This is a genomic window from Nonomuraea sp. NPDC048882 (assembly GCF_040649755.1).
Classification (GTDB): Bacteria; Actinomycetota; Actinomycetes; order Streptosporangiales; family Streptosporangiaceae; genus Nonomuraea; species Nonomuraea maheshkhaliensis.
Map to the genome: position 1 here is coordinate 1 of NZ_JBEZGB010000034.1, position 56,499 is coordinate 56,499.

General features: G+C 69.5%; 52 protein-coding genes and 2 riboswitches (1 of these 54 only partly in view). Of the genes, 15 read left to right on the forward strand and 37 right to left on the reverse strand.

All coding sequences use genetic code 11. The features are described from left to right. The 4 genes from AB0C27_RS54035 to AB0C27_RS54050 all read right to left on the reverse strand — a co-directional run. Window positions 1–1,524: Clp protease N-terminal domain-containing protein (locus tag AB0C27_RS54035; protein ID WP_357862724.1), on the reverse strand; the 1,524-nt coding region annotated here is incomplete at its 3' end. Between the two features lie 1,668 nt (window positions 1,525–3,192). Further along, window positions 3,193–3,525 carry an Lsr2 family protein gene (locus AB0C27_RS54040; RefSeq protein ID WP_106243615.1) on the reverse strand — a complete coding sequence of 111 codons (333 nt, stop codon included), beginning with the start codon at window positions 3,523–3,525 and terminating at the stop codon, window positions 3,193–3,195. Between the two features lie 513 nt (window positions 3,526–4,038). Beyond that, window positions 4,039–4,527, reverse strand: coding sequence for an RDD family protein (locus AB0C27_RS54045; protein WP_357862726.1), 489 nt, complete (start codon window positions 4,525–4,527; stop codon window positions 4,039–4,041). A gap of 105 nt (window positions 4,528–4,632) precedes the next feature. Further along, window positions 4,633–5,127 carry an RDD family protein gene (locus AB0C27_RS54050; RefSeq protein ID WP_357862833.1) on the reverse strand — a complete coding sequence of 165 codons (495 nt, stop codon included), beginning with the start codon at window positions 5,125–5,127 and terminating at the stop codon, window positions 4,633–4,635. A 165-nt stretch (window positions 5,128–5,292) separates the two neighbouring features. Here AB0C27_RS54050 and AB0C27_RS54055 point away from each other — a divergent pair, with 165 nt between their 5' ends. Further along, entirely contained in the window at window positions 5,293–6,171 is an 879-nt protein-coding gene (locus AB0C27_RS54055) for a hypothetical protein (protein ID WP_357862839.1), read from the forward strand. A 10-nt stretch (window positions 6,172–6,181) separates the two neighbouring features. On the opposite strand, the gene AB0C27_RS54060 is transcribed toward AB0C27_RS54055, so the two are convergent. After that, entirely contained in the window at window positions 6,182–6,751 is a 570-nt protein-coding gene (locus AB0C27_RS54060) for an amino-acid N-acetyltransferase (RefSeq protein WP_357862728.1), read from the reverse strand. A 280-nt stretch (window positions 6,752–7,031) separates the two neighbouring features. After that, window positions 7,032–7,181: riboswitch (cyclic di-AMP (ydaO/yuaA leader) on the forward strand. Between the two features lie 95 nt (window positions 7,182–7,276). Between AB0C27_RS54060 and AB0C27_RS54065 the strand changes: the two genes are divergently transcribed. Beyond that, the gene (locus AB0C27_RS54065) at window positions 7,277–8,230 is read left to right on the forward strand and encodes a C40 family peptidase (protein ID WP_357862730.1); all 954 of its coding nucleotides are present in this window, start codon (window positions 7,277–7,279) and stop codon (window positions 8,228–8,230) included. Between the two features lie 46 nt (window positions 8,231–8,276). Here AB0C27_RS54065 and AB0C27_RS54070 read toward each other — a convergent pair whose 3' ends face one another. Together AB0C27_RS54070 and lysX are read right to left on the reverse strand one after the other, a co-directional pair. Further along, complete coding sequence (locus tag AB0C27_RS54070) at window positions 8,277–8,489, reverse strand: LuxR C-terminal-related transcriptional regulator (RefSeq protein ID WP_090937160.1); 213 nt, start codon at window positions 8,487–8,489, stop codon at window positions 8,277–8,279. 953 nt (window positions 8,490–9,442) lie between these two features. Continuing rightward, window positions 9,443–10,924, reverse strand: coding sequence for a bifunctional lysylphosphatidylglycerol synthetase/lysine--tRNA ligase LysX (lysX, locus tag AB0C27_RS54075; protein ID WP_357862732.1), 1,482 nt, complete (start codon window positions 10,922–10,924; stop codon window positions 9,443–9,445). 148 nt (window positions 10,925–11,072) lie between these two features. On the opposite strand from lysX, the gene AB0C27_RS54080 reads away from it, so the two are divergent. Continuing rightward, entirely contained in the window at window positions 11,073–11,546 is a 474-nt protein-coding gene (locus AB0C27_RS54080; protein WP_357862734.1) for a hypothetical protein, read from the forward strand. Window positions 11,547–11,606: 60 nt separating this feature from the next. Here the strand turns inward: AB0C27_RS54080 and AB0C27_RS54085 are convergent, their stop codons facing one another. The 5 genes from AB0C27_RS54085 to AB0C27_RS54105 form a co-directional block, all read right to left on the reverse strand. After that, the gene (locus AB0C27_RS54085) at window positions 11,607–12,389 is read right to left on the reverse strand and encodes a type III pantothenate kinase (protein WP_357862736.1); all 783 of its coding nucleotides are present in this window, start codon (window positions 12,387–12,389) and stop codon (window positions 11,607–11,609) included. A gap of 3 nt (window positions 12,390–12,392) precedes the next feature. Then, complete coding sequence (locus AB0C27_RS54090) at window positions 12,393–14,918, reverse strand: L-aspartate oxidase (RefSeq protein ID WP_357862738.1); 2,526 nt, start codon at window positions 14,916–14,918, stop codon at window positions 12,393–12,395. Between the two features lie 77 nt (window positions 14,919–14,995). Continuing rightward, window positions 14,996–15,832 (reverse strand): pantoate--beta-alanine ligase, encoded by an 837-nt coding sequence (gene panC, locus AB0C27_RS54095; RefSeq protein WP_357862740.1) that lies wholly within the window; start codon window positions 15,830–15,832, stop codon window positions 14,996–14,998. Between the two features lie 22 nt (window positions 15,833–15,854). Beyond that, window positions 15,855–16,745, reverse strand: a complete 891-nt coding sequence (locus AB0C27_RS54100; RefSeq protein ID WP_357862742.1) for a DUF2520 domain-containing protein — start codon at window positions 16,743–16,745, stop codon at window positions 15,855–15,857. A 306-nt stretch (window positions 16,746–17,051) separates the two neighbouring features. After that, window positions 17,052–17,279, reverse strand: a complete 228-nt coding sequence (locus AB0C27_RS54105) for a chaplin (protein ID WP_346100808.1) — start codon at window positions 17,277–17,279, stop codon at window positions 17,052–17,054. A 185-nt stretch (window positions 17,280–17,464) separates the two neighbouring features. Between AB0C27_RS54105 and AB0C27_RS54110 the strand changes: the two genes are divergently transcribed. Beyond that, complete coding sequence (locus tag AB0C27_RS54110; protein ID WP_357862744.1) at window positions 17,465–18,427, forward strand: SAM-dependent methyltransferase; 963 nt, start codon at window positions 17,465–17,467, stop codon at window positions 18,425–18,427. 103 nt (window positions 18,428–18,530) lie between these two features. Here AB0C27_RS54110 and AB0C27_RS54115 read toward each other — a convergent pair whose 3' ends face one another. Both AB0C27_RS54115 and AB0C27_RS54120 read right to left on the reverse strand, forming a co-directional pair. Beyond that, window positions 18,531–19,694, reverse strand: a complete 1,164-nt coding sequence (locus AB0C27_RS54115) for a cytochrome P450 (protein ID WP_357862746.1) — start codon at window positions 19,692–19,694, stop codon at window positions 18,531–18,533. Window positions 19,695–19,733: 39 nt separating this feature from the next. Continuing rightward, window positions 19,734–20,486, reverse strand: coding sequence for a TerC family protein (locus AB0C27_RS54120; protein WP_357862747.1), 753 nt, complete (start codon window positions 20,484–20,486; stop codon window positions 19,734–19,736). 117 nt (window positions 20,487–20,603) lie between these two features. Next, window positions 20,604–20,719, forward strand: a riboswitch (SAM riboswitch). Window positions 20,720–20,765: 46 nt separating this feature from the next. On the opposite strand from AB0C27_RS54120, the gene AB0C27_RS54125 reads away from it, so the two are divergent. Continuing rightward, a complete protein-coding gene (locus AB0C27_RS54125; protein ID WP_357862749.1) occupies window positions 20,766–22,064 on the forward strand; it encodes an aminotransferase class V-fold PLP-dependent enzyme in 1,299 nt (432 codons plus the stop codon). A gap of 90 nt (window positions 22,065–22,154) precedes the next feature. On the opposite strand, the gene AB0C27_RS54130 is transcribed toward AB0C27_RS54125, so the two are convergent. Then, on the reverse strand, window positions 22,155–22,955 hold the full coding sequence (locus tag AB0C27_RS54130) for a DoxX family protein (protein ID WP_357862751.1): 801 nt from the start codon (window positions 22,953–22,955) through the stop codon (window positions 22,155–22,157). Window positions 22,956–23,077: 122 nt separating this feature from the next. Between AB0C27_RS54130 and AB0C27_RS54135 the strand changes: the two genes are divergently transcribed. From AB0C27_RS54135 to AB0C27_RS54145, 3 genes are read left to right on the forward strand one after another with little or no spacing between them, the layout of a single operon-like run. Further along, window positions 23,078–24,223, forward strand: coding sequence for an NADH-quinone oxidoreductase subunit D (locus AB0C27_RS54135; RefSeq protein WP_357862753.1), 1,146 nt, complete (start codon window positions 23,078–23,080; stop codon window positions 24,221–24,223). Continuing rightward, window positions 24,220–25,398 carry an acyltransferase gene (locus AB0C27_RS54140; protein WP_357862755.1) on the forward strand — a complete coding sequence of 393 codons (1,179 nt, stop codon included), beginning with the start codon at window positions 24,220–24,222 and terminating at the stop codon, window positions 25,396–25,398. Before AB0C27_RS54135 ends, AB0C27_RS54140 begins: the two co-directional genes overlap by 4 nt. Window positions 25,399–25,407: 9 nt before the next feature. Further along, complete coding sequence (locus tag AB0C27_RS54145) at window positions 25,408–25,593, forward strand: hypothetical protein (RefSeq protein WP_346100800.1); 186 nt, start codon at window positions 25,408–25,410, stop codon at window positions 25,591–25,593. 4 nt (window positions 25,594–25,597) lie between these two features. Here AB0C27_RS54145 and AB0C27_RS54150 read toward each other — a convergent pair whose 3' ends face one another. From AB0C27_RS54150 to dacB, 11 genes are all read right to left on the reverse strand, one after another. Then, entirely contained in the window at window positions 25,598–26,071 is a 474-nt protein-coding gene (locus AB0C27_RS54150; protein ID WP_357862757.1) for a DUF3180 domain-containing protein, read from the reverse strand. Further along, window positions 26,068–26,571, reverse strand: coding sequence for a 2-amino-4-hydroxy-6-hydroxymethyldihydropteridine diphosphokinase (gene folK / locus AB0C27_RS54155; RefSeq protein ID WP_357862759.1), 504 nt, complete (start codon window positions 26,569–26,571; stop codon window positions 26,068–26,070). The genes AB0C27_RS54150 and folK overlap by 4 nt, the downstream gene beginning before the upstream one ends. Continuing rightward, window positions 26,568–26,960 carry a dihydroneopterin aldolase gene (folB, locus tag AB0C27_RS54160; RefSeq protein WP_106243479.1) on the reverse strand — a complete coding sequence of 131 codons (393 nt, stop codon included), beginning with the start codon at window positions 26,958–26,960 and terminating at the stop codon, window positions 26,568–26,570. Before folB ends, folK begins: the two co-directional genes overlap by 4 nt. Then, window positions 26,923–27,369, reverse strand: coding sequence for a nuclear transport factor 2 family protein (locus tag AB0C27_RS54165; protein ID WP_346100797.1), 447 nt, complete (start codon window positions 27,367–27,369; stop codon window positions 26,923–26,925). The genes folB and AB0C27_RS54165 overlap by 38 nt, the downstream gene beginning before the upstream one ends. Beyond that, on the reverse strand, window positions 27,366–28,223 hold the full coding sequence (folP, locus tag AB0C27_RS54170) for a dihydropteroate synthase (protein WP_346100796.1): 858 nt from the start codon (window positions 28,221–28,223) through the stop codon (window positions 27,366–27,368). Before folP ends, AB0C27_RS54165 begins: the two co-directional genes overlap by 4 nt. Window positions 28,224–28,280: 57 nt before the next feature. Next, window positions 28,281–28,859, reverse strand: a complete 579-nt coding sequence (folE, locus tag AB0C27_RS54175) for a GTP cyclohydrolase I FolE (protein WP_106243473.1) — start codon at window positions 28,857–28,859, stop codon at window positions 28,281–28,283. After that, entirely contained in the window at window positions 28,856–30,850 is a 1,995-nt protein-coding gene (ftsH, locus tag AB0C27_RS54180; RefSeq protein WP_357862762.1) for an ATP-dependent zinc metalloprotease FtsH, read from the reverse strand. The genes folE and ftsH overlap by 4 nt, the downstream gene beginning before the upstream one ends. 238 nt (window positions 30,851–31,088) lie before the next feature. After that, entirely contained in the window at window positions 31,089–31,640 is a 552-nt protein-coding gene (gene hpt / locus AB0C27_RS54185) for a hypoxanthine phosphoribosyltransferase (protein WP_357862764.1), read from the reverse strand. A gap of 10 nt (window positions 31,641–31,650) precedes the next feature. After that, window positions 31,651–32,667 (reverse strand): tRNA lysidine(34) synthetase TilS, encoded by a 1,017-nt coding sequence (gene tilS, locus AB0C27_RS54190; protein ID WP_357862767.1) that lies wholly within the window; start codon window positions 32,665–32,667, stop codon window positions 31,651–31,653. Between the two features lie 367 nt (window positions 32,668–33,034). Beyond that, complete coding sequence (locus AB0C27_RS54195; RefSeq protein WP_346100792.1) at window positions 33,035–34,111, reverse strand: zinc-dependent metalloprotease; 1,077 nt, start codon at window positions 34,109–34,111, stop codon at window positions 33,035–33,037. Window positions 34,112–34,156: 45 nt separating this feature from the next. Continuing rightward, window positions 34,157–35,584: a D-alanyl-D-alanine carboxypeptidase/D-alanyl-D-alanine-endopeptidase gene (gene dacB, locus AB0C27_RS54200; RefSeq protein WP_357862769.1), complete on the reverse strand. Its 1,428-nt coding sequence runs from the start codon at window positions 35,582–35,584 to the stop codon at window positions 34,157–34,159. A gap of 84 nt (window positions 35,585–35,668) precedes the next feature. On the opposite strand from dacB, the gene AB0C27_RS54205 reads away from it, so the two are divergent. Continuing rightward, entirely contained in the window at window positions 35,669–36,160 is a 492-nt protein-coding gene (locus AB0C27_RS54205) for an inorganic diphosphatase (RefSeq protein WP_106243463.1), read from the forward strand. 4 nt (window positions 36,161–36,164) lie between these two features. Here the strand turns inward: AB0C27_RS54205 and AB0C27_RS54210 are convergent, their stop codons facing one another. The 4 genes from AB0C27_RS54210 to AB0C27_RS54225 all read right to left on the reverse strand — a co-directional run bounded on the left by AB0C27_RS54210 (window position 36,165) and on the right by AB0C27_RS54225 (window position 41,610). Continuing rightward, window positions 36,165–37,274 (reverse strand): C40 family peptidase, encoded by a 1,110-nt coding sequence (locus AB0C27_RS54210; protein ID WP_357862771.1) that lies wholly within the window; start codon window positions 37,272–37,274, stop codon window positions 36,165–36,167. A gap of 232 nt (window positions 37,275–37,506) precedes the next feature. After that, a complete protein-coding gene (locus tag AB0C27_RS54215; RefSeq protein WP_357862773.1) occupies window positions 37,507–38,994 on the reverse strand; it encodes a sigma-70 family RNA polymerase sigma factor in 1,488 nt (495 codons plus the stop codon). Between the two features lie 116 nt (window positions 38,995–39,110). Beyond that, window positions 39,111–39,911, reverse strand: a complete 801-nt coding sequence (locus AB0C27_RS54220) for a hypothetical protein (RefSeq protein WP_357862775.1) — start codon at window positions 39,909–39,911, stop codon at window positions 39,111–39,113. An 88-nt stretch (window positions 39,912–39,999) separates the two neighbouring features. Continuing rightward, entirely contained in the window at window positions 40,000–41,610 is a 1,611-nt protein-coding gene (locus tag AB0C27_RS54225; protein WP_357862777.1) for an ATP-binding cassette domain-containing protein, read from the reverse strand. 135 nt (window positions 41,611–41,745) lie between these two features. On the opposite strand from AB0C27_RS54225, the gene AB0C27_RS54230 reads away from it, so the two are divergent. From AB0C27_RS54230 to AB0C27_RS54250, 5 genes are all read left to right on the forward strand, one after another. Next, window positions 41,746–42,909: a DUF4185 domain-containing protein gene (locus AB0C27_RS54230; RefSeq protein ID WP_357862779.1), complete on the forward strand. Its 1,164-nt coding sequence runs from the start codon at window positions 41,746–41,748 to the stop codon at window positions 42,907–42,909. Then, complete coding sequence (locus AB0C27_RS54235; RefSeq protein ID WP_357862781.1) at window positions 42,906–43,916, forward strand: DUF4432 family protein; 1,011 nt, start codon at window positions 42,906–42,908, stop codon at window positions 43,914–43,916. Before AB0C27_RS54230 ends, AB0C27_RS54235 begins: the two co-directional genes overlap by 4 nt. Continuing rightward, window positions 43,913–44,683 (forward strand): SDR family oxidoreductase, encoded by a 771-nt coding sequence (locus AB0C27_RS54240; protein ID WP_357862782.1) that lies wholly within the window; start codon window positions 43,913–43,915, stop codon window positions 44,681–44,683. Before AB0C27_RS54235 ends, AB0C27_RS54240 begins: the two co-directional genes overlap by 4 nt. Window positions 44,684–44,903: 220 nt before the next feature. Then, a complete protein-coding gene (locus AB0C27_RS54245) occupies window positions 44,904–45,323 on the forward strand; it encodes a peptidase inhibitor family I36 protein (RefSeq protein WP_346100783.1) in 420 nt (139 codons plus the stop codon). Continuing rightward, complete coding sequence (locus tag AB0C27_RS54250) at window positions 45,314–46,234, forward strand: hypothetical protein (protein WP_357862785.1); 921 nt, start codon at window positions 45,314–45,316, stop codon at window positions 46,232–46,234. The genes AB0C27_RS54245 and AB0C27_RS54250 overlap by 10 nt, the downstream gene beginning before the upstream one ends. Here the strand turns inward: AB0C27_RS54250 and AB0C27_RS54255 are convergent. The 3 genes from AB0C27_RS54255 to AB0C27_RS54265 are packed head-to-tail and all read right to left on the reverse strand — an operon-like array spanning window position 46,193 to window position 51,794. Then, the gene (locus tag AB0C27_RS54255; RefSeq protein WP_357862786.1) at window positions 46,193–47,626 is read right to left on the reverse strand and encodes a peptidase S10; all 1,434 of its coding nucleotides are present in this window, start codon (window positions 47,624–47,626) and stop codon (window positions 46,193–46,195) included. The two genes, AB0C27_RS54250 and AB0C27_RS54255, sit on opposite strands and share 42 nt — an antisense overlap. A gap of 8 nt (window positions 47,627–47,634) precedes the next feature. Beyond that, on the reverse strand, window positions 47,635–48,861 hold the full coding sequence (locus AB0C27_RS54260; protein ID WP_357862788.1) for an enolase C-terminal domain-like protein: 1,227 nt from the start codon (window positions 48,859–48,861) through the stop codon (window positions 47,635–47,637). After that, window positions 48,858–51,794, reverse strand: coding sequence for a glycoside hydrolase family 38 C-terminal domain-containing protein (locus AB0C27_RS54265; protein ID WP_357862790.1), 2,937 nt, complete (start codon window positions 51,792–51,794; stop codon window positions 48,858–48,860). The genes AB0C27_RS54260 and AB0C27_RS54265 overlap by 4 nt, the downstream gene beginning before the upstream one ends. A gap of 149 nt (window positions 51,795–51,943) precedes the next feature. Here AB0C27_RS54265 and AB0C27_RS54270 point away from each other — a divergent pair, with 149 nt between their 5' ends. Next, the gene (locus tag AB0C27_RS54270; protein WP_357862792.1) at window positions 51,944–53,050 is read left to right on the forward strand and encodes an RNA-guided endonuclease TnpB family protein; all 1,107 of its coding nucleotides are present in this window, start codon (window positions 51,944–51,946) and stop codon (window positions 53,048–53,050) included. Window positions 53,051–53,170: 120 nt separating this feature from the next. On the opposite strand, the gene AB0C27_RS54275 is transcribed toward AB0C27_RS54270, so the two are convergent. The 4 genes in view from AB0C27_RS54275 to AB0C27_RS54290 are tightly spaced (at most 46 nt apart) and all read right to left on the reverse strand, a layout consistent with a single transcriptional unit that may run on beyond the window. Then, entirely contained in the window at window positions 53,171–53,983 is an 813-nt protein-coding gene (locus AB0C27_RS54275; RefSeq protein WP_357862794.1) for a carbohydrate ABC transporter permease, read from the reverse strand. Further along, window positions 53,980–54,831: a sugar ABC transporter permease gene (locus tag AB0C27_RS54280; protein ID WP_357862796.1), complete on the reverse strand. Its 852-nt coding sequence runs from the start codon at window positions 54,829–54,831 to the stop codon at window positions 53,980–53,982. Before AB0C27_RS54280 ends, AB0C27_RS54275 begins: the two co-directional genes overlap by 4 nt. Window positions 54,832–54,859: 28 nt before the next feature. After that, window positions 54,860–56,110: an ABC transporter substrate-binding protein gene (locus AB0C27_RS54285; RefSeq protein WP_357862798.1), complete on the reverse strand. Its 1,251-nt coding sequence runs from the start codon at window positions 56,108–56,110 to the stop codon at window positions 54,860–54,862. Between the two features lie 46 nt (window positions 56,111–56,156). Beyond that, window positions 56,157–56,499, reverse strand: partial view of a FadR/GntR family transcriptional regulator gene (locus tag AB0C27_RS54290; RefSeq protein ID WP_357862800.1) — the 3' end only. Its footprint extends 353 nt past the window's final position; only the last 343 of its 696 coding nucleotides appear in the window; its start codon lies beyond the right edge, outside the window — the gene reads right to left on this strand; the stop codon is at window positions 56,157–56,159.

A 56,499-nucleotide genomic window follows, 5' to 3' on the forward strand; every position in this document is an offset into this window, starting at 1 on the left:
GTCCTCCATGCGGAGCAGGCGCTGCGACTCCTCCTCGGTCAGCTTGAAGACCGGGATGCCGGTGGCGGTCGCCAGAACCTCGGCGATGAGCTCCTGGGTGACCTCGGCGACGACGTCCATGTCGCCGGCCTTCCACTCCTTCTCCCGCCGCTCGCGCTTGAGCTGCAGCTGCTTCTCCTGGTCGCGGAGGGCAGCGGCCTTCTCGAAGTCCTGCGCGTCGATCGCGGACTCCTTGTCGCGACGGACGTTGGCGATCTTCTCGTCGTATTCGCGCAGGTCCGGCGGAGCGGTCATCCGGCGGATGCGCATCCGGGAGCCGGCCTCGTCGATGAGGTCGATCGCCTTGTCGGGAAGGTAGCGGTCGCTGATGTAGCGGTCGGCCAGCTGCGCGGCGGCGACCAGCGCGTCGTCGGTGATGGACACGCGGTGGTGCGCCTCGTAGCGGTCGCGCAGACCCTTGAGGATCTCGATCGTGTGGCTGAGCGAAGGCTCGGCCACCTGGATCGGCTGGAACCGGCGCTCGAGCGCCGCGTCCTTCTCCAGGTATTTGCGGTATTCGTCGAGCGTGGTCGCACCGATCGTCTGCAGCTCGCCGCGGGCCAGCATCGGCTTGAGGATGCTGGCGGCGTCGATCGCGCCCTCGGCGGCGCCCGCACCCACGAGCGTGTGCAACTCGTCGATGAACAGGATGATGTCGCCGCGCGTGCGGATCTCCTTGAGCACCTTCTTCAGGCGCTCTTCGAAGTCACCGCGGTAACGCGAGCCGGCCACCAGAGCACCGAGGTCAAGCGTGTAGAGCTGCTTGTCCTTCAGCGTCTCGGGCACCTCGCCCCTGACGATCTTCTGCGACAGGCCTTCGACGACGGCGGTCTTGCCGACGCCGGGCTCGCCGATGAGAACGGGGTTGTTCTTGGTCCTCCTGGAGAGGACCTGCATGACCCGCTCGATCTCCTTCTCACGGCCGATGACCGGATCCAGCTTGCCCTCGCGGGCCGCCTGGGTCAGGTTGCGGCCGAACTGGTCGAGCACCAGGGAGGTCGACGGAGCGGACTCCTGCGGCCCGCCGGCCGCGGCCGGCTCCTTGCCCTGGTAACCGTGGAGCAACTGGATGACCTGCTGCCTGACACGGTTGAGATCAGCTCCAAGCTTGACCAGCACCTGAGCCGCCACACCCTCACCCTCACGGATGAGCCCGAGCAGGATGTGCTCGGTGCCGATGTAGTTGTGACCCAGCTGCAAAGCCTCACGGAGCGACAGCTCGAGGACCTTCTTGGCCCGCGGGGTGAACGGAATGTGCCCCGACGGAGCCGACTGGCCCTGGCCGATGATCTCCTCGACCTGCTGGCGCACACCCTCAAGGCTGATGCCGAGGCTCTCCAGAGCCTTGGCGGCTACGCCCTCACCTTCGTGGATCAAACCAAGAAGAATGTGCTCAGTGCCGATGTAGTTGTGGTTGAGCATCCTGGCCTCTTCTTGGGCCAAGACGACAACACGCCTCGCTCGGTCGGTGAACCTCTCGAACATCTCGTCGCTCCTCACAGAGCGGTCAGTCAGGCCGGTAAATCCGGTCCCGTCCTCCCGCATGCTAGCCCTGGCTCGGCGAACCGTGCCCACTGCCGCTGACACGCTCTATAGCAGACACGTTCCCCGAGAGCAGGGCGTTCACCCTCCATCCAACTACTGTTCGGGGGTGACGTGTTCCCGATACGCCGCAAGCGAACGATGTTTAGGACCCTTCGCGGAAGCGGCTCCATAACGCCGCACACGGTGTACGCGGACCCACACGGATCGGCCATCGGACGCTCGGTGCGAAGGCCGGCACGGGGACGCCCTTCACCCCTGCATCTCAGATGCCGCGTCCGTATCTGTTACGCCAAACATCCTATGTCGCGGCCCAATGCTTGGCCAAACGTGCGCGCTACGCCCTGAGCACAACGGGGCACGGAACGCACACCGCAACGACGGCGCGGAACGCACACCCTGTCGGCACGGTACTTATGCCGTATCCGACACCCGTATCCGACACCCGTATCCGACACCCGTATCCGACAGCCGCTGCCGACGCGCGCCGAGCGGCGCACTGAACGCACACCGGGCACCGCGCCGATGTACCACCGAGCGCCGCTTCCCACAGCACTCACCGTAATCGGATTTCCGCCATCCGGTCAGCCGGGTTACCGGAGTTCATCCCGCATCTTGAGACGGCACCCCCGCCGCCCTTGGCATTCGCCACCACTCGGCGCACTCTTCGGTTGTACGGCAAACGCAATCTCACGCACTCACGGAGTGACGACTTTGTGAGTGCTTGCCCCGAGAAGCGGCAATCTGTGAGGCGTGCTCATGCTTGTGGGTTATGCTCGCTCCGGCACATCGCTCGGCACCGGTTTTGCGCGCCTCAACCGTCCGTCACAGGGCCGGGTTTTGCCCGGCTCACCCGCCCGTCACGGGATCAGCTTTTGCGTCGCCCGCCCGCCCCCGCGGCGCCGGGTTTTGCGCCCCTCGTACGCATCCGGCGCGGGCTCGGGTTTTGCGCGTGCCCCCGCATCGCGGCCCAGGCCGGGTATTCGCTCCCGCCCCGCATCGCGGTTCGTACGGGATTTCCCGGAAGCTCGGCCATCGGCACCGGACGGGTTTTGCGGAGCTCACCCATCCGTACGCGCCGGGTAATCCGTGACTCCACGCATCCGTTGGAGCGGGGTAATCCGTACCGGAACCGATCACCGCACGGCCGGTTTCCTCCGTACGGCGGCGGCCTGGATCATGCTTTTGCGCTACAGCGCGTGAAGATCGGCGCCCGGTTAACCGACGCCATGTTTTCCCTATGGCCCGTTCCATAGCCGCATTGGCGTGAGGTGAGGGCTTTGCGCCACCTCGGGCCGACCCGGTTTGCGCCACCACGGCCGGCCCGGAGACCGGCCTCTCACCCGGCGCATCCGCCGCGCCGAATGAGGCATGACGACGGCCCCGCACGGCTTTGCGCGCGGGGCCGTCGCATTACAGCGTCTCGCCCTGTGAAACGGCGTCAGGGCGGAGCCGGCAAGACGCACGCCCTAATCGCCCACATTTGGGCGCTCAGAAGATCATCGTCCGAGACGCTCCGGTTTCCGGAACGTCCAGGAAACGATCATGCGCTTATGGCGGTCGCCGGGGTCCAAGGCGAACATCATAAGCGCATGGTCGAGAGCCGGCCCCTTAGTGAGCAGCTTCGTACTTCTCCACGACCGTGGAGGCGATGCGGCCGCGCTCGCTGACCGGCAGGCCGTGGGCCTTGGCCCACTGCCGGATCTCCGAGCTCTTCTCGCGGCTCATCGCCCGGTTGCCGCCGCGGCCACGACGACGGGTGGAGACGGCGCCCGCCCTGCGCGCATGCTGCACGAAAGGCGTGAGAGCGTCCCGCAGCTTCTTCGCGTTAAGGTCGCTGAGGTCAATCTCATAGGTGGAGCCGTCAATAGCGAAGCTGACCGTCTCATTGGCCTCGCCCCCATCGAGGTCATCGATGAGAATCTCCTGGATCTGCTTGGCCATGTACGCAATCCTTTCGCGGAGCATTGTTTCATTCGCCTGCCCAAACATATACCCGGAAAGGCGTGGAGACAATTCAGCGCTACGGGGATTCGGCTGACTAGCCGATCAGTTCTGGCTCTCGGGCTGATCCTCGCGGTTTCGACGGCCCTGGACGGCCTCGGACCGGACCAACTTCACTACGCCAAAGATGAAGGCGCCACCCACCACCACCGGGGGGATGAGCGCTGACAATACGTCTGTTAGGGCTTCCATTCGTCCTCGCCTCCACGGCCAGCGGGGTTTCGGGGGCGCAAAAAGCGCTGGGAGCGTGACCGCAGAGAGCCCCGCTCCCTCAAGACACGCAGGCTACAACCACCCGCATCCGACCATAGCGGCACACAGCTGCCCTGCGTGTCACAGGGGCGCCGACACCCGGCAACCCAGACGCCCCATAGCCTAATGCCAGTCTCTCCAGGCTCCTTACCGGATCAAGCGAAAATTTTGCGAAAAGGCATCCGCCCAGGTACGCCCGGCTCAGCGAAGATCTTTTACCACGCGCGTTCCCGCCGCCCTGTCGTGCGGACCCCGCTCCAGCGGCTTGTCGATCAGGACGAGCAACCCTACGCCGAACAGCAACATTCCGGCCAGGAGATTGACCACCGGAATGCCCATCAGCATGAGCGGGGCGGGATAGATCAGTGCTCGTTTGAGCAGTGCACGGGCCTGAAGACCCTGCGGCGCCAGGCGAATCCGCATGATCGCCTTACCGAACGTCCTGCCGTGGCGGGAATGAGCCAGCCAGTCGTAGCCGGCATATGCCAGCCCCGCCACCGCCCATGCCAACACGCCGGGCAGTCGTCCGCCGAACACGTCGGCCATCCCGACAGTTCGGAAGAACCCCCATAGCCCGATGAACAGAATGTAATAGAAGACCCCGAAGACGAGTGCTTCAATCAGCCGGGCGCCGAGGCGTTCCCACCATTCAGCGGGTGGCGCGTCCGGGCGCGGCGCGGTCCCGGCCATAACTCCCACCTCGCGTCTCGGCGTAGGGACCTCATTGTGTACGGCCCCACGCCCAAAACATAGGGGCCGGCGCGAAGCCGGCCCCTGGTTTTGCGGAGAGAAGACCTACTTGATCTTCACCACCACGGTCTTCGCGAACTTGTCCGCGAAGGTCTGCTGCAACGGCTTGTCCCACAGCTGCGAGGCGCCGTTGAGCGCCACCACGGCCCAGCCGACCAGCCAGCCGACGAACGGGACCACGTTGAGGATCCAACCGCCCCACGTCACGCCGGCGCGCTTGAGCGCCATGTCGGTGGGCAGGCCACCGGGCGGCATCATCTGCCCGATCGGGACGACCTTGATGCCCATCACCATCTTGCCGACGGTCTGGCCCTTCGACTTCAGCAGGAAGAAGTCGTAGACCACCCACAGCGCCGTCACGATCACGCTCGTCAGGATCCCCACCACCGAGGAGGTGAGGAGGCCACTGCTCGCGCCCGTCTGGGAGGAGTAGCTGGCGACGAGGAAGAGGCCGAAGATCACGCCGATGACGATGTTGATGATGTAGAGGATGACGATGTCGATGATCCTCGCCACCAACCGCTGCCACCACTCCGCCAGCGGAGCCGGCGCGCCGGGCGGCTGGACGCCGACCGGCTGGCCGTAGGCCTGCCCGTAACCGGGCTGCTGGCCGTAGCCCCCCTGCCCGTACTGCTGCTGCTGCCCGTAACCCTGCTGCTGACCGTAGGCCTGCTGCTGATCATAGCCCTGCTGGCCGTAACCGGGTTGCGACTGCTGCTGCTGCCCGTAGCCCTGCTGGCCGTAAGCCTGCTGCTGGTCGTAGCCCTGCTGGCCGTAGCCGGGCTGGGACTGCTGCTGCTGGCCGTAACCCTGCTGCTGACCGTAGTCCTGCTGGCCGTAGCCGGGCTGCGACTGCTGCTGCTGACCGTACTGGGGCTGCTGACCCGACTGAGGCTGCTGGCCGTAGCCCTGCTGCCCGTACTGAGCCTGCTGACCGTAGTCAGGCTGAGACTGCTGCTGCTGTCCGTAGCCCTGCTGCTGACCGTAGTCCTGCTGGCCATAGCCCGGCTGCGACTGCTGCTGCTGACCGTACTGCGGCTGCTGACCCGACTGAGGCTGCTGACCGTACTGCGGCTGCTGACCCGACTGAGGCTGCTGGCCGTAGCCCTGCTGCCCGTACTGAGCCTGCTGACCGTAGTCAGGCTGAGACTGCTGCTGCTGACCGTAGTCCTGCTGGCCATAGCCCTGCTGGCCGTAGCCGGGCTGGGACTGCTGCTGCTGTCCGTAGCCCTGCTGCTGACCGTACTGGGGCTGCTGGCCGTATTGCTGCTGCTGGCCGTAGCCCTGCTGGCCGTAGCCGGGCTGGGACTGCTGCTGCTGTCCGTAGCCCTGCTGCTGGCCGTACTGGGGCTGCTGCCCATAGGCGTCGTCCGCCCGGTAGCCGACCACAGTGACGTCGGGGTCGGGCTCGCCGGGGTGGCGGCCCGAGTTCTGCTGCCCGTAAGGGGTGCCGGGGGCAGAGTTTTCTCCGGAGTCGTCCTGTGGATACGGCGGCTGTCCGGTGCTCACCGTGTCACCTCGCTTCGAGTGCGCATGTGGCACGTGTCAGGACACATGCCTGTGCTGCCCAACGTATCGACATAGGTATCAACAATCACCTTTCCATCTGGTCAAGGTCCGCGTCACCCGATGTCAGATGGAGCAGCATGCGGGTGTTGCCCAGGGTGTTCGGTTTGACGTGTTCCAGGTCGAGGAACTCCGCCACGCCCTCGTCGTAGGAGGCGAGAAGTTCGGCGTACACCTCGGGTGAGACGGGGGTGCCCTGTATCGGGCGGAACCCGAGTCTCGCGAAGAAATCGACCTCAAAAGTTAGACAGAATACACGCCGCAGACCCAGATCCGTCGCCTGCTGTATCAGCGCCGAGACGATCCGATGGCCGACGCCCATGCCCCGGCACTCGGGATCCACGGCCACGGTGCGGACCTCCGCGAGGTCCTCCCACAGCACGTGGAGCGCGCCGCAGCCGACTACCTGCCCGCCCCGCTCGGCCACCCAGAACTCCTGCACGTCTTCGTACAGGGTCACTGTGGCCTTCTCCAGGAGCCGCGGGCCCGCGCCCGCGTAGGTGTCCACTAGCCTCCTGACCGTGCGCACATCCGGCGTGCGGGCACGCCGGACCACCACCGCGGTCTCGGGCATCGTCAGTTCGGCCACCTGCTCCATGGCTCTCCAGAGTACAGATGTCATTACGGCTCGGCCCTAACTGCCATGTCCCGGCCCATCCTGTTACATGACCCGGTCATATGGGCGCGTCCCTGGCGCCGACCTCGCGGCTGCGGCGGAAGCAAGGGCAAAGGGGACATAAAGTCGCTTCTGTACGAGTGACCACGAGATCACCTTGTGACCCTTCGGTTGTGAAACCTCTACAGACTCGGCAGTTCTGGTTGAGCACGAACCCGGAGTGCATTAGTGTCCTGCGACGATGTCCCCCACGTGTCACAACGTGAGGGACACGCCCAATTCCCGTGAGGGAAGCCGGGGACCCGCCGGTGACGACCCCCATCGTCACCACTGGGGTGAATCCGAATCGTTCGGTAGGGCTGCTCCGGCCCGAACCCGTCAGCTAACCCGGTAGGCGTCCATGAGAGGAGCTCGTTGGTGAAGCGCACGCACGACGGTGGGGGGAAGACGGCGGGCAAGCACGCCCGCCCTCCGGAACGACCTCGGCGGCCACACCGCTTCGGTGTGGTGAGTCTCACGATCGCCGCGGTCCTCCTCGCGATCCCCGTCGCCTCGGCGTCCGCCGATCCCAAGCCCTCGCTCAAGGAGCTGGCCAAGCGGGTCGAGAAGATGCACACCGAGATCGAGACGCTGAGCGAGCAGTACAACGGCCAGCGGGAGAAGCTCAAGACCGCCAAGAAGGCCGCAGAGGCCGCGAAGAAGACCCTGGCCACCAGTGAGGCCGATCTCGCCGCCAAGCGGGCCAAGGCCGCCATGCTCGCCGAGAACGCCTACATCACGGGCGGCCTGGGCCGGGTGCTGGCGTTCACCACCTCCAAGGACCCCGACACCTTCCTCGACCGCGCCGCCACCACGTACGTGCTGGAGCAGCAGCAGGGCGAGGCGGTCAACCAGGTCACCAAGGCCAGGGCGGCCGCCGAGCGGGCCAGGGCCGGCGCCAAGGCGCGCATCGACGAGGTCGAGCAGCTCGTCAACGAGCTGGGCGGCAAGCGCGACAAGATCACCAAGCTGGTCACCAAGGTCGAGAGCAACCTGTTCAGCCGGGCGCTGGGCGAGGCCGGGCGGCCCGGCACCCGCGCGACCCGCGTCGACCTGCCGATCGTCGGCGCCGGCAAGGCCGCCCAGGCCGCGCGCTGGGCGCTCACACAGCAGCTCAAGCCGTACGTCTGGGGCGCCGAGGGGCCGAGCTCCTTCGACTGCTCCGGTCTGGTCATGGCCGCCTACCAGAGGGTGGGCATCTCACTGCCCCACTACACCGGCAGCCAGTGGACGGCGGGCCGGCACATCCCGCGCGAGCAGATGCGGCCGGGCGACCTGGTGTTCTTCTACAGCGACCTGCACCACGTCGGCATCTATCTCGGCGGCGGCATGATGGTGCACGCGCCGCGGACCGGTGACGTGGTGCGCATCGCCTCGATCGCCAACCGGCCGTTCGCCGGCGCCGTACGCATCGCCGACTGAGCCCCTGCCCACGGCTCGCCGGCGCTGTCGCCAGACGTGCCCGCCGCTAGATCAGCTGGCGGCGGGCCGCCCAGGCCACGGCCTCGATCGCCGTGGCCACGCCGATGCGGTCGCAGATGCCGCGCAATCGCCGACGTACGGTACGACCGCTGATGTCCAGACGTCTTCCCACCCGGTCAACCGTGACTCCCTTGGCCAGCTCCGACAGCAACGCAAGATCGGCATGACTCAGCTCGACGCCTTCAGTGAGCACATCCATCGGGAGCCCTCCCCCCCAACAGCTGAACTTGGGCCTCTCAAGTGGGCCGAAGTCGCTCCTCGCAGACGTTAAACGCATCCTGGAAAGGTCGTCAAGCATGACAATCCGAGCTCTTGACGAGCGCTATTGACATGATCCGATATATATGACGCACTCGCGATATGTCGCTAATGATCGTCGGGCGATACGCGAAGTCATCGAGCCTTCCGCGCAGGCCGGATCCGCAATGACGAACGCGGTGGACGTGCTGGGTTTTGATCCATTCGACGGCGAATTTCTGCGTGATCCTTATCCCCGTCATCGCGGTCTTCGCGCCTGGACCGCTTTGTTCCGCACGCGCGTCTGATCACTCGCAGCCACCACGCACGTCCTCCGCACCCTGCCGCTCCGCGATCCGCGCTGCGGTCGCGGCACCGCGCCCATGGCCGGCACAGGCCCAGGTCAGCAGGCCGGGCCGCTCGTACGGACGGACCGGCAGGAGCGCACCTGGCCACGCGCCCTGGCGATCAGGGCGTCACTTTCCGCAGGTGCCGGCGTCCGAGCCCGCGCCTGGAGGTGATCACCGGCGACCTGCTCGCCGCTCCGCCCGGCGAGCCCGCTCTCGGGTCCGCTCCGGCGTGGCCACTTCCGGACACGACGATCAGCGAACCGCTCGGAGCGCCTGCGGAGGATCACGAACGGAGCCGCGGCCGTAGTGAGATCCTGGCGCGCGCCTTGACCCGATGCTTACAGCGGCGCTCGGGCCGGGAACCGGGCGGGCCGGAAGGGAGTTTCACGACTACGCCGTGAGGAGAGTGCGGGAGCTGAGAGCCCGAGTCGGCCTCATCGGCGACGGCTGAGGCCAGGCGCACCCCGGCGCACCGGGGCGGGACCGGTGCGCACCCGGGCGGGGCCGGTTCGATCCCGGGCAAGGCCCGGCGCGGCCCGACGGGGCCGCGCCGGGTGACCGTGACTCAGTGGGTGGGCTTGACCAGCGGGAACAGGATCGTCTCGCGAATGTTCCTGCCGGTGAACGCCATGATCATCCGGTCGATGCCGGCGCCCATGCCCCCTGTGGGCGGCATGGCGTATTCGAGCGCCTGCAAGAAGTCCTCGTCGACCTGCATGGCCTCGGGGTCGCCCCCGGCCGCCAGCAGCGACTGCTCCACCAGCCGGCGCCGCTGCTCGATCGGGTCGTTGAGCTCGGAGTAGGCGGTGCCCAGCTCGGTGCCGAAGCCGATCAGGTCCCACTTCTCGGTCAGCAGCGGGTCGTCGCGGTGGTTGCGGGCCAGCGGGGACGTCTCCAGCGGATAGTCCATCACGAACGTGGGCTGGACCAGCGTGTGCTCGACCAGCGCCTCGAACAGCTCCTGCACGATCTTGCCCGAGCCCCACTTCGGGTCCCAGTGGATCTCGCGCCGGTCGGCCAGCTTGCGCAGCTCCTCCAGGGTGGTGGAGGTGGTGATCTCCTCGCCCACGGCCTGCGACACCGCGCCGTAGAGGGTGATGCGCGGCCACTCGGGCAGGCCGAGGTCGATCTCCTTGCCGTCGTGGACGACCACCGTGGTGTCCAGGGCGGCCACCACGGCCTTCTGGTACATCCGCTGGGTGAGGTCGGCCATGTCGTTGTAGTCGAGGTAGGTGCCGTACGCCTCGATCATGGTGAACTCGGGGTTGTGCGTCGAGTCGGCGCCTTCGTTGCGGAAGTTGCGGTTGATCTCGAAGACCTTCTCGATGCCGCCCACCACGAGCCGCTTGAGGTAGAGCTCGATCGCGATGCGAAGGTAGAGCTCCATGTCGTAGGCGTTGATGTGGGTCTTGAACGGCCGGGCCGTCGCGCCGCCGTGGATCGGCTGCAGCATCGGCGTCTCGACCTCCAGATAGCCCTCTTCGTGCCAGAAGTCGCGCACCGCGCGCACCGTGGCGCTGCGTACCCGCGCCATCGTCCTGGCCTCGTCGTTGACGATGAGGTCGACGTAGCGCTGACGCACCCGCGCCTCGGGGTCGGTGAGGCCGACGTGCTTCTCCGGCAGCGGGCGCAGGCACTTGGAGGTGATCTGCCAGCTCTCGGCCAGGATCGACAGCTCGCCCCTGCGCGAGGTGATGACCTCGCCGCTGACGCCCACGTGGTCGCCCAGGTCGACGTCACGCTTCCAGGCGGCCAGGGACTCCTCGCCGACCTTGTCGAGCGAGATCATCACCTGGAGGTCGGCGCTGCCGTCGCGAAGCGTGGCGAAGCAGAGCTTGCCGCCCACACGGTTGAGCATGACGCGCCCCGCGACGGCGACCCGGTCGCCGGTCGCGGTGTCGGGCTCAAGGCCCTCGTATTTCTCCCTGACCTCGGCGTTGGTCGCCGTACGTGGGAAGTTCACCGGGTAAGGATCGACGCCCTCGCTGCGAAGGCGGTCGAGCTTCTCCCTCCGGATGCGCATCTGCTCGGGAAGTTCGTCGCTCACAACATCAAAGGGTAGGGGATATGGCGAACTGCAAGGGCTCGTCGGTCTGCTGCAGACTTTCTGCAAGGCCCCGCGCCTATCAATGTCTCACGAGCTCGAAGGGGGGTGCCGGCAAAGAGCCGGCCCGAGGGGAGCTCAAGGAGACGAGATGTTCAAGAAGATCGCGACCGGCCTCGCCGCCGTCGCCGCGACCAGCGCTCTGGCCCTGGCGCTTCCCGCCGCCGCCTACGCGAGCACGCCCGACGACCACTCCGAGTACTGGGGCCCCGTCTACGCCAAGCACTTCAAGGCCAAGGCGCAGGGCTGGGTGGGCGTCGACTGGGACCACGACGGCGAGTCCAACGAGGTCACGGTCAGAGGCCGGCTTTGGGACCTGGACAACCGCACCTACCGCGCCGGCGGCAAGTGCGCGTTCGTGAAGTTCGAGGCCAGCGACTTCGACCACGACTGGTCGCCGGTCTACTACAAGAAGTACTGCGGCTACCCGGGCTCGAAGTGGTTCCAGTTCCAGGAGCACGACGTCTTCAGCCTGCGGGCGAAGGTCTGCCAGATCGGCCCCCACAGCAACTTCCCCGTCAAGTGCGGCCACTGGCAGTACATCTACACCGCCGAGAGCGAGTGACGGGTGAAAGCGCGAGCGGCCCCCCACCCGAGCGGGGGGCCGCTCGTCGTGTGCCGGAGCTCAGGCGGTGTTGCGATGGTAGACGAGCCGCAGCCCGATGAGGGTCAGCCACGGCTCGTGCACGTCGATCGAACGTGACTCGCCCACGACCAGCGCCGCGTGCCCGCCGGTGGCGACGACCGTCACCTCGTCGGGGTCGTCGGCCAGTTCGGCCGTCATGCGCTCGACGATGCCGTCCACCTGGCCGGCGAAGCCGTAGATGATCCCGGCCTGCAGCGCCTCGACCGTGTTCTTGGCGATCACCGAGCGCGGCCTGACCAGCTCGACCTTGTGCAGTTGGGCTCCGGCGGCGGCCAGGGCGTCCACCGAGATCTCGATGCCGGGGGCGGTGACCGCGCCGACGTATTCGCCCTTGGCGGAGACGGCGTCGAACGAGGTCGCGGTGCCGAAGTCGACGATGACGCAGGGGCCGCCGTACTGGTCGATGGCGGCCAGCGCGTTCACGATGCGGTCGCTGCCGACCTCTTTGGGGTTGTCCATCCGTACGGGCACCCCGGTGCGGATGCCCGGCTCCACGATCACGGCGGTCACGTCGCCGTAGTAACGGCGGCACATCTCACGCATCTCGTTGAGCACGCTCGGCACCGTGGAGCAGATGGCGATGCCGTCGATGTCGGCCCCCTTGAGCAGCGGCGACTGGCTCAGCAGCCCCTGGAGGACGACGGCGATCTCGTCGGCGGTACGGCGGGCGTCGGTGGCCAGCCTCCAGTGCTCGATGACGTCCTCGCCCTCGAACAACCCCAGCACCGTGTGCGTGTTGCCGACGTCGATCGTGAGCAGCATTCATTACCCCCGCAGATCCAGAGCGATGTCAAGGGCCGGCGCTGAGTGCGTCAGGGCTCCCACCGCAAGGTAGTCAACGCCAGTTTCCGCCACATCACGGGCCGATTCCAAGGTCAATCCCCCGCTCGCCTCAAGAGCAACCCTATTTTTCGCCCGATTTTTCACGATATGTACGGCACGCGCGGTGTCCTCGACCGTGAAGTTGTCCAGCAGGATCAGCTCAGCCCCTTCGTCGAGCACGGGGTCGAGCTGGTCGAGCCGGTCGATCTCCACCTCGATCGGCAGGTCGGGGTAGCGCTCCCTGACCGCCCTGAACGCCTCGGCCACCCCGCCCGCGGCCACGACGTGGTTGTCCTTGATCAGAGCGGCGTCCGACAGCGACATCCGGTGGTTCACGCCGCCGCCGCTGCGTACCGCGTACTTCTCCAATGCCCGCAGGCCGGGCAGGGTCTTGCGGCTGTCGCGCACCCGCGCGCCCGTGCCGCCGACGGCCTCGGCCCAGCGCGCGGTCAGCGTGGCCACTCCCGACAGGTGGGTGAGCAGGTTGAGCGCGGTGCGCTCGGCCGTCAGCAGGGCGCGTACGGGGCCCTCGACGGTCATCAGCACGTCCCCGGCCCGCACCCGCTCGCCGTCCTTGGCACCGCGCTCGGCGCGGGCGGCCCCGAGCCGGACGAACACCGCCTCCGCCACCGCCAGCCCGGCCACCACACCGTCCCTGCGGGCCACCACGTCGGCCACCGCGCGCTGCCCCTCGGGGATCGTGGCCAGGCTCGTCACATCGCCCGCATCCTGCAGATCCTCGGCCAACGCGCGGTCGATCAGCGCGTCCACCTCGGCCGGGTCCAGCCCGGCCGCCGTGAGCTCCTGCGCCAGGCGCGGCGTCATCGCGTCCCCATGCGGCGTGTACGTCATGCGGAGGCCCTCCTTCGTCAGGGTCACGTCGAGGTGGCCCAGCCATTCGTCGTCGTCGCGGGTGTCGTGGTCCTCGCGCCAGTGTGAGCCGCGCGTCTCCAGCCTGGCGGCCGCCGCGCCCGTGAGCACGGTGGCGACGGTGAGCAGGTTCGTGGCCTCCCACGCCTCGGTGCAGGCGGCCACCTCGACCGGGGTCCAGCGGGCGTCCCGCAGCGCACCGGCGGTGGCGACCAGCGACTCGCGGCTGCGCAGCACGCTCGCGCCGGTGCTCATGTGGGCCTGGATCCTCGCCCTGACCCGCGGGTCCACCAGCCCTTCCGCGGCCGTGCCCGGCACCGGCTCCCCCGGCGCGGGCCGCCGCGCGTGCACGTCGGCGGCGATGCGCTCGGCGAACACGAGCCCTTCGAGCAGGGAGTTGGAGGCCAGCCGGTTGGCGCCGTGCACGCCGGTGCAGGCGACCTCGCCGCAGGCGTAGAGACCCTCGATGGAGGTACGGCCGTGCAGGTCCGTACGCACGCCGCCGCTGGCGTAGTGGGCGGCCGGCGAGACCGGGATCGGCTGCGTGACCGGGTCGATGCCGTGCTCGCGGCAGACCGCGTAGATCGTGGGGAAGCGCGACTCCCACTTCTCCCTGCCGAAGTGGCGGCCGTCGAGGAAGACGTGGTCGCGGCCGTTGGCCCGCATCGTGCGCATGATGGCCTTGGCCACCACGTCGCGCGGCGCGAGGTCGCCCAGCTCGTGCGCGCCCTCCATGAACCGGCGGCCTTCGTGGTCGATGAGGAAGGCGCCCTCGCCCCTGACAGCCTCGGAGATCAGCGGCTGCTGCCCGGTCGAGCCCTCGCCTAGCCACAGCACGGTCGGATGGAACTGGACGAACTCCAGGTCGCGCACCACCGCTCCGGCCCGCAGCGCGAGGGCCACGCCATCGCCGGTGGAGACGACCGGGTTGGTGGTGGCGGCGTAGACCTGGCCCATGCCGCCGGTCGCCAGCACCACCGCCCTGGCGTGCACCGCGCCCACGCCGTCGCGCGCGCCCTCGCCCATGACGTGCAGCGTCACGCCCCTGGCCCGGCCCTTCGCGTCTTTCAGCAGGTCGAGCACCAGCGCGTGCTCGATCACCTCGATCGAGCCGGCCCGCACCGCCTCGACCAGCGCCCGCTGGACCTCGGCGCCGGTGGCGTCGCCACCCGCGTGCACGATCCGGCGGCGCCGGTGCCCGCCTTCCCTGGTGAGCTGGAGCTCACCGTCGACCGTCCGGTCGAAGCGGGCGCCCCGTGCCATCAGCCGGCGCAGCGCGTCGGGGCCCTCGGTCACCAGCGTGCGCACCGCCCGTACGTCACAGAGCCCGACCCCCGCCAGCAACGTGTCACTCAGGTGCTCGTCGGGGGTGTCCTCCGGGTCGAGCACGGCCGCGATGCCGCCCTGGGCCCACCGGGTCGAGCCGGACGACAGCACGTCCTTGGTGACGACCAGTACCTTGGCCGCCGGCTCCAGCTCCGCGTAACGCAGGGCCACGGTCAGGCCGGCGATGCCGGAGCCCACCACGACCACGTCGGCCGCGGCGATCCAGCCGGGTTCGGGGGCGGTCAGACGCAGGGGAATCGCCGGTGCACTCATCGGGGGTCTCCTCACTGAGGCGATTTCGTCACTATGACGATAACGCCAGCCGCGGCGTGCCCATGCCCCGGGGGTCCTCAGGCGGGGTTGAGGGTGAGGGTGACGTTGTCGATGAGCCGCGTGGTGCCGACCCTGGCCGCCACCGCGAGCACGGCCAGGCCCTCGTACGACTCGCTCACTTCGGCGAACGTGGCCGGATCCACCAGCGCCAGATAGTCCACCTCAAGCCCGGGTCCCGCCTCGTCGAGCACGGCCATCGCCGTACGCCTGATCTCGGACGGGGTGAGCCGGGCCGCCCCCGCCCGCAGGGCCTGCGAGAGCGCCAGGGCCAGCCGTCGGTCGCCCTCCGACAGGAAGCGGTTGCGGCTGGACAGGGCCAGGCCGTCGGGCTCGCGTACGGTCGGCGACCCCAGGATCTCGATCGGCAGGTCGAAGTCGGCGACCATGCGGCGGATGAGGGCCAGTTGCTGGGCGTCCTTCTGCCCGAAGACGGCCAGATCGGGCTGGACCAGGTTGAACAGCTTGAGCACCACCGTGAGCATGCCGTCGAAGTGGCCGGGCCTCGCCGCGCCCTCGACGATCCGCCCCATCTCGCCGGAGGAGACGGAGATCTGGCGGTCGGGGGCGTACATGTCCTCGACGGCCGGGTGGAACACGACATCCACGCCTTCGGCGCGGCACACATCGAGATCGGCGTCGAATGTACGGGGATAGCGTGAAAAATCCTCGTTTGGAGAAAATTGAAGAGGATTGACGAAGATACTGACCACGACCTGATCGGCGCGCACCCGGGCCTGCCTGATCAGCGACCGGTGGCCCTCGTGCAGCGCCCCCATGGTCGGGACCAGCGCCACCGTGCCGGCACGGCGCGCCTTGACCAGGTCTTCCCGGTTGCCGGCGACGATCAGCTCCATAAGTGCCCTCCAAGCGCGACGGTCAGGTCCATATATTGCCCCCTAGCGCGTCGAGCAGCCGCTCCGCCTCCTCGGGTTTGAGCAACCCCGCGGCCAGCGCCCGGTCCGCCGTGAGCCTGGCCAGCGCGATGTAGGCGTCGGCCGCCTCCGGGGCGGCCAGGATCAGCGCGTCGACATGCTTGCGCACCGTGCCGGCGTCACCCCGCACGACGGGGCCGGTCAGGCCGGCGATGCCCAGCCGCAGCACGTTGTCGAGCGCCGCGCCGAGCAGCGGGCCCAGCATCCGGCCCGGATGCTCGACGCCGATGCCGCGCAGCAGGTCGGAGGACTCCGCGATGAGCGTGACCATGTGGTTGGCGGCTCCGGCCAGGGCCGCGTGGTAGAGCGGGCGGTCGGCGTCGGCGATCCACACCGGCTCGCCACCCATCTCGATCACCAGCGCCTCGGCCACCGGCCGCAGCACGTCGGGCGCGGTGACGCCGTACGAGATGCCGGTGAGCTTGTTGAGGTCGTCGTCCCTGCCGGTGAAGGTCATCACGGGGTGCAGGGCGAGCGGCAGCGCGCCCGCCTCGGCCGCTGGGTCGAGCACCGACAGCCCGTACGCCCCGCTGGTGTGCACCAGCATCTTGCCCTGGAGGTCGGCGCCCGTGCTGGCCAGCCCGCTGACCAGGCCGGGCAGCGGGTCGTCCGGCACGGTGAGCAGGATGAGCTGGGCCGCGGCCACCACCTCGTCCGGCCTGGACGGCGTGAGGCCGAGCCGCTCGGCCGCCCACCGCTGGGAGGTGTCGGACACTCCGCTGGCGGCCACCACGCGGTGACCCGCCTGCGCCAGCGCGGCACCGAGAGCCGAGCCGACCTTGCCCGCCCCCAGCACGCCGACAGTCAGCCGGGCCGGGCGATCCCCTGCGTCCATGACGTCTCACCCCTGTCGTAATGGCACCGCCGACCAGCGTAACGGCCTTGCGAGAGTGCCAGCGTGACGAGTGCTTTGCCGCGCGTTGAGTTAACGACAAAAGCGACAAGGGCATACAAAGAGCGCACCCCCTGTCGGAAGAGATGAGGAGAGGGGTCACCGTATGAAAACGGGCGCCATGTCCCTTGCCGGAACCTGACGCCCGCACATTGCGACCCCTTGGAGGTGCGCCGGCTGGTCATCCGCCGACTGACCAGTTGGGGACACGAACCCGGGCCGGCCTGCGCCGGCCCGGGTTCGCCGCTGTCAGTGGTGGCTCGGCGCGTACGCGTTGGCCCCGCCCTTGCAGCCCGCCACCGCGAGGCCGATGACCGCGATGGCGTTGCCACAGATGTTGATCGGGGCGGTGATCGGCAGGTGCACCTGGTTGCCGGAGAGCACACCGCCGGCGCCGTTGGTGATGTCGGCGTGGGCCGGAGCGGCCATCGACAGCATGGCGGCGGCACCGGCGACGACCAGGACCTTCTTCAGCATGAGGGCTCCTCTCAGTTTCGCGGCTCCGCGCCGCGCGTGCTCGGGAAGCGATCCGCTCCGCCGGTAGGGGATGGCGCAACGCGATCACTCGATGACAATGGGTAAACGCTATCGCAAGTCGGAGACATTGAGTAGTCATATGATGACAGTGCGTACCCATCGCGAGTCATGAGATAGTCCAGAACATGTGGCACACCTGGCGCGCCGCCACCGAGCGCGCGCTGTACGGCGAGGAGGGTTTCTACCTCCGCGAACGCCCGTCAGGCCACTTCCGCACCTCGGTCAGCGCCTCGGCCGCCTTCGCAGGAGCCGTGCTGGCGCTGCTCGCGGAAGTGGACGCCGAGCTGGGCAAACCCGACGTGCTCGACCTGGTCGACATCGGCGCGGGCGAGGGTGTGCTGGTCACCCAGGTCCTGGAGTGGGCGCCGCCCGCGTTGCGCGATCGGCTGCGGATCACGGCCGTCGACCTGTCACCCAGGCCGCCCGGCCTGTCCGGGCGCGTCCGCTGGTCCGGCGAGGTGCCCGACGGCATCGTGGGCCTGGTCATCGCCAACGAGTGGCTGGACAACGTGCCGCTCGACGTGGCCGAGCAGACCGCCGAAGGGCCGCGCCTCATCCTGGTCGACGTGCGCACGGGCGAGGAGCGGCTCGGTGGGCCGCTGCGGCCGGCCGACCGGGCCTGGCTGGAGCGGTGGTGGCCGCTGACCCGCGTGGGCTCGCGGGCCGAGATCGGCCTCCCCCGCGACGAGGCCTGGGCCTCGGTCCTGGTACGTCTCCGCAGAGGCCGGGCGATAGCCATCGATTATGCACACCCTGTGGACAACCGGCCGTTGTGCGGCACGCTGACCGGGTACCGCGACGGCGCGGTCGTCACCCCCGTACCCGACGGGACCTGCGACATCACCGCACATGTCGCCCTCGACGCGTGCGCGGCGGCCGGGATCAGGGCCGGTGCGATATCCACAACCTTGTCCACACAACGCGCGGCGCTGCGCGAGCTGGGGGTCACCGGCGCGCGTCCGCCGCTCGACCTGGCCCGCGCCGATCCGCGCGGCTATCTCAAGGCACTGGCGCGGGCCTCGGAGGAGGGCGAGCTGATCGACCCGTCGGGGCTCGGCGGCTTCGGCTGGCTCAGCCAGAAGCGGTGAACGCCGGCGCGGTCGAGCGCCGGCACGGCCGGGTGCCGGCCCTGCCCGTCGGCCCGCTCAGGCGGGAAGCGGCGGGCGGGCGGCTCAGGCGGTGGCGGCGGGCTCAGGCGGTGGCGGTCAGGTCGAGGCTTTGCAGGCCGCGGATGATGTAGCCGGGCTTCCAAACCGGCTCCTCGCGCAGCTCCAGCGTGGCCGCCCGGTCCAGCAGCGCGCCGAACGACTCCGCCAGCTCGATCCTGGCCAGCGGCGCGCCCAGGCAGAAGTGGATGCCCGCCCCGAATGAGATGTGCGGATTGTCGGCACGGCCCACGTCGAGCCGGTCCGGGTCCTCGAACACGTCCTGGTCCCGGTTCGCCGAGCCGAACAGCAGCGCCACCTCCGAGCCGCGCGGGATCCGTACGCCGTGCACCTCGATGTCCTCCAGCACCCAGCGCTCGAACATCTGCAACGGCGTGTCCCAGCGCATCAGCTCCTCGACGGCGGTGGGCAGCAGAGACCGGTCCGCGCGCAGCCTGGCCAGCTCGCCGGGGTTCCTGAACAGCGACCACCAGCCGTTGCCCGTCACGTTCACGGTGGCCTCGTGGCCGGCGTTGAGCAGCAGGACGCAGGTGCCGACCAGCTCGTCCTCGGTCAGCTCGTCGATCTGGGTGAGCGCCGAGATCAGGTCCTCGCCCGGCGCGCGGCGGCGTTCGGCGGCCAGGGCCTTGAGGTAGCCGGCGAACTCGGACGCCGCGCGCACCGCGGTGTGCTGGGCCTCGGGGGCGGGGTTGAGCTCGTACATGCCGCAGATGTCGGCCGACCAGGGGCGCAGCAGGTGGCGGTCCTGGCCGGGGATGCCGAGCATCTCCGCGATGACGGTCACCGGGAGCGGCTCGGCCACCTCGGCGATCAGGTCACCGCCGCCCTTGTCCACGTACGCCGCCACCAGATCCCCCGCGATGGCGCGGACGCGGGGGCGCAGCGACTCGACCATGCGTGGCGTGAACGCCCTGGAGACCAGCCGGCGCAGCCTCGTGTGCACCGGCGGCTCCACGTCGAGCATGCCCGCCCTGATCACGCGCCAGAACGGCTCCTGGAACTCCGGCTCCGCCGGCCGGCCGAACTCCTCGTGGGTGGCCACGTGCAGGTAGGAGCGGCCCAGCCGGCGGTCTCTGAGCAGCGCGTTGACGTCGGCGTGCCGCGCGATGAGCCACTGGCCCGTCGGCTCGTAGTAGCTGACGGGCGCCTCGCGCCTCAACTCGTCGTACACGCGGTACGGGTACGCCACGAAATCAGGATTCCAAGGATCAAAGCCCACTATTTCATCTTAGGAGGGGGTTTCTCCTTCCTGGACGGCCTGCTGCCTCCTGGCGTGCCTGCTGCGTACCCGGATGTTGAGCAGCTCCACGACGACCGAGAACGCCATCGCGAAGTAGATGTAGCCCTTCGGGATGTGCTGGTCGAGGCCCTCGGCCACGAGCACCACCCCGATCAGCACCAGGAACGACAGCGCCAGCATCTTGATGGTCGGATGCGCGTCCACGAACCGGCTGATCGGCCCGGAGGCGAACAGCATCACCACCACGGCCACCACGACCGCAGCGATCATCACGCCCAGCTCGTCCACCATGCCGACGGCGGTGATCACGGAGTCCAGCGAGAACACCACGTCCAGCACCATGATCTGCACGATCACCGACGTGAAGGAGACGGCGGCGGCCTGCTTGCCGTCCTTGCCGGCCGGCGCCTCCATGCTGTGGTGGATCTCGGTGACGCTCTTGCCCAGCAGGAACAGCCCGCCGAGCAGCAGGATCAGGTCACGTCCCGAAATCTCCTGACCGAGCACCGTGAACAGCGGCTGCGTAAGCTGCACCACCCAGGACAGGCCGAACAGCAGGAGCAGCCGGCTGATCAGAGCCGCCGCCAGACCGAGCACGCGGGCCCTGTCGCGCTGCTCGGCGGGCAGCTTCCCGGCGAGGATGGAGATGAAAATGATGTTGTCGATCCCCAGAACGATCTCCAGGGCGACCAGGGTGAAGAAGCCGATCCAGATGTTCGGGTCGGCCACCCAGTCCAGCATCGGGTACCTCCATGACTCGGGGGTTGATGGGGGTTTCCCGGTAGCAACGAGCCGAGCCGGGCATTAGTTCGCGGGGTTGCGATTCATGCCGGGGTGTCGGTTATAGTTCCCCTCGTAGGTCATGAGTGCCAGCGACAAGCCCCGGCTAGCTGGCCGGCAACCCTCGCGTCCGCGGCGGGGTGCCCCGGGTGAAGACCTGGTCCGTCACGAGGTGTGGCGGGCAAGCGCGGGCTCCGTGGCTGCTTCCAGGGGTCCGATGGCCCTTCAGGAGGTACCCCTGTGTCCACTCTGACGATCTTCAACTCCGCCCGTACGCCCGAGGCCGCCCCCGCATCCGCGACGAGCCGGCCCATTCCCGCCGTGCTGGGAGCCGACCTGGAGGTGCCGGTCAAGGGCGGCAGACTGGTGGGGTACGCCAACCTGGACTACGCGGCCAGCGCGCCCTGTCTTGAGCCGGTCAGCGCCGCCGTCACCGCCGCGCTTCCGGCCTACTCCAGCGTCCACCGCGGCGCCGGCTACGCCTCTCAGCTCACCACCGCCCGGTACGAGCAGGCCCGCCACACGGTCAGGGCCTTCGTCGGCGCCCGCCCGGACGACTCCGTGATCTTCACCCGCAACACCACCGACGCCACGAACCTGCTGGCCGGCTGCCTGCCCGAGGGCACCACCACGGTGGTCTTCGACACCGAGCACCACGCCTCCCTGCTGCCCTGGCGGCACGCCGTGCGGCTGGCGCCGCCCGCCTTCCCCGGCGAGGCCGTGCGCGCCGCCGACGAAGCGCTGGCCGCGATCGAGGGGCCCAAGCTGCTGGTCGTCACCGCCGCCTCCAACGTCACCGGCGAGCTGTGGCCGATCGCCGCGCTGGCGCACATCGCGCATCGGCACGGGGCCAGGATCCTGGTGGACGCGGCGCAGCTCGTACCGCATCGGCGGCTCAACCTGACCGCGCTCGACCTGGACTACGTGGCCTTCTCCGGGCACAAGCTGTACGCGCCCTTCGGGGCCGGCGCGCTCGTCGGGCGGAGGGACTGGCTGGCCGAGGGTGAGCCGTACCTCAAGGGCGGGGGCGCGGTGCGCTCGGTCGGGGAGAGCGTGGAGTGGCACGACGACCCCGAGCCCAGGCACGAGGCCGGCACGCCCAACGTGCTCGGCGCCATCGCCCTGGCCGCCGCCTGCGACGCGCTGACCGCGACCGGCTGGACCGCGCTGGTGCGGGAGGAGGAGCGGCTGATCGCGCGGCTGCGCTCGGGGCTGGCCTCGATCGAGGGCGTACGGGAGCTGTCCCTGTGGGGGGACGACCACCCGCGCGTGGGCATCGTGTCGTTCACCGTGGCCGGGTACACGGCGCGCGAGGTGGCCGAGGCGCTGTCCGGCGAGTACGGCATCGGGGTGCGCGACGGGAAGTTCTGCGCGCACCCGTTCGTCCGGCACCTGCTGGGCACGTCTGAGGGCGCCCCCGACGGCGACTGCGCGGACGACACCGGCTCGGCGGTGCGAGCCTCGATCGGCATCGGGAGCACGCAGGAGCACGTGGACCGGCTGATCGAGGCCGTGCGGGACCTCGTCTCCCGCCGCTGAGCCGACCTCGGCCCGCGCGCCCGGGAACTCGGCCTGAGTCCTCGGAGCCCCGGAAGCTCGGCCTACGACCCGCGCGCGCGTGCCGGGAGGTCAGCGGTTCGGCGGCTTGTGGTGCTGCGGCGGCTCGTCGGAAACGAGCGCGTCGATCTCCCTCATGTCGTCGTCGTTGAACCTCCCGGAGCCGGTCGAGCCGGTCGAGCCGGTCGGGCCGGTCGAGCGGGTCGTGTCAGGCGAGCGGGTCGTGTCGGGCGCGGCCGGCTGCCTGGGCACCTCCGGACGGTCGGCCGACACGTCCCGCTCGGCGGGCGTCATGGGCCCGCCGGTGCGACCGCCCTGAGCCGTACCCGTGGCGGTCGTGCCCGCCGCGGTACCCGCGGCCGTGCCCGCCGCCGTGCCCGCCGCCGTGCCCGCCGTCATGCCCGCGTCGTCCCTGCTCGGGGCGTGCGCGGCCAGTTCCGCCTCGGCCACCCGCCGCTCCCCGCGCCTGCGGAAGACCGAGGCGAAGATGGCGTCCAGCCCGATGCGCCCGCCGCCCAGCGCGAGGAACAGCAGGCACAGCGCGCCGAGCGCCCCCGGCAGCTCCCAGCCGTTGTTCGCCGACAGCACGCCGTGGCTCCCGTGCACGAACACGATCGCGCCGATCATGTTGATCAGCAGCAGCAACGCCACTGGACGCACCAGCAGCCCGAGGATCAGGAAGACACCGCCGACGGTCTCGACGACGGTCGAGAACCCGGCCGCCATCACCGGCATCGGGATGCCCATCTCCCGGAAACCCTCGGAGGCGGCGCTGAGCCCGCCCTGCCACTTCTGCCAGCCGTGCGCGAGGAAGATCACGCCGGTGACGACTCGTGCGATCAGAGCTGCGACATCAAAAAGAACCTTCTTCATGGTGTTTTCTCCCCCCGTTACCGGTATTCCTCCCCATGTCCGGCTTCGGGATGCGTTTCCGTACCATCTCTTGACCATCCCCCGCGCTGGATCACGTGCGGGTACGGTGGCAGCATGGCCGTATGACGGAACGAGTGGTCGGAATCGGCGCGGGCGCGAAAGAGCTCGCCACCGAGGACATGATCCTCAACATCGGCCCGCAGCACCCGTCGACCCACGGGGTGCTCAGGCTCCGGCTGACCCTCGACGGCGAGCGCATCGCCACCGCCGAGCCGATCATCGGCTACATGCACCGGGGCGCGGAGAAGCTGTTCGAGGTGCGCGACTACCGTCAGATCATCATGCTGGCCAACCGGCACGACTGGCTGTCCGGCTTCGCGAACGAGCTGGGCGTGGTGCTCGCCGCCGAACGCCTGCTGGGCATGGAGCCGCCGGTCAGGGCCGTGTGGGCGCGCACGCTGCTGGCCGAGCTCAACCGGGTGCTCAACCACCTGATGTTCCTCGGCTCCTATCCCCTGGAGCTGGGCGCGATGACGCCGCTGTTCTACTCCTTCGACGAACGCGAACGCATCCAGGCCGTCATGGAGGAGATCTCCGGCGGGCGCATGCACTACATGTTCAACCGGGTCGGCGGGCTCAAGGAGGACCTGCCCCTCGGCTGGCTCGACCGGGTGAGCCAGGCCGTCGCCGAGACCCGCCGGCGCGTACCCGACATCGAGCACCTCATCCTGCACAACGAGATCTTCATCGCGCGCACCAGAGGCGTGGGCGTGCTCACCCGCGAGCAGATCATGCAGTACGGCGTCAGCGGCCCCATCGCCCGCGCCTCGGGCGTCGACTTCGACCTGCGCCGCGACGAGCCGTACCTGGCCTATCCCGAGCTGCCGGTGAAGGTCGTCACCCGGAGCGCGGGCGACTGCCACGACCGCTTCGAGATACTGTTCGAGCAGCTCAAGGTCTCGCTGGACCTGGCCGACGCCTGCGTCGAACGGCTGCGCTCGCTGCCGCCAGGCCCGGTCAACCAGCGGCTGCCCAAGGTGCTCAAGGTGCCGGAGGGCCACACGTACGCGTGGACGGAGAACCCGCTCGGGATCAACGGCTACTACCTGGTGTCGAAGGGCGACAAGACGCCGTGGCGGCTCAAGCTGCGCTCGGCCTCCTACAGCAACATCCAGGTGCTGCGCGAGATGCTGCCCGGGCATCTCGTGGCCGACATGGTGGCCATCCTCGGCTCCATGTTCTTCGTGGTAGGTGACATCGACAAGTGACCTCCACTCCCGTCCCCGCCCCCAGCCCCTCCCCTTCAGCAGAGCGCGACAAGTACGTCGACTGGCTGCGCGCGCTGAGCCTGGTCGTCGTGGTCCTGTGGCACTGGGCCTTCACCATCCTGGAGTGGAAGCCGCACGGCCCCGAGCCCACCAGCCCGCTGGGCTTCACCTCCGGCCTGTGGATCCTCACCTGGCTGCTGCAGGTGCTGCCGCTGTTCTTCTACGTCGGCGGCCACGTGCACCTGCTGTCCTGGCGCCGGGCCAGGGCGCGCGGGGTCGGCATCGGCTCGTTCGTGGCGCGGCGGATCAAGGCGCTGGCCTTACCCGCGCTGGTCCTGTCCGGGGTGTGGATCGCCATCGGGGCGGCGGTGACGTACACGTTCCAGGTGGACTGGATGTGGCGGGTCGTGCTGCTGGTGCTCAGCCCGCTGTGGTTCCTCGGCGTCTACCTCGTGCTGATCGCGCTGCTGCCGCTCGCGCTCTGGCTGCACAAGCGCTACGACGTGCTCACCCTCATCTGGCTCGGCGGCGCGGCGCTGGTGGTGGACGTGCTGCGCTTCCGGTACGAGGTGGAGGGCGTCGCCTGGCTCAACATGATCATCATCTGGGGGCTGGCCCACCAGGCCGGGTTCTTCTACGACCGCGTCGTCGAGCTGCCCAGACGCTATGACGTGGCGCTGCTGTGGACGGGGCTGTTCGCCCTGTTCGGGCTCGTCTACTCCGGCATCTATCCGGGCTCGATGGTCGGGGTGCCCGGCGACAAGTGGTCCAACATGGCGCCGCCCACGTTCGTCATCGTCGCGCTGCTGCTCTTCCAGATCGGGCTGGTCGAGGTGCTGCGCCCGGCCATGGAACGGGTGCTGGAACGGCCGGGCTGGCGGCGGCTCAACGAGTTCATCAACCGTTACGCGCTGCCGCTGTTCCTCTTCCACACCACCGGGATGGCCATCTCCCTGGGCCTGTCGTGGTGGCTGTTCGGCTCGCTGGGCGACCGGATCCCGCCGGACACGGTGTGGTGGCTGGAACGCCCGATCGCCGTCATCGGGCCGCTCATCTGCACGGCCCCGGTCATCTATCTCTTCGGCCGCCGTCGTGCCCCCCATCTGGCCCCCCGTCGGCCGCCCGGCGGGCCCGCGTCGGGCAAACGCGGGACAAGGGCGTCGGCGGGTCCATAAGCTCGGGACATGGCTGAGATCGCCTTCCGGGCCAACGCCGAAGACGAGCGGATCATCCGCACCGCCCTTCGCGAAGACGAACGGCCGAGTGACGTCCTGCGCCGCGCGCTGCGCCTGCTCCAGCGCGAGATGTGGCACGACCGCCTGGCCGCGGCGGCCCGCAAGGCCGTGGAGGGCCTGGGCGAGCACAACTAGAGCCCTAGTCGCGTCCGTTCTGCCGGTACTGGCCTTGTTCTTCCGGATCCTTGGGGATGCGGCAGGCGTGCTCCAGGTAGAGCGCGGCGCAGACCAGCACGACGCACGACACGAACGACCCGGCCGAGACGAAGAACTCGCCGCGCGGCGTCTCCCGGTCGAGCAGTTGCACGGTGTGCAGGGCGAATCCGGCGAAGATCCCGCCGAAGGCCGCCCCCGCGTACGCCGACGCCTTCGCCAGCGCCGCCAGCCGGGCCACGGCCAGCGGCTCGACCGGCTTGGTTCCGGGCTTCCTGGCGATCCTGGCCTTGGTCGCCCAGCCGCTGTAGCCCTCGCCGACGGCCAGCAGCAGGACCGTGGGGATCGCGGTCCAGGGCATGAGAGGCAGCTCGGAGTAGATCGGCCGGATCACCGCCCAGGTCAGCAGGGCGAGGACGGCGAAGATGCCGGCCAGGAGGCCGGGATGGGTGGGCTTCAATCGGGCCTCTGCAGCTTGAGGTCGTCGCGCAGGCGCACGCCCTGCTCCTCGACCGCCTCCAGCAACTCCGCCACCCGCCCGTGGCCCGGGACCACACCCTCGGGGTCGGCCTTCGACCAGGGCACGAGCACGAACGCACGCTCGTGGGCCCGTGGATGCGGCAGCGTCAGGTCGGGGTCGTCGCTGACCTGGTCGCCCACGACGATCAGGTCGATGTCGAGGGTGCGCGGGCCCCAGCGCTCCTCGCGTACGCGGCCGAAGGCGTTCTCCACGCCCTGAGCCCGCTCCAGCAGGGTGCGCGGCGCGAGCGTCGTCTCGGCCACCACGATCGCGTTGAGGAAGGGCCGCTGCCCCTCCGGCCCTCCTACGGGGTCGGTCTCGTAGACGGGGGACGCCTTGACGAACTCCAGCCCCGGAGCGTCGAACAGCGTGTCCACGGCACCCTGCAACGTCTGGAACCGGTGCCCCAGGTTGCTGCCGAGAGAGAGCACGACCTTCATCCGCGGCTCCGCTCAATCGTCACGATCACGTCGTCGAACGGCAGCGGGATCGGCGCCGCCGGCTTGTGCACGCTCACCTCGACCTTACGCACCGGCTCGCCCGCCAGGCACACGTCCGCCAGGCGCTGCGCGAGCGTCTCGATCAGCTCGACCGGCTCGCCCTCCACCACCTCGACCAGCGCCTGCGCCAGCTCCCCGTAGTGGACGGTCTTGGTCAGGTCGTCGCCGGCCGCCGCCGGCGCGGTGTCGAGGAACAACGTCGCGTCCACCACGAACTCCTGCCCGAGCTCCCGCTCGGCGGCGAGCACGCCGTGTCTCCCCCTGGCCCGCAGGCCCTTGAGAGTGATGCGATCAGGGCTCAAGCTCGCCTTCCTCCTCCTCGTCGTCATCCCCCTGGAGCACCGGCGAGCCGTGGTGCATCCACAGCCGCCAGCCCTGCGGGGTGCGGAGGTAGACGTTGCTCGCCACCACCTTGCCCGCGGCGAAACTGGCCTCACCCTCCTCGCCCGCGGTCAGGATGTTCTCCACACAGGTCAGGACGGCCACATCACCCAGCACGGTCGTGTTGACGTCGGTCAGCACGAACTGGATGTAGGTCGTGTTGGCCATGATCAGGGCCCACGACCGCAGCACCTCGGAGCGGCCCGTCAGCAGGGTCCAGCCCGGATGGACGCAGCTCACCTGGTCGTCGGTGGTGTCCTCGGCCCAGATCTCCGTCATCTTGTCCAGGTCCGCGCTCTCGATCGCGGTGTAGAACTCCTGGTTGACCGTCTCGATGGCGGCGGTGTCGACGCTCATGTGTTGGCTCCGGCTCTCTTCCATGCGGCTGCCACGCGCACGGCATCGGCATTGGGACCTACTTCGTGCACGCGTACGCACCACGCGCCGGCCTGCGCGGCCAGCGCGGTCACGGCCAGCGTGGCGTCGTCGCTGCGGCTGAACGGCCGGGGCGTGCCGTCGGCGTCGGCCAGCAGCCGCCCCAGGAAACGCTTGCGCGACGCCCCGATGAGCAACGGATAACCCAGCTCCGTCAGCTCGGGGATGCCCGCGAGCAACGCCCAGTTGTGCTCGGCGTTCTTGGCGAAGCCGAGGCCAGGATCGAGCACGATCTGCTCCTCCGTGACCCCCTCCGCCAGCACCAGGTCGACTCGCTTGCTCAGTTCCTCGCGCACCTCCGTGACCACGTCGGCGTAGACGGCGCGGGTGTCCATGTCATGGCTGTGGCCGCGCCAGTGCATCACGACGTAGGTGACGCCGGTCGCGGCCACCACGCGCGGCATCTCGGGGTCGGCCAGGCCGCCGCTCACGTCGTTGACGAGCTGGGCGCCCGCCTCGACCGCGGCCTTGGCCACCTCGGCGCGCATCGTGTCGACGCTGACCGCCACGCCCTCCGAGCGCAGCGCCCTGATCACCGGGACGACCCTGGCCAGCTCCTCTTCGAGCGAGACCCTGGCCGCGCCTGGACGGGTGGACTCGCCGCCCACGTCGACGATGTCGGCGCCCTCGCGCACCAGCTCAAGGCCGTGCTGGATGGCGGCCGCCTCGTCGAACCACAGGCCGCCGTCGGAGAACGAATCGGGGGTCACATTGACCACGCCCATGACGAGGCACCGCTCCGCACCTCCCGGCACGCTGATGGGCACGCTAGTCATGGGCCAAGCCTAGGCGCTTCCCCACACTTGCTGACATCGTGGGTACCCCGTTCGTCCTCAGCGGCCCAGGATGAGCGCCATCGCCTCGGATCGGGTGCTGTCGCTGCTGCGGAAACTGCCGCGGACGGCGGAGGTGACGGTCTTCGCGCCCGGCTTGCGTACGCCGCGCATCGTCATGCACAGGTGCTCGGCCTCCACCACCACGATGACTCCGCGCGGCTCCAGCACGCGCATCAGAGCGTCGGCGATCTGGGACGTCATGCGCTCCTGCACCTGGGGGCGGCGGGCGTAGACGTCGACCAGGCGGGCCAGCTTCGACAGGCCCGTGACCTGGCCCTTCGTGTTGGGGATGTAGCCGACGTGGGCCAGGCCGTGGAACGGGACCAGGTGGTGCTCACAGGTCGAGTAGACCTCGATGTCACGCACGAGCACCATCTCGTCGTGATCGACGTCGAAGACCTTCGTGAGCACCTCCTCCGGTGTCTGGCCGAGCCCGGAGTACTGCTCGGCCATCGCGCGGGCGACCCGGGCGGGCGTCTCGATCAGGCCGTCACGATCGGGATCCTCGCCGATGGCGTAGAGGATCTCGCGAACGGCCTTCTCGATCCGCCCCAGGTCGACGTCGTGCTGAGTCACGCACTGTCCCCTGACGGCAGTGCGCCCTGATGCCCCGTGGTGAGCGAGCCGTTGGCCGACTGCTCCTTCGGCGTCAGGATCGGCGGGCGGTCGGAGGGGAGCCGCTTGCCGTAGCCCGCGTAGGACGGGCGGTGCTCCTTGACGACCACCGGCGCGAAGATCTCCAGCACCTGCTGGCGGGAGAGGGTCTCCTTCTCCATGAGCTCCAGCACCAGGTTGTCGAGCACGTCGCGGTATTGCACCAGGATGTCCCAGGCCTGGTCGTGCGCCGTCTCGATCATCCGGCGGACCTCCTCGTCGATCGTGGAGGCGATCTTCTCGGAGTAGTCGCGCTCGTGGCCCATCTCGCGGCCCAGGAAGACCTCCGCCTGGCCGCTGCCGAACTTGCGGGCGCCGAGCTGCTCGCTCATGCCGTATTCGACCACCATGCGGCGGGCGACGGCGGTGGCCTTCTCGATGTCGTTGGAGGCGCCGGTGGTGGGCTCGTGGAAGACGAGCTCCTCCGCCGCGCGGCCGCCGAGCAGCATCGCGAGCTGGTCCATCATCTCGGACCTGGTGGCCAGGAACTTGTCCTCCATCGGCAGCGTCATCGTGTAACCGAGGGCGCGGCCGCGGGACAGGATCGTGATCTTGTGGACCGGGTCGGAGTTGGGCAGCGCGTGCGCCACCAGTGCGTGACCGCCCTCGTGGTAGGCGATCATCTTCTTCTCCTTGTCGGACATGACCCGCGTCTTGCGCTCGGGCCCTGCCATGACACGGTCGATCGACTCCTCAAGGGTGTCCATCGTGATCAGCTTCTGGTCGGCCCGCGCGGTGAGCAGGGCGGCCTCGTTGATCACGTTGGCCAGGTCGGCGCCGGTGAACCCGGGGGTGCGGCGCGCGATGACGTCGAGGTCGACGTCGGGGGCGAACGGCTTGCCGCGGCCGTGGACCCGCAGGACGCCCTTGCGGCCTTCGAGGTCTGGACGGTCGACGGTGACCTGCCGGTCGAAGCGGCCAGGACGCAGCAGCGCCGGGTCGAGGATGTCGGGCCGGTTGGTCGCGGCGATGAGGATCACGCCGCCCTTGACGTCGAAGCCGTCCATCTCGACCAGCAGCTGGTTGAGCGTCTGCTCGCGCTCGTCGTGACCGCCGCCCAGGCCGGCGCCGCGGTGGCGGCCGACGGCGTCGATCTCGTCGATGAAGATGATCGCCGGGGCGTTGGCCTTGGCCTGCTCGAACAGGTCGCGCACACGCGAGGCGCCGACGCCGACGAACATCTCGACGAAGTCGGAACCGGAGATCGAGTAGAACGGCACCCCGGCCTCACCGGCGACGGCGCGCGCCAGCAGCGTCTTGCCGGTGCCGGGCGGGCCGTACAGCAGCACGCCCTTGGGGATCTTGGCGCCGATCGCCTGGAACTTGGCCGGAGCCTGCAGGAACTCCTTGATCTCCTGGAGCTCCTCGATGGCCTCGTCCGCGCCGGCGACGTCGGCGAAGGTGGTCTTGGGGGTGTCCTTCGTGATGAGCTTGGCCTTCGACTTGCCGAAGTTCATCACCCGCGAGCCGCCGCCCTGCATCTGGTTCATGATGAACAGGAAGATCAGCACGATGATGACGATCGGCAGGAAGCTCACCAGCAGGCTGAGCAGGATGTTCTCCTGCGGCACCTCGGTCGTGAAGCTCTTCGTCTTGCCCGCGACGACCTGAGCCTGCAGCTCGTCGGTCAGCTTGGCGCCGTAACCGGTGACCCAGTCGGACTGGATCAGTTTCGTCGGCGCGTCACCCGGTTTGACCGGAACGGGGTTGGTCAGCGTCACCTCGATCCGGTTGTCCTTGTCAACGATCTTGGCGTTGCTGACGTTTCCGGCGCGAATCTGCTGAAGAACCAAGGACGTGTCGGCCGTCTTGTAATTTCCGCCGCCACTCCAGAGCTGGGTGACGAGCAGGAGCAGCACGACGATGCCCAGGATCCACAGCAGTGGCCCACGTGTAAATCGCTTGAGATCCATCCGATGCGGAACCCCTTGCGGGCCCGTCCCTTCCTGACCATGGCCTGGAACCCCGGGCTGGCCCGGGGCCGCGGCATCCGACACCGCGACTTCTGACTACCCGAAGGGGACGCGAGGTCACCCTCCCGGAGTCTGAAGGTACACCGGCACAGCGCACGGAGGGACCCGCCCGCTACACCGGTCTTGCCCTATCAACGTACGTCACGTTGCGCGATGTTCCCGGCCATCGCGGAGAGTCCTACTTATATACGTGCGGCGCCAGAGTGCCGATGAACGGCAGGTTCCGGTATCGCTCCGCGTAGTCGAGCCCATAACCGATCACGAACTCGTTGGGAATGTCGAAGCCGACGTATTTCACCTCGATGGGCACCTTCACCGCGTCGGGTTTCCGCAGCGCGGCGCAGATCTCCAGCGAGGCCGGATTACGCGACTTCAGGTTTTCCAGCAGCCAGTGGAGGGTCAGGCCGGAGTCGATGATGTCCTCGACGATGAGCACATGGCGGTTGAGAATGTCGGTGTCGAGGTCTTTCAGCACGCGGACGACGCCGGACGACCTGGTGCCCGCGCCGTACGAGGACACCGCCATCCAGTCCATCTGCACCGGCACGTGCAACGCTCTGGCCAGGTCGGCCATCACCATGACCGCGCCCTTCAACACACCCACGAGCAGGACGTCCTGGCCCGCGTAGTCCTCGTCGATCCGGCCGGCGAGCTCTTTGATCTTGGCCTGGAGCTCGTCCTCGGGAATGAGGACCTTTTCCAGGTCATTGCCCATGTCGGCTGCGTCCACGTGTGGTTCCTTACGCGATGGGACTGATGGCGAATATCAGGGTGCCATATCGCCGGACGGCGGACAGACCCCCGGGCAGGTCCACCGCTTTCTGCCCGCGCCAGTTCGTGACCAGCCGGTCCACGGCCATGACGTGGGTGGCCGACAAGGCGCCGGACGGGGCGCCGGCGGCGAGCGCGGCCCGCCTCAGCACCCTCCGCCTGACGGCGTCGGGCAGCTTTTCCACCTCGGCCACGGTCACCTTTATCGACCCGCCGATATCGCTAAGAGCGCAATTCTGGTACGCCGAATCGGCCCATTCATCGAGCGCGTCCGCGTCCTGTCTCGCCAGCCCCGCCGTCCTCGCCAGCGCCTCGGCCACCCCCGGGCCCAGCTCCGCCTCCAGCACCGGCAGCACCGTACGGCGGACGCGGACGCGGGTGTAGCGGTGGTCCTCGTTGTGCGGGTCGTCCCAAGGGGCGAGGCCCAAAGCTTGGCAGGCGGCCACGGTGGTGGCTCTGGGCAGGTCGAGCAGGGGTCGCCGGTAACGGCCTGACCTGGCTGCCATGCCCGACAACGACCGCGGGCCGCTGCCCCTGGCCAGACCCAGCAGCACCGTCTCCGCCTGGTCGTCCCTGGTGTGGCCGAGCAGGACCGCCTCCGCCTTCAGCCGATCGGCCGCCTCGGCCAGCGCCGCGTACCTGGCCTCCCGCGCCGCCGCCTCGGGTCCGCCTTGGGCGCCCACGGTGACGGTGAGCGCTTCGGCCGGCTCCAGCCCCATGCCCTGGGCCACCTTCACCACCGCCTCCGCCCGCTGCGCCGACCCCTCCTGCAGCTGGTGATCCACGGTGACCAGCCCCGCACGCAGGCGCGCACGGGGTGCGACGAAGGAGAGCGCGGCGGCCAACGCCAGCGAATCGGCCCCGCCACTGCACGCGACCAGCACGAGCGCGCCCTCCGGCACATCGGCCAGCGCCTCACGCACTGCCCTGCGAACGTCGGCAACAGCCGGATGCGGCCCCACACCCCCATTCTCCCGCGCCCCCATCCCCGGACGCGACGCCCGACTCCTTGGGCCGCGTCGCCGTGAGGGGTGGTGAAGGGGCGTCGTAGGAAGCGCGGGTGACACCGACACCGACGGGCCTAGCACCGTGCACCAGCGCCGAGCACCACCGCACGACCTCCCGCCGACGCGGCGCGGGGAGAGATGCGGTGAGGCGGACGTTGGGGCGCGGGTGATCGAGTGAAGAGGGCGCCGGGCAGCGGGGCGGGTGCACCTCCCGGCCGGGCACCGCACACGAGCGCCGGACACCGCCACACCACCCCCTCCACCGACGCGGCGCCGGGAGGGGTGTGGGTGATCGGGCGGGGAAGCGGGGTGGGGTGTCGGAGGCCGTGGTGATGGGTGGGGCGGGTTAGGCGGGGAGGGCTGGGGTGCCGATCACTCGGGTGATCCAGAGGGTGGGGTCGGCGATTTCCGGGGTCGTGGGGAGGGTTTGCGGGGAGGTCCAGATCTTGTTGAAGCCGTCCATCCCCACCCGGTCCACCACCGTACGGACGAAGGCCGAGCCCTCCGCGTACTGCTTCATCTTGACCTCGATCCCCAGCAAACGCCGCACCGTGCGGTCCAGGCGGGAGCCGCCCTCGCGGCGCTGGGCGAACTTGGCGCGGATGTCGGCCACCGAGGGGACCACCGACGGGCCGACCGCGTCCATGACGTAGTCTCCGTGGCCCTCGACGAGGGTCATCACGGCGGTGAGGCGGTCGAGGATCTCCTTCTGGCCGGGCGACTGGATGGCGTCGATGAGGTTGCCCTCGCCGCCGCGCACCACGTCGGCCACCGTGTCGGCGGCGTTGCGCAGCCGTTCGAGCAGGGTGGGCAGGTCGAGGTCGGAGGCGAGCAGGAACTCGGTCATCTGCCCGCGCACGTATTCGCGCAGCCACTTGACCCCGGTGAACTGCACCCGGTGGGTCTCCTCGTGCAGGCAGACCCACAGGCGGAAGTCGTGGGGGTCGACGCCCATCTCGCGCTCGGCGTGGACGATGTTGGGGGCCACGAGGGTCAGGCGGCCGGCGGCCTCCTTGCCTGTGGGGTCGGGTGGGAGGAACAGCTCGTACTGGCCGAGTACGCGCGAGGCGAGGAAGGCCAGGACGGCGCCCACCTCGACGCCCGTGATGCGGGACCCCACGGCCGTGACGATGGCGGGCGGCTGGTTGTCGCCGCTGCCCATGCGCTGGGTCAGGGGCTCAAGGACCACCCGGAAGCCCTCGACGTTGGCCTTGATCCAGCCGGGCCGGTCCACGATGGTGGCCGGCTGCGGCGCGGTCTCGGTGTGAATCTTCGTGAACTCGCGCACGTGCCCCTCGGCCTCGCGCGACAGGGTGCGGAGCTCGGTGACGGCCTGCCTGGCCTCCTCCCGGCTCACCTGAGGACCGGGGCGCACCAGGCGCGTGCCGGTCGTGACGGCCAGATCCCAGTCGATCACCTGCATACCGTCCACCGTACGTGGTTCTCCCCACAGCTGCGAAGGAGCGCGTCAGGAACGTGCCACGGTGGCGGCCAGCCGGTCGAGGACGGGCTCGGCGTTGAGGGGTACGCGGTCGGCCATGAAGGCGAACGTGACCAGCCTCCCGTCCTTCGTCGTGGCCATCCCGGCCAGCGTGTTGATGTTGTTGAGGGTGCCGGTCTTGGCGCGTACGAGACCGACCTGGCCCTTGCTGTCGCTCCTGGTGAAGCGGCGGCCGTTGCCGAGCGTGCCGGAGAAGCCGGCGATCGGCATGCCGGAGGCGACGGCGCGCAGCTCGGGGTGGGCGGCCGAGCCGGACAGGGCGAGGACCTTGGCCAGGGCGTTGGGGCTGATGCGGTTGCGGATGGACAGGCCGCTGCCGTCGGACAGCGCGACGTTCTGGCCGGCTCCGAGGCGCTGCAGGACGGCGATCACGGCGCCGGCGCCGCCGTCGAACGTCGCGGGCTTGCCCTGCTTGATGGCGACGTGGCGCAGCAGGGCCTCGGCGAGGTCGTTGTCGCTGCGGGTGAGCGTGTGCTCGACCAGGGCGTACAGGGGGGCGGAGTCGACCTTGCCGAGCTCGGCGGCCCCTGGCTGGGCCTTGGCCTGGCGTACGGACTTGGCCACGGCGATGCCCTGCTTGGCGAGCAGCCGGGCGAAGGCCGTGGCGGCGTAGCGGGGCGGGTCGGCGACGCGGGGGCTGCGGAAGCGGGGGTCCTGCCTGCCCTCGTCCATGGTGAGGGCGTAGACGGGGGCCACCTCGCCGTCGGGGATGTAGTTGCTCTTCCAGCCGGGCGCCTTCGGGGTGCCGGAGAAGAGGGAGGTGTCGTACGAAAGAGTGATCTTGCGGATGTTCTGCGCCTTGAGCGTGGCGGCGGTACGGGCGGCGAGGGTGGCCAGGCGGGCCTGCTTCGGATAGTCGTCGCCCTTGGCGGCGGGACCGGCGAGGAGGGGGTCGCCGCCGCCGACGAGGATCGCGGTGCCGGGCTTGGGACCCTGGACGACGCGGGTGGACAGGCGGGTGTCGGGGCCGAGCGCGGCCAGCGCCGCGGCGCAGGTGACGATCTTCGTAGTGGACGCGGGGGTGATGGCCAGGTCGGCGTTGGAGGCGAAGATCTGCTCGCCGGTGACCGTGTCGATCACGACCGCGCCCACCCGGCCGCCGAGCGCTTTGTCACCCAGGGCGCCGGTGAGCTGGCGCGTCAAAGTACCCTTAGTCGGGAGAGGTCCGTCTCCGGGCTTCACCGGCAGCCGGGCCAGGACTGGCCCGGAGGTGACCACGGGGACGGGGGAAGAGCCTTCCGCCGGTGACGACGCCGTCGGGCCGGTGGGTGTCGATCCGTTCGTCAGCGCGCTCAGGCTGAAGTCGGTGGTCATCGCGTAGACGCCGGTGACGATCGTCAGGGTTTGGAGCACGGCGAGGGTGGTCAGCATCACCCACTGGTCGCGCCGCGCCACGTCGCCTGCCCTCTCTCCTGTGTTCGCCTACGAGACATTAACGCCCAACCGGGGGTTCCCGGGGGCCTGAGCGGAGGAACCGCGGTGGAGTTCGACGTTGTCGTTGAGATTCCCAAGGGGCAACGGAACAAGTACGAAGTGGACCACGAGACCGGGAAGATCAGGCTTGACCGGCTCCTGTTCACCTCCACGCAGTACCCCGCCGACTACGGCTTCATCGAGCACACTCTCGGTGAGGACGGCGACCCGCTGGACGCGCTGGTGCTGCTGCAGGAGCCGACGTTCCCCGGTTGCTACATCACGTGCCGCGCGGTGGGGATGTTCCGGATGACCGACGAGAAGGGCGGTGACGACAAGGTGCTCTGCGTGCCGTCCACCGACCCCCGTATGCATCACATCCAGGACATCCATCACGTGTCGGAGTTCGACCGGCTGGAGATCCAGCACTTCTTCGAGGTCTACAAGGACCTGGAGCCCGGCAAGTCGGTCGAGGGCGCCAACTGGGTCGGCCGCATCGAGGCCGAGGCCGAGATCGAGCGCTCGTTCCGGCGCGCCAAGGAGGAGGGCCACCACTGACGCCTCACGCGGCGGCGGGCCTGGTGGCGCCCACCAGGTCTCCGCGCCAGATCGAGGCGACCCGCACCACGTCGCCGGTCTGCGGCGCGTGCACCATCTGGCCGCGCCCGACGTAGATGCCGACGTGGTGGATGGTCGAGGGGTCGGCGGTGACGTGGGCGAAGAAGAGCAGGTCGCCGCGGCGCAGCTGGTCGAGCGGCACGTGGGGGCCCGAGGTCCACTGCGTGCCCGTCCAGTGGTCGAGGCGCACGCCGACCTTCTCCCACGCCCGCATCGTCAAGCCTGAGCAGTCGTACGTCTCCGGTCCCGCGGCCGCCCACACGTAAGGCTTGCCGAGCTGGGTGAGCGCCCAGTTCGCGGCCACGTCGCCCATGGCCGAGCCGCCGGCGACGAGCCCGGCCAGCGCCGCCGTACGCCGCCTGGCCAGCAGGTCGGCGCGGGTACGGGCCGCGTCGACCTTGCGCTGCAGGGTCTGCTTGCGCGCCGCGAGTTCCCTGGTCTCGCGGCGCTGCCCGGCCACCGCCCGCTCGGCGGCGAGCTTGGCCAGCCGGGCGCGTTCCGAGGCGGCCTGCTGGGCCGCGTACGCGCTGTCGGCGTGGATGCGCAGGATCGCGGCCACCTCCTGGGCGTCGCGCATCCGGCCGAGGACCGCGGCCCGCTCGCCGCTCAGGTGCCCGAGCACGCTGGCGCGGTGCAGGAACCCGTCGGTGCCGCCCTGGTCGATCAGCATGCCGACGACCGGCCCGAGCGAGCCGAGCCCGCCGCTGCTCTCGGTGGCCAGCAGCGCCGCGGCCTGCCTGGCCCGCTCGACCTCGCCGTTGGCCGCCGCCAGCCGGGCTCTGGCCTGCTGGTACGCCTGCTCGGCCTGCCGTAGCCGGACCATCTCCCCGTTGTACGCCTCCACCAGCAGCTCGACCTCGGCCGCCAGCCGCTCCAGCCGCGAGTGCGCGGTGGCCAGCTTGGCGGTCGTCCGGCTGAGCTGCTTGGACCTCTCGCGCGCGGTCTGGCGGGCCTGCTTGACGTCGTGCGCGGAGGGCCCCGGCTCGGCCAGGACCGGCGGGCAGGCGGCCATGAGCAGGCAGCCCGCGAGGAGCCCGGCCCGGAATGCGCGCATAGGTCCCCCTGAAAACAGATGGTTACTCTATGCACACAGTTCCCGGCACTTCACTCACGTAACGTCACGTGAAAGTGAACAGGCTGCCAGGTCCCTATTCACGGGCGCACCTCTCCCCTTCACGGCCGCACGTCAGGGACCAGGGCCGGCGCCGGTCGGGCGCGGAAGCCCGGAGGTCCCGGCGCCGGGCGAACGCGGGAGGCGAAGTCCCGGCGCCGGACGAGGGAGGAGGTCAGCTGCCCGTTGCCGACGGGGTCGCCGAAGGCTCCTCCGTGGGGGTCTGGGTGGCCGGCTCCGTCGGTGTGGAGGTCGGGGTGGGGGTCTCGGTCGGCGTGGGTGTGGGGGTGGGCGTCGGGGGCGGAGTGGGGGTACGGGTGCCGGGCCTGGGCGGGTGCGGCCTGCCGGGCGGCCCGCCGGGCGGTGAGCCGATCGTCGGCCGGCCCGGCGGCGGTTCGTGCGCGGGCGTGCCGGACGGGAGCCCGTCCGGCCCGGGACCGGGGTCCGGAGCGGCGCCGTCGTTTCCACCGGGGTCCTTGCCCGGCGGCGACCCCGGTGGGGACCCCGGCGACGACGTGGCAGGTACGCCGGTGGGCGAGGAGGGGATCTGGGACGGCACGGCCGGAGCCGGCGCCCCGCTCGGAGTCCCGGTCACGCCCAGGGGCTGCGTGGTGGTGCTGTCGAGGATGGGCTCCACGCTCAGCGGCGAGTCGTGGGGATCGCCCTGCCAGGGCAGCCGGATGCCCGGAGGCTCACCCGTCGGCGGGAACGCGGCCGTCGCCACGCCTGTCACCCCGCCGTTCTCCCTTCCGATCCGATCGAAGATCACCGCTATCGCCACCACGGTCGCGATCGCCGCCAGCGTGCCCGCCACCGCCTGAGGCCATCGCCGGCCCTGTCGCCGCGGGGAAACGGGAAACCCGGCGGCGTCCAGCGCGCTGGTACGCCTGGCGACGTAGCGGCGGTAGGGCAGGAGCTCGGGGTCGGCGAAGCAGCTCATCACCCTGACGCGCAAGGTGCCGGGCAGCGCGGGCGCGGGCAGCAGCGCGTACACCTTGGCCGGGGACACCTGGCGGGTGCGGTGCGGCGCGCAGGTCTCGCACCGCGGCAGGTGCCTGATCAGGTACTCGCGCATGTCCCTGGTCAGCTCGCCGCCGAACCCGGCCAGGATGCGGGCGCGCCGCGGGCAGTCGTACGGGCCCTTCCTGGCCAGGACCTCGACGGTGATCGCGTCGCCCAGGCGTTCGCGGGCCGCTTCCAGCAGCAGCTCCACCTGGCGCGGCGGTGTGGCGAGCACCTGGGCCAGCTCGTCCGCGGGCAGTTCGTGCCCGTGGACGAGCTCCAGGAGCTCCCTGTCGGCCACGGGCAGGCTGTGGACCGCGTTCCAGGCCATGACGCGCAGGTCGGCGTCGGCGGGGTCGTCGGGCTCCGGCGCCTCGGCCAGCGCCTCGGCGGCGCCGGGTGGCGCGGCGGTTCTGCGCCGCAGGCATTCGGCGCGCGCCAGCGCGAACAGCCAGGCGCGCAGCCGTTCGGGCGTGGTCAGCGCGCCGGCGTGCGCCTCGGCGGCGATCAGCGTGTCGCGGAGCGCCACCTGCGCGCTGTCGGCGCTCAGGAGGAGGGACCAGCAATAGCGGTAGACGCTCTCCGCGTACGCGTCGTAGAGCGCGCTGAGCGCTGCGGGATCACGGGCGCGGAGTGCTTCGACCAGAACGCGGTCAGTCATGTGACCGAAGGTAATGGATCGGTAACTAGCAGTTCTACCGGTTCCACGCCGAAGGCATCACTTGTCAGGCGAAGAACCGGAAAATTATCCCGACATTCCGGATAGGCGCGGCTTATTTATTGCTTGTGCTCGGACACCACCTGCGTGCTCCGGTCCACCGTGAACGGCTCGCTGGTGGGTTTGACCGTGTGCACGGGAACGGCTCCCGACAGGGCCAGATCCTCGTAGGGACGGCCGGTGGAGCCCCAGGTCCTGGCCGCGATCTCGGTCTTGGCGACCTGGGAGCCCCTCGGCAGGCCGCCCACCGTGAGGATGAAACGCGGCGGGCTGCCCGCTTTCACGTCGTCCACATAGGTGCTGCCACCGCCGATGAGCTTTCCCGTTTTGTCGCGCAACATCGCGTTCACGACCAGACTGCTCGCCGAAACTTGATAAGGGTTGCCGACATATCCAGTAATAAGGTACGTGCCATCTTTCTGGCGCATTGTCTGGACACGCGAGATCGGGAACCGCTGGAAGGCCGAAGGAATGCGCGCGGCCGGCCGCCACCGCGCGGGACGGTACTGGATCGTCACCCTGGCCGGCTTCTGGGTGGCGACGGCCTGGCCGGTGAAGGGCAGCGTGCCGCCCGGCGGCACCGCGTCGAGCGGCTGGTCCAGTTTGAGCACCTCGCCCCCCTTGGCGTCGTGCCCGACGATCGTGGCCACCACGTGCTCGCCGAAGTGCCACGGGTTGGCGTTGCTGAGCACGCCCGCCCAGGTGACGGCATATCCGTCGGCGGACTTGACGATATGGGAGACCTGCTCCTTGAGAGCGAGCGGCTTGAGCTTCTGGACCGGCTGTTCCTCGCTCGCGCACCCGGTGAGGCAGATCGCCCCGAGTGCGAGGAGGCTGGCGGTTCGGCTACGCGGGATCACTTTGCCGTGATAACCCGAGCATGGGCACGGCTGGCGCGGGACACGCGCCAGCCCTACCAACTCTTTATCAACGAGACATCAGCGGATATCAGCGGGTCCTGACCACCCTGGTCTCGTCCCAGACCGGCTCGGCCGACTCGTAGACCGTGCCGTCGGAGCCGAACACCAGATAGCGGTCGAAATCAGCGGCGAACCAGCGGTCGTGGGTGACCGCCAGCACCGTGCCGTCGAACGCCTCCAGACCGGCCTGCAGCGCCTCGGCGCTGGCCAGGTCGAGGTTGTCGGTCGGCTCGTCGAGCAGCAGCAGCGTGGCCCCCGACAGCTCAAGCAGCAGGATCTGCAGCCGTGCCTGCTGACCGCCCGACAGGGTGTCGAAGCGCTGCTCGGCGATCAGCCCCGCCAGCTCGTAGCGGGCCAGGATCTTCATGGCCTCGTTCTTGAGCCTGGCGTGCTCGGTCATGACGATCTCGACCGGGGTGCGGCCGAGCAGGTCGGGCCGGGCGTGGGTCTGGGCGAAGTGGCCGGGCACCACGCGGGCGCCCAGCCTGGCCACGCCCTCATGGGCGACCTCCTCGCCCGCCAGCAGGCGCAGGAAGTGGGACTTGCCCGAGCCGTTGGAGCCCAGCACGGCGACCCGCTCGCCGTACCAGATCTCCAGGTCGAACGGGCGCATCAGGCCCTTGAGCTCAAGCTGTTCGCAGATGACGGCGCGCTTGCCGGTGCGGCCGCCGCGCAGGCGCATCTTGATGTTCTGCTCGGCCGGCGCCACCTCCGGCGGGCCCGCCTCCTCGAACTTGCGCAGCCGCGTCTGGGCGGCGTGGTAGGCGGGGGCCATGCCGTCGTTGTATCTCGCCTTGTTCTTCAGCATGTTGACCAGGGCCTTGAGCTTGGCGTGCTCTTCGTCCCAGCGCCGGCGCAGCTCGTCGAGGCGCTCGTTGCGCGCTCTGCGGGCCTCGGCGTACGTACGGAAGCCGCCCCCATGGATCCAGATGTTTCCTGACTCGACGGTGATGATGCGGTCGGCCGCGTTCGCCAGGAGCTGGCGGTCGTGGCTGACCAGCAGCACGGTCTTGGGCGTCTCCTTGAGCTGCTGCTCCAGCCATTCCTTGCCGGGGACGTCGAGGTAGTTGTCGGGCTCGTCGAGCAGCAGGGTCTGGTCGGGGCCGCGCAGCAGCGCCTCCAGGACCAGGCGCTTCTGCTCGCCGCCCGACAGCGTCGCCACGTCCCGATATTTCAGTCTTTCGAAGGGGACGCCGAGCGCGGCCACCGTACAGGTGTCCCAGAGCACCTCGATCTCGTAGCCGCCCGCGTCGGTGTAGTCGCTGATGGCCTGCGCGTAACGCATCTGCGTCTTCTCGTCGTCGCGCTCCATCATGGCCAGCTCGGCCTGGTCGAGCCGCTCGGCGGCGTGCCGCACCGCGGGTGGCGCGACGCCCAGGAGCAGGTCACGCACGTTGCTGCCGTCGCGCACGCTGCCGATGAACTGCCGCATCACGCCCAGGCCGCCGGAGCCGGCCACGCTGCCCTCGACGGGCTGGAGGTCGCCGGCGATCAGGCGCATCAGCGTGGTCTTGCCCGCGCCGTTGGGCCCGACGAGCGCGGCCTTGACACCTTCGCCGATCCTGAAGGACACGTCGTTGAGCAGCGGCCGCCCGTCGGGCAGCACGTACGTCAGATGTCCGACTTCCACGTGTCCCATTCCGGCAGGGTAGCCGCCCACCCGCGCTCCGGTCATATGGATTTCGCCGCGCCCGCCCCGGCGCTCACACGGGCCCTAGACAGTAAGTGATCTAATGACTAGAACTGTAGGGAACCCCCTCCCCTAGGACAGGTGATGACGCGATTCCGCTCCGCCCTCGCCCCCCTGGCCATCGCGTTGCTGGGTCTCACAGCCACCCCGCAGCAGGCCCTCGCCGCACCGCCCAAACCCGTGCCCGTCGTCCAGGAGCAGACCAGGACGGCCGCCGCCTCCGACTGTGCTCCCACGGTCACGGGCGCCAGAACCGACGCCCGGCTGACCGCCCTGTTCACCAACTACGGCAACGACAACAGCCGCCTGGACGACTGGACGGGCGCCGACGGCACCTACTCGGTCAAACTGCCCGACGGCCGGGAGCTCTGGGTGTTCTCCGACACCTTCCTCGGCCGGGTCAACCCCGACGGGAGCCGCCCGCCCGTGGTCGAGGAGGGCGGGAGCACGGTCTTCCTGAACAACTCCTTCGCCGTCGAACGGAACGGCAGGCTGTCCACCATCCACGCCGGCACCGCCGCCAAGCCCGTGGCCGTGATGCCGCCGCGCGACAAGGACCACTGGTACTGGGCCGGTGACGCCACGCTGGCGGGCGGCGTCGTGGAGGTCACCTACCAGGAGTACGAGCGCTTCGGCCCCGGGGCCTGGGACTGGCGCTGGCACAGGAACGTGGTGGCCAGGTTCGCGCCTGGACGGCTCGAACGGCCGATCAGCGTGCACGACCTGCCGTCGGGGCACGGCGTGGCCTGGGCCTCAGGCGTGCTCAGGGACGGCGGCCACACCTACGTGTACGGGGTCGAGGACCTCGGCTCGCCCAAGTACATGCACATCGCCAGGGTCAAGGGCCAGAGCCTGCTCGGCCGCTGGGAGTACCTCAAGGCCGACGGCACCTGGTCGCAGGACCAGGCCGACTCGGCGCGGGTGATGGACGGCGTGGCGAACGAGTACAGCGTCAGCCGGATCGGATCCGGATATGTCCTGATCACGCATGACACGACCGAGGCGCTGAGCGCCAACATCGTGGCCTACTCCTCGTGCTCGCCCGCCGGCCCCTTCACCGGCAAGCAGCACGTCTACACGACCCCCGAGACCAGCGGGAACATCTTCACCTACAACGCCCACGCCCATCCCGACGTGGCCGGCGACGGGCTCGTGGTGTCGTACAACGTCAACAGCTTCGTCAACACCGACCACTACCGCGACGTCTCCATCTACCGGCCTAGATTTCTGGACGTGACGTTCAGATGAGGCGTAACTGGGCGGCCCGGCTGCGGCACGGCACGATCGACGGGCTGCGGGCGGTCACGCTGGAGAACGAACGGCTGCGCGTGAGCGTCCTGCCCGGCAAGGGCGGCGACGTGGTCGAGTTCCTGCACAAGCCGACGGACACGGACTTCGTCTGGCTCTCGCCGCAGGGGCTGCGCGACCCGCGCGACCATCTCCACGGCGCGGCCGACGGGGTCGCCCAGTTCGTCGACCACTACGAGGGCGGCTGGCAGGAGGTCTTCCCGAACGGGGGCGCACCCAGCGAGTACCGGGGGGCGCGGCTGGCGCAGCACGGCGAGGTGTCGGGGCTGCCGTGGGAGTGCGAGGTCGTGGCCGACTCCCCCGAGGAGGTCGCGGTCCGGCTGAGCGTGCGCACGCGGCGGCTGCCGTACCGGATGGAGAAGGTCCTGCGGCTGCGCTCGGGCACGACCGCGCTGGAGGTCGAGGGGCGGGCCACCAACGAGTCGGGCCTGCCGCTGCACGCCATGTGGGGCCAGCACATCGTGTACGGCCGGCCGTTCCTGCGCCCTGGGGCCAGGATCCGGCTGCCCGACGGCGTCCGGGTGATCCCGCACGAGAACGCGATCACTCCGCCGGCCCGCCGGGTCAGGGCGGGCGGGCCGTGGGAATGGCCTCTGGTGCCGGCCGACGGCGGCGGTGTGACAGATCTGAGCGTGGTGCCGGAGCCGGGCGCGCCGAGCGACATCGTCTATCTGACCGGCTTTAACGAGGGTTGGTACGAAATTTCGGGGGATATCGCTATGCGGGTTGAGTGGGATGCCTCGGTCCTGCCGTACCTGTGGATGTGGCAGGAGGTCGGCGCGTCCACCGGCTACCCGTGGTGGGGGCGGGCGTACACCGTGGGGCTGGAACCGTTCGCCGGCATGCCGACCGACGGCCTGGCCGCGGCCGTGGCCAACGGCACGGCCCTGACCTTGGGACCCCACGAGACGAAGGTGCTGAGTTTGCGCGCGGAGGTAAGGGTATGAGCGAGTTCGCCGGCAAGGTCGCGCTGGTCACGGGCGGTTCGACGGGGATCGGACGGGCCGTGGTCGACCGGCTGGCCGACGGCGGGGCGTCCGTGGTGTTCTGCGGCGTCGACAAGGGCGCCGAGCTGGACACCGGGCAGGTGGTCGGCCGGATCGCCGACGTGCGCCGAGCCGCTGACATGCGCGATCTGGTGAGCCTGGCGGCGAGCAGGTTCGGCGGGCTGGACATCGTGGTGACCTGCGCCGGGGTGCAGCGTTACGGCACCGTCGAGGACACCCCTGAAGAGGTCTGGGACGAGGTGTTCGACATCAACCTCAAGGGTGTCTACCTCACCTGCAAGGCCGCCGTGCCCGAGTTGCGCGCCCGCGGCGGCGGCTCGATCGTGGTCATGTCGTCGGTGCAGGCGTTCTCCTCGCAGGCGCAGGTGGCGGCGTACTCGTCGAGCAAGGCCGCGCTCAACGGCCTGACCAGGTCGATGGCGCTCGACCACGCGGCCGACGGCATCCGGGTGAACGTGGTCTGCCCCGGCTCGGTCGACACCCCCATGCTGCGCTGGGCGGCGGACCTGTGGCGCGGCGAGCTGTCGCAGGAGGAGCAGATCGCGCAGTGGGGCCGCTCCCATCCGCTGGGCCGCGTGGGCCGGCCCGAGGAGGTGGCGGAACTGGTGGCATTTCTGGCCGGACCGCGATCGTCGTTCATCACGGGTGCGGAGCATCGTGTGGACGGGGGATTGCTGGCGCAGAATCCGGCGGCGCTTCCCGAATAGGTAGAGCGCAGGCCACGGGTTTCTCCTTCACCGCCAAGGCTTCGGCCAATGCGGTGAAGGCGCAGTTCATCAGCCTGATACGAGTGAGTCGGCGGGCCTGGGCACGCGACCCTTCACTGGGCGTGGAGCCCTTTTGGAATCGGCGAGTCAGTACAACTCGCGTTCGATTCAGCACGCTAAGTTACGAGGTCGAAACGACTCACTGATCGAGGAGAGACCTGTGAGGCTATCCAAGAAGGCCGCCGGCTTCATCGCCGCGGCCACTCTGTTCACCGCGCTCGCCCCCGCAGCCGCCGCGGTGGCCAGCCCCCGCTCGACCTGCTACGGCGGTCGTGTCTGCCTGTACGCCGGCTACGACTACAACCGCGGCCAGGTCGACCACTGGCGGGACTTCACCCAAGACGATTCCAACTTCGCCGACAACAACTGGCTGAACTGGGACTTCAGCAATTCCTGGGTCAGCATGAACAACCAGACCAGCTCGGTCAGGAACCGCGTCGGCTGCAGCGCCACCCTCTGGCAGCACCCGGGTTACACCGGCGCCCACAGCACGTTCACGCACAACTCGAACGACGGGTTCCTGGCGAACAACGCCGTCGGCAACAACCGCACCAGCGCGATCGACATCTGGTGCCACTGAGCAATACAGGGAGTGCCGGTTTCCGGGCTTGGCCGCCGGAAACCGGCTGCCGCGGGCTGATCGCGAGCGCGCTGCTGCTCGTGACGGCCACCGCGGCCTGCCGCGCCGACGAGCCCGCGGCACCGGCGCCCGCGCGGGGCGTCACCTCGGTGTCGCAGCTGGTGCTGCCGTTCGACGCCTACAAGACCACTCCCGAGCAGCGGGCCGTCCTGGGCAACGCCCACAACGCACTCGTCGCGCGATGCATGCGCGAGCAGGGCATCACCGTCGCGCCGCCCGCCGAGGATCCGGCCGCCATCGCCACGATCGATCCCGGCAACTCACGCCGTTACGGCGTCACCGACATCGGGGCCGCCAGGAGCCACGGCTACCACCTGGCCAGGCCGCCCTCCCCCGACACCACCGGCGCCTGGGCCGGCAAGCTGCCCGTGCGGGCCCGCCACCGCCTGTACGGCACCGCCGCGAACCGCGGCTGCCTCGACCGCGCCACGCTCACCCTGGACAAGGGCGCGCGCCAGGCGGACTGGCCGTGGCTGGCGCTGCAGGACTCGCTCACGCTGGAGCAGGCCGCCAAGCACCCGTCGGTGACGGCGGCGGTCAGGCGCTGGCAGTCGTGCATGACCCAGGCGGGCCACTCCTACCCGGCTCCAGAGGCGGCCATCGGCGACAGCCGCTGGGATCTCGACAAGCCGGCCGTGACCGAGGACGAGAAGCAGGTCGCGACCGCGGACACGACCTGCAAGTGGTCCGCCGGCCTGGTCTCCGCCTGGTACGCGGCCGACGCCGAGTTGCAGCGCGCCGTCATCCGCGACAACGCCGGGCGCTTCGCCGCGCTGCGCGCCAACCTCAAGCAGCGCCTGGGCCGGGCCTCACGTCTGCTCGCCGAGCACGAAGGCCGCCAGGTGCGCTGACTGGGCCAGCCTGCTGGGCTCGTGGACGTACATCATGTGGCCGGCCTCGTAGTACCTGAACTCGATCCGGGCGGCCAGCTCGGCGGGCACGGGCAGGTGGGCGAAGGTGTGCTCGGCGGCGAAGTACGGCGTCGCGCCGTCGTGGTAGCCGCAGGCCACGTGCACCCGCAGGTGCGGGTTGGCCCGCATGGCTGCCCCCAAGTTGGAGGCTACCTGCACGTGCGCGTTCTCGAACTCCTTGTACGACCACGGCTGCACGCGTGAGGTGAGGATCTCGTACGGCAGGTCGTTGGCGTAGCCCAGCTCCGTGCGCAGGTAGTGGTTGAGCGCGGCGCTGTAGGGCCCCATGATGGCGTCCATGCTGGGGTCGGCGGTGAAGTGCTCGCGGCCGGAGTCGGGGTCCCAGCCGGTGAAGCGGCCGTCGAGCCGGCCGACGACCTGGCGGCGCGGGCGCAGCACCTCGGTGAAAAACCTGATGTGCTCGATGCGCAGGTTGACCCGGTCCACGTAGTCCTCGCTGAGCCCGGCCAGCGCGGCGACCCTGGCGACCGCCTCGGAACGTTCCTCGGCGGTGAGCCGGTTGCCCCGGGTGAGCGCCCACAGGTACTCGCCCGAGGCGTACTCCTCGGCCTCGCGCAGCACCTCGGCCAGCGGCCGGTCGCCGTGCAGGCCGTGGTGGTGGGCGATGGCCGCGTAGGTCGGCAGGTAGAGGGCGTAGGCCAGGTCGTTGCCGTCGTTGAACTCGCCCGTGATGTAGTCGAGCACGGACGAGATGAGGATGACGCCGTTGAAGTACATGCCGTAGCGCGACTGCAGGTGGTCGGCCAGGCCGGCGGCCCGCACGGTCCCGTACGACTCGCCGGCCAGGAACTTCGGCGACATCCACCGCCCGTTCCTGGTCGTCCACAACCTGATCACCTCGCCGACGGACTCCAGGTCGCCGGCGAAGCCGTGGTAAGGCTCGGTCTTCTCCCCTTCTGCCACCCGGGAGTAGCCGGTGGAGACGGGGTCGATGAAGACGAGGTCGCTCACCTGGAGCAGACTCTCCTCGTTGTCCACCAGCCCGTACGGCGGCGGCAGCAGCGCCCCCGCGTCCCCCATGACGACCCGGCGGGGCCCGAGCACGCCCAGGTGCAGCCACACGCTGGACGAGCCCGGCCCGCCGTTGAACGCGAACGTGACCGGCCGGCTCAGCGGCTCGGCCCCGTCCAGCGTGTACGCGGTGACGAACACCTCGGCCTTGGGCCGCAGCCCCTCGAACTTGCCGTCGGTGACCACCTCTTCGCGCAGCACCATGGTCCCGGTCGTCGCGGTGTACGACTGGCCGGAGGGCAGGGTGTGGCTGGTGGTGACGAGGTTGTCGGCAAGGGATTGCTTCGACTCTTCAGACATTCAACACATTATGGTGCGATATCGCGCTCCGGGTCCGCGAAGCGCTCGTTGGGCACCGTGGCGTACCAGCCGGGACGCCCCGGATCACGGTCATACGGGTAGCCGCCCTGCTCCCGGTAGAGCTCCGCGTACCGGGCCACCCGCTCCTTGTCCAGCCGCACGCCCAGCCCTGGACCTGACGGGACGGAGATGGCGCCCTCCGAGTACGCCATCTTGCCGCCCTCGATCACGTCGTCCCTGAGCTGGTGGTAGTGCGCGTCGGCAGAGTAGGTGAGGTTGGGCAGCACCGCACCCAGGTGCAGCATGGTCGCGAGCTGGATGCCCAGCTCCCCCGACGAGTGCACGGCCACCCCGAGCTGGAACGTCTCGCACACCCCCGCCGCCTTCACGCACGGCCTGATGCCACCCCAGAACGTCGTGTCGAGCAGGATCACGTCGGCGCCTCTGCGCAGCACGTTGGAGGCGAGCTGCTCGAAGTTGACCACCACCGTGTTGGTCGCCAGCGGCACCCTGACCTGCTCGCGCACGATCCGCAGCCCTTCGAGCCCCCAGACGGGGTCCTCCAGGTAGTCGTTGTCCAGGTGCTCGATGGCCTTGCCGAAGCGCAGGCCCTCGGCCACCGACAGCACGGCGTTGGGGTCGTACCTGAGCCGGTCTCCCGGGAACGCCTCGGCCAGGGCGCGGTAGCACTCCAGCTCGTGGTCCGGCGGGAACACTCCGCCCTTCAGCTTGTGCACGGTGAACCCGTGGGCCGCCTTGAGCGCGGCCGTGTGCTCGACGAGCTGGTCGGGGGTGCGGATCTCGGGATGGCCTTCTGCGGCGTACCGGAAGAACAGGTAGGAGGCGAACGGCACCCGGTCGCGCACGCGCCCGCCGAGCAGGTCGTGCACGGGCACCCCGAGATGCTGGCCGATCAGGTCGAGGCAGGCGAACTCGATCGCGGCCAGCAGCTGCGTGCGGTTGTTGTAGAGCGAGGCCGTCGGGTTCGCGATCTTGAAACGCAGCGCCTCAAGCTGGAACGGGTCATGATCCTTCAGGTACGGCAGCAACGCGCTGAACGCCGCCTCGGCGCTCTCGCCCCCGCCGCCCATCTCCCCCAGGCCGATCAGCCCGTTGTCGGCCTCGACCTCGACGATCGTGCGGACGAACCGGCCCCAGTGTGCGCCGTTGCTGTGCCGCAGCGGCGCTTCGAGCGGGACCGCGACCGTCGTGGCCCTGATGTCGACGATCTTCACTGACGCGTCCCCCTGACCACGGCCACCCCGCAGGCGGGCAGGCTCACCTCGGCCGGCTCGAATCCCGGCATCGTCACCGTCGCCCGCACCGGCTCGGCGGCCAGCGACTGCAGCCGCACGACGCCGTCGTGGCCGAGCGAGGTGATCAGCACGTCCGGATGGTCGACCGACGCGTACGTCTCCGACACGTCCGGGCTGTCGGTGACCAGCACGCCGACGAACGGCTCGCACAACCCGGCGGCGGCCGCGGCGCCGAGCCGAACACCGGTCGCCTCGACGCTGGAGGTGACCGCGTAGCGGAAGGTGGTCTCACCTTGCTGCTGAGTGGGGAAGTTGGTGTCCCAGATGTTGTTGAGCGCCCACGAGTAGACCGTGCCGTCCTCCTCGTCGAGGGTCGGCGGGAACGGCGCGTACGGCATGTGGATGGTGCCGAGCTGCACCAGCGGCGCCTCCAGCGTGGCCCACGCGATGCTCAGCCCTGGCTCGTCGAAGGCGATCCAGTGCCTGATCGGCAGCATGTACTCGGCCGAGCCCGGCACTCTCGCCACGTCGGGGCCGCCGACGCCGCCGGTCAGCTCCCAGGCGGTGGCCTTGCCCGCGGCGAACGGGAAGGCCAGGAAGACCGCCTCCTTGGCCGGGGTGCCCTGCTTGGCGAGCTGGTAGGTCAGGTCGAGCCTGGGCACGCCGTGGTGCAGCTCGATCGTGGTGCGGATCCAGTCCACGCCCTTGCCCTGCAGCTCCACGACCAGCTTCTCGCCCACGGCCGTGCGCGTGACCTCCTTGACGACGGCGCCCCGGCCGATGGCGCGGTCGCCGAGCAGCGTGCGGTCCTGCGCACCGACATGTCCCGACATGTGGTTGAAATGGGGGGCGGTGGCGTACTGGTCGTAGACGTACTGACCGAAGCCGGCCGCGGCCTCGCCGTTGACGAGTTCCCTGCCCGCGCGCTTGTCGAAGATCGAGCTGACGTAGCCCTCGCGCACGTCGTACGCGACGCGGTAGAACTCGTTCTCGATCACGCCGTCCCGGTCGAGCTCGACCGGCTCGGGCGCCTGTGCCTCGCCGGGAACGACGTCGATGCGGGCGTAGCCGTAGCCCGGAATGTCCGGCACGACGGCGTGCACGTGCCGCCCGATCGGCCTGGTCGGCCAGTCCGCCGGGTCCACCAGCTCCTCGTGGTGCGGCAGCGTCCGCCCGGTCCGCGAGTCGACCAGCGCGATCGGCACGTCCGAACCCACCACGTCGCGCGGCAGGAACGCGCGCACGACGTCGGTACGGGCCCAGGTGGCCGGGTTGAAGACGGCGAAGGAGGCCAGCGCGCCGCCCTCGGTGCCCCGCTCCGACAGCGCCGCGGCGAACCTGCGGGTCGCGGCGTGCAGCAGGTCGCTCGCGTCGTCCTGGGCTGAGTAGGCGCCCGAGGACTTGCGCGTCCACTGCAGGCCGCCGGAGTCGCCGCCCTCCTCGGCGTCCTCCCACGGGTTGGCCGCGCCCCAGGTGTGCTCGTTGAACAGGGCGACCTTGTCGTAGGCGGCGTCGATCTGCTCGGTCGCGTCCACACCGGCCAACGTGTGCAGCGTCTCGGCCACGCGCAGGGCCGACTGGGCGCGGCGGACGTACCCGAGCGGGCGCGCCCCCGAGCCGAGCCCGTCGGCCCACCAGTCGGTCCAGTCGCCCTCGTGCACGGAGAGCCGGTCGAGGTAGTGCTCCTCGACGTGTTCGAAGAAGTCGCTGTTGACCGCCGAGCGCAGGCGCGGGAAGGCCCACTGCTCGTTCCACCGGCGCGCGATCGTCGCGGGCACGATCGACGGGCCCGCGTTGTCGGCGTGGGCGCCCTGCACCCGCAGGTGCAGCACGTCCAGCTCGTACGGCTCCTTCGGCGCGTCGGGCCCCTGCCAGCCGAACGTCCCGGGCCCGTACGGATAGCCCCGCGTGGCCAAGGCGGACAGGTAACGCGGCAGCAGGTCGTCGGCCAGCTCGTAGGAGTCGGTCAGCCCGACCGTGTTGCCCTCCATGTACGCCATCCCGTGCGGCGTGTCGGTGAACCACACGATGATCTCGTTGCCACTCGGCGCCCGCCACCGGAACGGCCGGGTGAGCTTGTCGCCGCCGTGCAGGTAGGGCACCGAGCGCCCGGCCCAGTTGTGCGCGGCGGCCAGGTAACGCACGCCCGCCTGGCTGAGCGCGTCCACCAGGCCCACGACCGCCCCCGGCACGTCGGTGTGCATGGCCGACCTGGTGGTGAAGCCGTGCCGCTGCTCCAGCTGGGCGATGAAGCGCAGCTGCCGGTGCAGCTCCTCGGTCGAGCACGCCTCGGTGTGCAGCTGGAACGGCAGCGCGGTCACCTCGATCAGGCCCGCCCTGGCCAGCCCGGCGAAGGAGTCGACCATCTCCTTGGGCCGGGCGTCGAGCCATTTCAGCGCCGGCATCGACGACTCGACCGTCCACCTGAACCTGGCGTCGTCCGGCCAGGACGCGGTCTCCTCCGCCAGCCGCAGCGCGGAGTCGAGGTAGTCGAGGTGGTGGCGCAGCACCGTGCCCTGCGGGTCGGTGTAGCCGATGTCCAGGTGCGAGTGGTGCACCACGAACACGCTCCACTTGCGCTGCGGCGTCACCGTGATCCGCGCGCTGCCGACCACCCCGGCGTCGTCGCGGCACTCCAGGGTCAGCGTGCGCGGCGCGTCCACCTCGGGCACCAGCAGCGTGACGTCCTTGCCCGAGCCGCTGTCCACGCCGACGAGCACGTGCGTCAGCGGCTCGGTGCTGCAGACGCGCACGGCCTGGCGGCCGTCGTGGGTGAACAGCGGCAGCACCGCGACCCGCACCTCCAGCCCGCGCACGCTGATGACGGGCGTGGAGGTGTCGTCGCGCAGCGCCTGCCTGATCCCGTCGTAGTCAGGGCTTCCCAGGCTGCGCTGCAGCAACCGGCTGGTCATTGAATACCTCCGAGGAGATCCCTGCCTTCAGGCGGGGGAGGAATCGGACCCCTGCGGAGCAGGACAGGGGCAGCCGATTCGCCGTAAGGCGAACCGGCGTATCGAACAAACGCACGAGTATTTCTTGATCGTTCGGTATGATGTGGGGCGTGGCGCAGATCGTGAAGCGGGCCTACAAGTACCGCTTCTACCCGACCCCCGAGCAGGCCGCAGAGCTTGCCCGGACGTTCGGCTGCGTCCGCCTCGTCTACAACAAGGCGCTGGAGGAGCGCACCCGCGCCTACACCGTGGAAGGCCGCGGCGTCTCCTACGCGGAGTCGTCGGCGATGCTCACGGAGTGGAAGCGCAGCGGCGAGTTCGGCTTCCTGTCGGAGGTGTCGTGTGTGCCGTTGCAGCAGGCGTTGCGTCATCTGCAGGCGGGGTTCGCCAACTTCTTCGCCAAGCGCGCCAAGTACCCGACGTTCAAGTCCCGCAAGAAGTCGCGGGCGTCGGCCGAGTACACCCGCTCGGCGTTCCGCTGGCGTGACGGGGAGTTGACGCTGGCCAAGATGGACGCGCCGCTGAACATCGTGTGGTCGCGTCCGTTGCCGGAAGGCGCGCAGCCGTCCACGGTGACCGTGAGCCGGGACGCGGCCGGGCGCTGGTTCATCTCCCTGCTGGTGGAGGAGAAGATCAGTCCTCTCCCGGCCGTGACGCAGAACGTAGGCGTGGATGCGGGTATTACCGCGCTGGCCACACTCTCGACTGGTGAGAAGATCGTCAACCCGCGTCATGAGCGCTGCGGCCGGCGCAAGCTGGCCAAGGCCCAGCGGGCACTGGCCCGAAAAGAGAAGGGGTCGAACAACCGGGCAAAGGCTCGCCTGAAGGTGGCCCAGGTGTACGCCCGGATCGCCGACCGCAGAAGGGATCACCTGCACCAGGTCACTACACGGCTCATTCGCGAGAACCAAGTGATCGCCGTGGAAGACCTGACCGTCGGCAACCTGGTCAAGAATCACAGCCTGGCCCGCGCCATCTCTGATGCCTCCTGGCGGCAGTTGCGCTCCATGCTGGAGTACAAGGCCGCCTGGTACGGGCGCACCCTGGTGGCGGTGGACCGCTGGTTCCCCTCCAGCAAGCTGTGCTCCGTGTGCGGGGCACTGCGAGCAACGATGCCGTTGAACGTCCGCAAATGGGAGTGCGCCTGCGGCGCGATCCACGACCGGGATGTGAACGCCGCGAAGAACGTGCTCGCCGCCGGGCTGGCGGAGAACTGAAACGCCTGTGGAGCTGGTGTCAGACCTCAACGAGAGTCCTCTCGGGCGGGCAACCGGCGATGAAGCAGGAACCCTCACGGGCGACCGTGGGAATCCCCCTCCTTCAGGAGGGGGAGGATGTCAATGAACACTCCCTAGTGACAGGCCCCTGGCGAAGAGGCGCTGGGTGGCGAGGAACAGCACGACGGTCGGCAGCGAGACCACCAGCCCGGCGGCCAGGCCGACGGGGACGGGGGTGCCGGCGTAGACGTCGGTCATCAGACCCGCGATGGCGGTCATCACCGGCCGCACGTCCTCGGTCTGGCTGAGGGTCAGGCCGAAGATGAGGTCGTTCCAGATGAAGGTGAACTCCAGGATGAACACGGCCGTCAGCGCCGTGAACGAGATCGGCAGGTAGATGCGCCAGAAGATGCGCCACGTGGAGGCGCCGTCCATCCGCGCCGCCTCGAAGATCGAGAAGGCGACGCTGGAGTAGAAGTTGCGCAGCACGAACGCGGCCAGTGGCACGTTGATCGCCGTGTAGACGAGGATCAGGCCGAGGCGGCTGTCGTACAGGCCGGCGTCGCTGTAGCCGACGAACAGCGGCACGAGCAGCATCTGGGAGGGGAACACGGTGCCGCCGAAGATCAGCAGGAACCACCAGAACCCGCCGCGCAGCCGCAGCACCACGATCACGTAGCCGGCCAGCGCCCCGATGATCACGCCGAGCAGCGGCGAGACGACGCTGTAGAGCGCGGTGCTGGCCAGGCTCTGCGACAGGTTCGCGCCCTCCAGGGCCTGCGCGAAGTTGTCGAACAGGGCGAAGTCGCCGGAGGGGATCCAGGCGCTGCCCGGATCGTACGAGCTCGCCGGCCGGGAGGCGTTGACGAGCAGCAGGTACGTCGGCCCGAGCCAGACCAGCCCGAGCACGATCAGCACGGCACGCCTGATCATGTGGCCGTCACCTGCCTCTTGAGGTAGAGGTAGGACGCCAGCCCGGTGACGACGGTCAGCAGCACGGCCACCGCCGAGCCGTAGCCGTAGTCGCTGGCCACGAACGTCTCCTTGTACATGGTCACCGCGAGCGTCTCGGAGTTGCGTCCAGGGCCGCCCTGCGTCAGCACCCACACGATGTCGAACGTCTTCAGCCCGGCCACCAGCGCGAGCCCGACCACGACCGCCGTCAGCGGCCGCATGAGCGGCCAGATCACGTGCCGGAACAGCCGCCAGCCCGCGGCCCCGTCGAGCCGCGCGGCCTCGATCGGCTCCTTGGGGATCGACTGCAGCCCGACGACGAACAGCAGCGTGTTCACCCCGAGCTGCTGCCAGGTCCAGACCGCGAGCATGGCGAACGTGTTGGCGGGCGCCTCCTGGAGGAACGCGGTGTCCACGCCGAGCAGCAGGTTGGCGATGCCGTCGTGGGACAGGATCGGGCTCCACACCATGGCCAGGCCCGCGCCGCTCAGCGCGTACGGCAGCATGAACGGCACCCGGTACCACGCGCCGCCCTTGATGTCGTACGACAGCACCGCCACCAGCAGCCCGAGCCCGACCGGCAGCACCATGGTGCCGATCACCCAGATGAGCGTGTTGCGGGTGGAGGTGAGCAGCGCCTCGTCCTGGAACAGCTTGGCGAAGTTGGCCAGGCCGACGAACGCCGGCGGCTCAAGGCCGTCGTAGCGGGTCAGGCTCAGGTAGGCCGTCCACACGAACGGCGCGTAGAGCAGCCCGGCGACCAGCAGGACCGCGGGCGCGACGTATCCGTACCTGAACCGGCCGAGCATGGGAGCGGTGTTTCTCATGGCCTCGTCCCGTGAGGCGTTCCCCCGCTCACTGGTGGGTGCTCCAGTACTCGTCGGCGGCCTTCTGGATCGTCTCCAGGACCTCCTTGTACGTGCCGGGCTCGGTGACGAACTTGCTGAACCCGTCGAGCGCGGCGGTCAGCACGGGCGGCGGCGTGGCCTCGAAATAGCGGTTGACCAGGCGATATTTGCCGCTGCCCGCGTCCTTGGTGACCGTGCCGAGTGCCTTGTCATCGATCGTCACCTTCGGGTTGGCGCTCACGTCGCCGCGGCTGGTCGCCCACTTCTCCTGAGCCTCGGCGCTCGTCCACCACTTCAGGTACTTCTGACTGGCGTCGGGGTCGGCCGCCTTGGTCAGCGAGCACAGCGGCCCGCTCTCGAAGATCATCGAGGTCTTGGGCAGCGCGGGGTTCACGTTCGGGATGACGAAGAAGTCGTAGTCGGTGCCCGCCTTCATGTCCCGCGTGGTCATGCTGGTGTTGAACCAGGAGCCGAACGAGACCATCGCGGCCTTGCCGTTCTTCAGCACGTCGCCGGGGTCGGTCTTGTCGCCCGGGTTGATGAAGTAGCCGGCGTCGATGAGCTGCTTCCACCGCTCCATCACCTGGACCACGCCCGGGTCGGTGTACTTGGCCTTGCCGGTGGCCAGGCGGTCGTACAGGTCGGGGTCGGTGCCGGCCATGAGCTGCTCGAACCAGACGAAGGAGAACAGCACGCTGGTGTGGTAGAAGGCCTTGACGCCGTTCTTCTTCAGCGTCTCGGCGGTGGCGACCAGGTCGTCCCAGGTCTGCGGGGGCTTGAGCCCGTACTTGTCGAAGATCTGCTTGTTGTAGAACATCCCCCAGTAGGCGACGTTCATCGGCACGCAGTACTGCTTGCCGCCGACGGTGTAGTAGGGCAGGAGGTCCTGCGACAGGTCGCCGGCCTTGATGGCCTCCTGCCAGATGGCCGTGGTGTCGGCCACCTGCTTCTGCTTGACCACCTCCTCCAGCATCCCCCCGGTCTGCCAGGTGAACAGATCAGGCTTGACCTTCGTCCGGAACGACGCCTTGATGAAGGCCTGGTACTGGGCCGAGTCGGTGTAGCCCGTGGGTTTCATGCCGAGGCCGATCTGCTGCTTGGACAGCGCGCCCATCTCGTCGAAGTACTTGGTCCACGCGCCCTTGTCGTTGTACAGCGTCAGCTCGGTCTTCTTCTGCGGCGCCTCGGCGCTGTTGCCACCGCACGCGGTCAGGACGAGCGCCGCCACGCCGAGCGTGGCCACACGTGACCGGAACATGGGCCGGCCTCCTTGGTTCTATCGGGGGGACTTTCATCGGGGGCCCCTATCGGGGTCGCATCCTGTGCTGGATGACCGTCTTCACGTCCGCCAGGTGACTGCGCATGAGCTCCTCGGCCCGCGCGGCGTCGCGCGCCTCGATGGCCGACAGGATCGCCACGTGCTCCTCGTAGTCGCGGCGCCGGTCGTCGAAGATCTGCAGGATCTCGCGCTGCTCCGGGCCGTGCACGGTGAGCAGCGAGTCGACGACCTCGTGCAGGACGCTGTTGCCCGCCAGCCGGGCCGTGGCCCGGTGGAAGGTCATGTTCGCGTCGTGCAGCTCGGCGTCCTCGCCGCGCAGGTGGCTGCCCGCCCCGTCGAGCACCTGCTTGAGCGTCGCCAGCTCCTCC

Excerpts from the sequence above, each read along its gene's own strand:
- AB0C27_RS54040 (WP_106243615.1), bottom strand. The coding sequence starts at position 3,525 with ATGGCCAAGCAGATCCAGGAGATTCTCATCGATGACCTCGATGGGGGC.
- AB0C27_RS54045 (WP_357862726.1), bottom strand. The coding sequence starts at position 4,527 with ATGGCCGGGACCGCGCCGCGCCCGGACGCGCCACCCGCTGAATGGTGG.
- AB0C27_RS54060 (WP_357862728.1), bottom strand. The coding sequence starts at position 6,751 with ATGGAGCAGGTGGCCGAACTGACGATGCCCGAGACCGCGGTGGTGGTC.
- AB0C27_RS54070 (WP_090937160.1), bottom strand. The coding sequence starts at position 8,489 with ATGGATGTGCTCACTGAAGGCGTCGAGCTGAGTCATGCCGATCTTGCG.
- AB0C27_RS54080 (WP_357862734.1), top strand. The coding sequence starts at position 11,073 with ATGTTCAAGAAGATCGCGACCGGCCTCGCCGCCGTCGCCGCGACCAGC.
- AB0C27_RS54085 (WP_357862736.1), bottom strand. The coding sequence starts at position 12,389 with ATGCTGCTCACGATCGACGTCGGCAACACGCACACGGTGCTGGGGTTG.
- AB0C27_RS54090 (WP_357862738.1), bottom strand. The coding sequence starts at position 14,918 with ATGAGTGCACCGGCGATTCCCCTGCGTCTGACCGCCCCCGAACCCGGC.
- panC (WP_357862740.1), bottom strand. The coding sequence starts at position 15,832 with ATGGAGCTGATCGTCGCCGGCAACCGGGAAGACCTGGTCAAGGCGCGC.
- AB0C27_RS54100 (WP_357862742.1), bottom strand. The coding sequence starts at position 16,745 with ATGGACGCAGGGGATCGCCCGGCCCGGCTGACTGTCGGCGTGCTGGGG.
- AB0C27_RS54105 (WP_346100808.1), bottom strand. The coding sequence starts at position 17,279 with ATGCTGAAGAAGGTCCTGGTCGTCGCCGGTGCCGCCGCCATGCTGTCG.
- AB0C27_RS54110 (WP_357862744.1), top strand. The coding sequence starts at position 17,465 with ATGTGGCACACCTGGCGCGCCGCCACCGAGCGCGCGCTGTACGGCGAG.
- AB0C27_RS54120 (WP_357862747.1), bottom strand. The coding sequence starts at position 20,486 with ATGCTGGACTGGGTGGCCGACCCGAACATCTGGATCGGCTTCTTCACC.
- AB0C27_RS54130 (WP_357862751.1), bottom strand. The coding sequence starts at position 22,955 with ATGAAGAAGGTTCTTTTTGATGTCGCAGCTCTGATCGCACGAGTCGTC.
- AB0C27_RS54135 (WP_357862753.1), top strand. The coding sequence starts at position 23,078 with ATGACGGAACGAGTGGTCGGAATCGGCGCGGGCGCGAAAGAGCTCGCC.
- AB0C27_RS54145 (WP_346100800.1), top strand. The coding sequence starts at position 25,408 with ATGGCTGAGATCGCCTTCCGGGCCAACGCCGAAGACGAGCGGATCATC.
- folK (WP_357862759.1), bottom strand. The coding sequence starts at position 26,571 with ATGAAGGTCGTGCTCTCTCTCGGCAGCAACCTGGGGCACCGGTTCCAG.
- folB (WP_106243479.1), bottom strand. The coding sequence starts at position 26,960 with ATGACGACGAGGAGGAGGAAGGCGAGCTTGAGCCCTGATCGCATCACT.
- AB0C27_RS54165 (WP_346100797.1), bottom strand. The coding sequence starts at position 27,369 with ATGAGCGTCGACACCGCCGCCATCGAGACGGTCAACCAGGAGTTCTAC.
- folP (WP_346100796.1), bottom strand. The coding sequence starts at position 28,223 with ATGACTAGCGTGCCCATCAGCGTGCCGGGAGGTGCGGAGCGGTGCCTC.
- ftsH (WP_357862762.1), bottom strand. The coding sequence starts at position 30,850 with ATGGATCTCAAGCGATTTACACGTGGGCCACTGCTGTGGATCCTGGGC.
- tilS (WP_357862767.1), bottom strand. The coding sequence starts at position 32,667 with ATGGGGGCGCGGGAGAATGGGGGTGTGGGGCCGCATCCGGCTGTTGCC.
- AB0C27_RS54195 (WP_346100792.1), bottom strand. The coding sequence starts at position 34,111 with ATGCAGGTGATCGACTGGGATCTGGCCGTCACGACCGGCACGCGCCTG.
- AB0C27_RS54210 (WP_357862771.1), bottom strand. The coding sequence starts at position 37,274 with ATGCGCGCATTCCGGGCCGGGCTCCTCGCGGGCTGCCTGCTCATGGCC.
- AB0C27_RS54215 (WP_357862773.1), bottom strand. The coding sequence starts at position 38,994 with ATGACTGACCGCGTTCTGGTCGAAGCACTCCGCGCCCGTGATCCCGCA.
- AB0C27_RS54225 (WP_357862777.1), bottom strand. The coding sequence starts at position 41,610 with ATGGGACACGTGGAAGTCGGACATCTGACGTACGTGCTGCCCGACGGG.
- AB0C27_RS54230 (WP_357862779.1), top strand. The coding sequence starts at position 41,746 with ATGACGCGATTCCGCTCCGCCCTCGCCCCCCTGGCCATCGCGTTGCTG.
- AB0C27_RS54235 (WP_357862781.1), top strand. The coding sequence starts at position 42,906 with ATGAGGCGTAACTGGGCGGCCCGGCTGCGGCACGGCACGATCGACGGG.
- AB0C27_RS54240 (WP_357862782.1), top strand. The coding sequence starts at position 43,913 with ATGAGCGAGTTCGCCGGCAAGGTCGCGCTGGTCACGGGCGGTTCGACG.
- AB0C27_RS54255 (WP_357862786.1), bottom strand. The coding sequence starts at position 47,626 with ATGTCTGAAGAGTCGAAGCAATCCCTTGCCGACAACCTCGTCACCACC.
- AB0C27_RS54265 (WP_357862790.1), bottom strand. The coding sequence starts at position 51,794 with ATGACCAGCCGGTTGCTGCAGCGCAGCCTGGGAAGCCCTGACTACGAC.
- AB0C27_RS54275 (WP_357862794.1), bottom strand. The coding sequence starts at position 53,983 with ATGATCAGGCGTGCCGTGCTGATCGTGCTCGGGCTGGTCTGGCTCGGG.
- AB0C27_RS54280 (WP_357862796.1), bottom strand. The coding sequence starts at position 54,831 with ATGAGAAACACCGCTCCCATGCTCGGCCGGTTCAGGTACGGATACGTC.
- AB0C27_RS54285 (WP_357862798.1), bottom strand. The coding sequence starts at position 56,110 with ATGTTCCGGTCACGTGTGGCCACGCTCGGCGTGGCGGCGCTCGTCCTG.